Origin of the sequence: Bradyrhizobium sp. 154, from assembly GCF_023073875.1 — a bacterium.
Taxonomy (GTDB): domain Bacteria; phylum Pseudomonadota; class Alphaproteobacteria; order Rhizobiales; family Xanthobacteraceae; genus Bradyrhizobium.
Map to the genome: position 1 here is coordinate 1 of NZ_JADPKG010000043.1, position 57,223 is coordinate 57,223.

Here is a 57,223-nt window from a genome sequence, read left to right on the forward strand (position 1 = left end):
TGCCGGCGCCTCTCCAAAGACTTCGAACGCTCTGCCGCTACCGAGCTCGCTTGGCTGCTCGCCGCCCATCTAAGGCTCCTAATTCGCCGTCTAGCCAGAACCTTGATAGCGTCCACGCGCTTTTTGAGTCAGGCTCTCAGGATGAGGACGAAGCGCGCGCAAGCAGTTTCAACGGGCACCGGCGCCGATTATCTGGTTCACCTTTGCCTAGGAGGAGGTGCCCTCCTCGGCTCGCACCGATTCAACCAAAGCTCATCTCGCTTTAGCTGTTGAGCTGCGGCGGCTTGAAATCCGGAAAGCGCGTGAGCATTGCGGTCTTGACGAACTTCAAGTGAGCAATGCTGCTTGCCAATTCCTTGAGCCGTCGCTGGCCATTCGAGATGTCGGCCGCGAAGAGATCCTGATGATAATTGTCGAGCGGCTCTCGCTCGAGATATTCATCGGTGCCATTTCCGAAGGTGACGGACGCACGCGCGAGGGCATCATCAACACGCCGGTTGAGGCCGGCCTGCTCCCTCTCCGCCTCCTGCAATGCTGTTTCAATCGCCGCCAGGACGGCACCGATCCGCACGCGGTCGGTCTCCGCATCACGCTCGACAGAGCGCGCCTTAAAACCCTTGGTCTCGCGGCGGGAGCCGAGAAGATTGTGTGCGCGCGCTCTCAGGAACAGCTGAAACATTTGGGCCATCCCACATTCGAGATCAGGCGGCTACCATCGGTCAGACATAGTTAACAAAGCCTAAATCTTGCGCCCGCTCCGCCTGGCTTTGTTCGATCCATGCCCGCCAGGCTCGTTCGTGCCTGGAATAGAGCTCAAGCCAGCGAAACTCGGTCGCGGCGGCGGCTGCTTCGCTCACGCAAATCTCCGACGCGAATTGCACCTTATTGTTCGGTGAAAGATCCAGCGCTTCGAACTCCGCAGTTTCCTGCAGCGAAAGGCCGATCAGGACACGACGCCCTTGGGCGTCGACGAAATACCTACGGGGCGCATTGCGCCTTTGATCAATCATCTCGAATGGCCCTCATCCATGATCCAAGGCCCTGGAAGATCTTTCAGCCGACGATCAAAGCTACGAACAAACGCGACCAAAATGAGGACGCAAGTCGCGCCCAGCAACACAATCAAATACGCCATCTACGCCTACCCTGCGAGCCGCGAAAAATCGAGATGACTAAACTCTCGCCATGAACTGATCCGTCTTAAGTTGCCTTTCCGAAGCGCTCAAGGACCGCGCCACGTTAACCTAACTGCACATGGTTATTCGACGTTGCCACAACATCAACTCCAACCGAAACGTCGCGCCCCTGGTGTTGCCATCACGATGGACGCTCGCTTTGCCTGACTCTCATCGAGGCCGGCGTGTAGGGCGCATAGAGACGATATCGCGCTGATCGCTTGCGCGAGCGCCACGCCCGCACACCATAGCCGCAGCAAAAGCCAGCTGCAAAAATCGACATCAAAACCAGAATTGCAAGCATGTGGAATGTTCCCAGTTTTCGGAACGCTCCTCCCGGTCCATTTCAACGTGATGTCGTGACGACTTCAAGATCATCGGCGCTGAAACTTTTGTCAGACGAACATGAAGTTTGTGCAACGTGGTGCTCGGAGTTTGGTCGTCGCGGGAAAAGCTAGGCCGGGCGGATGACGAAATCTCTCATTGTTCAAGAGCGACATCCTGCTGGCGATGCTAACCCCTGTTCACCTCGGCAAGCAGCCTGAGCCACGCGCACCGGTGATCGAGCGTGTCTGTACTCTGCGTGATGACGTCGCTTCCGACACATTTTTCGCACGCCGCTGCTGGCGATTGCAGACACCGACGAAACATCCGTGGTTATACGGAGCGTCATGCACCAACTTCATCCCGGTAAGGTTGAGCAGTTAGCTTAATCCGCGTTGGTTGTTGCGAAGTCTCGCATTTCGCTTATCCATCTTCGCACCGGGCTCCCCCAAGCCCGGCCCCACCCAAGCAAAGCCGTCGAGCGAACATGGGTCGCTTGGCGGCTTTGTCCTTATGTCGACGAGAGGATCATGTCGGTTATGGCGCGGAAGCCCTGGTCGTTCAAGGAAGACCGCCGGCTCATGGAGCTGGCCAAGTCTTCGGCTTCGCTGGAAGAGGCCGCGAAAGTTCTCCGACGCTCGCCTGATGCGATCAAGCGCATGGCGTTGCGACTCGGTCTTTCGTTGAAGTCGAAGTCGGACAAGAAGTCCTAGCGCGGAAGCGCGGCAGCGCTCACCTTGCGCCTCGCAGCCGACCTCCCGCGCTGCGGTGCACGCGAACGACGTCACCGACGAGCCCAGCAGGTCATCCCATCCTCTACAGCGCCGCAACACGCCTTCGACGCAGCCACAGCTTCATCCCGGCGGGCGGAACCGAACCAACGCTCGGGTGTTGATGCCCGACTTCACAGCGAGGCCTGGCAGTGCTCAACTTGGCCATTTCCGCGATGTTGATTTGGCTGGCGATCAATATCGCCTTCGTGGTGCTTCGGCTCCGGACCCCCCGCCATCCGGCCACGTCCCACACCCACAGGCCCAGCTCACCTTGTCCCGACGTGATTCCTCTGCGCCATCGCCTCAGGCGGTGAGCGGCGATAGACGCCCGAGGGTCCGTTCGGCTCGTTCAACCTAAAGCGCGATGAGATCAGGATGAATCGTCATCGCGCTTAGGTTTTTGTTTGAGCATGATCTTTTCGGAAAACCGCTTCGCACTTTTCCGGATCACGCCTTAGTTGTTGGTCTTCTTCTGGGAGCCCATTCCAGGGCTGGTCCCGTAATTGGGCGTCCCCGTTCCTTTGAACGCGCCACCCATGCTGTCCGAACCGGAATTCGTCCCAGTGCCGCTGCGGGTCGCCGAAGTGGGCTGCGTGCCCGATGGCCTGTCTTTGGTTCCCTGTGCCGAGGCCGCAGAGCTCCCGGCAATTAGCGCCAGGAGAAGGATGCTTAACGTCCTGATCATACTGCTCAACTTTCCATGCTCGTTCTAATGCTTGCGCCGCGAGATCATCGGCCAGCCATCACTCCGGTCGGCCCGACCGCGCCGGTCCGCCCGTTAAACCCTATCTTAGCCCCCGCTGGCTAGGATCAATTCTCCAAGCCTTGCCTCATTTCGCCTGACCCGGATGAAACGACTGCGACCGACCCTCCCGTTTGCGGCGCTCGTGCTTGCGAGCACGATGGCGTTCGCCTTGTCCGGGCATTTCGCTGCGGACGCCGTCATTCGCCACCAGCAGGCGCATCAGCTGAACGAGTTGACCGAGGTCGTTCTGCGCCGCTCCGAATTGGCGGTCGATTTTGCCGCGGCCAGCCTGGACGAGCTCCCAAAACGCAATCTCGCCAGCTGCGAGCCCGCGGCGTTGCAAGCCATCCGCCTCCACGTCTACCAGCGCTCGGCGATCAAGGACGTCCGGCTCGTCAAGCCGGATGGCTCGGTGATCTGCTCGGCCTATTCCGAGACGCTCGAGTTCGACAAGGGATGGGCGGATCGCCATGACATGCTGCCCTCGCGCGACAAGGCGCTGTCGCTGTTCCGCGTGGAGCAGTTCGGCGGGGACGCCCTAGGCGTGCTCAGGGACATCAATGACAGCTCCGCCCTTATCGCCATTGTCGGCATCAATGCCAGCCTGTTCGACATCATGCCCGCCGAGCTGCGCGCGCACAGCGAGGTGATCCTCACCTTGAGCAATGGCGAGAAGCTCGGCGAATTCCTGCTCGATGCCGACAGGCCCCTGGTGAGACCAATCAGCTTCGAGAGGCATTCCACGCGCTTGCCGCTTCATGCCACGATCCGGCTCGAGCACGCGGTGCTCTCGAGCTGGAACAGCGAGGCCTATTGGCCGGCGCTCGCAGTCGCCCTTGGCCTTGGCACACTCTTCGGCATCCTGCTGGCACGCAGCCGCCGGATGGAAGGGCCGGTCGCCGATCTCGATCGCGGACTGGCAGCTGGCGAATTCAAGCCGTACTACCAGCCCATCTTCGACCTCAGGGCGGGCCGGATCACAGGCTGCGAGGTTTTGGCGCGCTGGGTGCGCCGAGACGGCTCGGTCGTCCCGCCGATGAACTTCATTCCGCTCGCCGAATCCAGTGGACGCATCCAGGCGATGACCTGGCAGATCCTGAGATCGGCGCTGTCCGACCTGCAGCCAATGCTGAGGGCGGACAAGACCTTCAAGCTGTCCCTGAATGTCGTGCCCAAGCAGCTGCTGAGTGCCGGCTTCGTCGAAACGCTGCGTCGCACGGTCCTGACGGCCAGGGTCTCTGCGCGCCAAATCGTGGTCGAAGTCACCGAGCGCGACGAGCTCGACGATCTTGCGCGCGCCGCGGCGGTTGTCGCCGAGCTGCGAGACCATGGCTTCCGCGTCGCCATCGACGACGTCGGCGTCGGCCATAGCGGACTGTCCCGATTGAAAGGCCTCGGCGCCGACACGATCAAGATCGACAAGTTCTTCGTGGACACGATCACCGTGGACGCGTCGACGACGATGATCGTGGAGATGCTGGTGGCGCTCGCGAGGGACCTCCATATGAGCGTGGTCGCGGAAGGCATTGAGACGGAGGAGCAGCTCCGCGCGCTGGTCGCATCCGGCGTGGAAGAGGGTCAGGGTTATCTCGTGGCGCCTCCGCTTCCGTTCGCCAAGTTTGGTGAGCTCGTCGAGTGCCGGCGCGCGGCGCAATCAGGCACGGCGGTGTCAGAGGACACGGCTTTGGTGGCGTAACGGCGGCGCGAGCTTTAACGATATTTTCTGCTTTCGAGGCAGACCGGCAACCGACCGGCTATGCTGGCGCCATGCGCAGAACCCATCTCATTGCAGCCGCGAGCATCTGCCTTGCCCTCATCGTCTACGCCACGCTGGCGAAGCTGGCAGGAAGACCCGCGCTCTTGGGCCATCACGAGGCGTACTGGGTCGTCGTGATCGAGCGCTTCAGTGCCTATGGGCTGCTCGGCTTCCTTCTTTCCTTCTTGCTGCCAGGACGGCTCGGTCTGGCTTGCTCGCTCGTGATCGCGGTCGCGATGGGGCTGGAGCTGATGCAAGCGTTCATACCCGATCGGGATCCGGGCTTTCTCGACGTGCTCCAGAAGGCGGCAGGAGGCACCGTCGGCGTCATGCTCGCCCAGATGATCCTGGCGTTCTTGCCCAGACCGCCGTCCTGAAGCCACCGGTATCGCAGCAAGATGACCGTTCGGACGTACAACCGGTCCTTACTTCATCATCTGGCCGCGCAATTCACCGCCCGGGTTCGCGGCCGTATGGATGTTTGCGTACCATTTTCCGGCCAGTAGATCTGCCGCCTGCGCGTCGGTGAGCGTGGCACTGCCTTGGATTGGGCTTTGCACTGTCTTGAACGGCAAGACGATGCCGGCGTTCTTGCCGGCTTCGCCTGGGCCATGGAAATGCGCGCCCATTGCGGGTCCCGTAAGCCCGGCATAGGTGACGCTGTAAGTCAGAACTTTCGTTTCAGTGTCGTAGCTTGCCTCGGCCTTGCCTGACCCGGTTGAGCTGTTCGGGGGCACTTCATTGCTTCCCTTGAGCTCGGCTTGCAGCATCACGACTTCCGCGTTTGCCGTGCCGCTCATCGCAATGACGCTTCCTATGAGCGCGAGCGTCCCCAACAGTGCCACCGACGGCCGACACCCGGCTTTGCTCATGCATCCCTCCTGCGGACTTCGCGACCCATCGGCTGTGAACACCGACGACAGCCGGAAATTCCGCCATAGAGCTTATGCTGATTCGGGACGAACGCGGGAATTGGCCCTTCGGCCTGGGCCGGAACACGCGGAGGCTCAGGCCGCTCCACGCCTGTTGTGGAGCTGGGTGGGAGCCAGCAGTTCGGCCATCTGCCGGTGGGTGTTGTGCAGCGCCTCAACGGCGCAATCCAGATCGAAATCCGCCTCACGAACGGCTGCAAAGAACTTGGCCGTCAGCGCCAGATCGAGTTTGACGCGCGTCGTCCCGTCGCGACTCTTGCGGCGATCGAGCGACAAATGGATGGCACGCTCCCTGGCCTCCATTGCGCCGCAGCCGCAAAGCGCACCGAGCTCGTCGTATGTCATCCAGATTTGAGGCATGTTCTTCCACCACACTTGATCGGCCGCGAGACTAGTTCTCGCGTCTAAAGGCAGGGTTGCTGCAGCGCGGCCGCGGTGTGATTTCGAAGCAATAGTGTCAATGCAATGCTAATCATCGCGGCGGGCACCCGCGGAGCTGCGCGGATGATCGTCGATTTGGCTTTCACCTGGGCGGGCCCGCCGTGAACGGATGCCGCGGCCGGGAACGGCTGTCGGGCCCCTTGGGCAGCTTGTCGGCATTGAGCTTCACGACCGCGCTCCTGATATCGGCAGCCGGGGCATCTTCCTGACTGTAGATCAGCGTCGCCTCGAATTTCACGTCAGGCGCTTGCTTCGCCGTTCCGGAGCAGATCGCCATAGCGCCGCTGAAGACGCCGGAGAGATAGACTTCGACCTCGTCACGCCCGAACACGGTCGGCGGTCCGTCGGCATGCCGGCGCGTGGTCAGAACGGCCGTGAAACGCTGGTCGTCATCGAATTGATAGGTGCCGCCATAGGTGAAGAAGCTGTCACTGCCCGAAATCCGGCCCTGGGCCAGATGCACGATACCGGTGCCTTGCGCTTGTGCGGTTCTGAACCACGCCGCGTATTTGCCTTCTTTCAGCATGGGAACATCCGTCGTGATTTTCACCCGTATTTGCAACGAACCTGTGGGGCGCGACAATGGCTGCCGCAGCGAGCATTCCGCCACGGTTAACACCCTGCCAAGTCAATCGATCAAATTCCTGCGGGCCGGGAGGCGAAGCCGGCAGCGACGTCAAAACAGTTCTAAGCCATCGTGCCCATGGCTTGATACCCGGTCGCCGATTTGAACCTGTTCCTGATAAAGTGCACCAATATCAAAGAGTGATTCTGGTCACACTTGCCTGGGCGCCCCGCTGCTAAGCATCGGACCGGACGGGGACCGGTAGAGCATCGTCGAATTGGATGAGAATTCCCATGAAAAGCCTGATCGGCGCCCTTGTCGGCGCGTTCTGTATTGCGGCCCCCGCTCTGGCGGAGACCCCGGCCGCGATTGTCGAGGATGTGCAAGGCAAGGTCGACGGCGTCGAGTTCATGGATTATGTGGCGCCGGGCAAGATCATCAAGCTCGGGCCCAAGTCCAGCGTTACCCTCAGCTATCTCAAATCCTGCTTGCGCGAAACAATCAGCGAAGGCGTCATCCTGGTCGGCACCGAGCAGAGCACCGTACAGCTTGGCGACGTTCAGCGCGCCAAGGTGCCCTGCGATACCAAGGCGGCGCAGCTCTCCGAACGCGAGGCCAACCAGAGTGCCGCGACCACCTTCCGGACCGTGCGGTCCGATGCCAAGAACGCTCCATCCAAATTGCCAACGCTCTACGGCATCGCGCCGCTGGTCCAGGCCAAGAGCGGCAGCACGCTCGTGATCGAGCGCACCGACGGCAAGGAGCCCACGATCAGCGTGCCGCTCAAGAACGACGTCATGATCCGCGGCAAATTCTATGACTTTGCCAAGGCCGGAAAGTCACTGACCCCGGGCGGCAGCTATCTCGCCATTCTCGGCGCCAAGCGTTACGCCTTCCAAGTCGACGCCGGCGCCACGGCATCGCCTACCCCGGTTATCGGCCGCCTGCTGCGGCTCGAATAGACGGACCTAGCGAGGCCGCGATGCGGCGGATCGGCAGGCGGGACATCGTTGCGGCGATCCTGATTGCGCTCCTCGCGGGCGCGATCGTCATGTCTCCGCCGCTTCAGACGCTGCAGGGCCTGTCGCTCGACATCCTCACCGCGCTGCGCGGCAAGCTGGCCGGTGAGCGCCGCGATCCTGCAATGTCGCCAGTCGTTGTAGTCGCGATCGATGCGGAAACCTACGACACGCCGCCCTTCAAGGGATCGCCGACGCAAACCTGGACGCGTGAGATTGGACGGATGCTCGGCAGCATCACCGAGGGCGGCGCCAAGGTCATCGGCTTCGACGTAATCTTTCCGAGCTCGATCGAGCAGTCCGAGATTCTCTTCGGCGACGCGCCGCTCGGCACCCGCATGAAGGGTTTTGATCGGGATTATCTGATCGCCCTGCGGCAAATCTCCGACGGCGGCAAACTGGTGCTCGGCGAAATCCTGAACAACGACCACCCGGAAGTGCCCTATCGCGCACAGCAAGTGGCCGTGCGCAACACCATCCGCGCGCTCAACGTACACACTGATCCCGACGACGTGATCCGGCGCATGCCATTGAGCTTTGCCATCGAGGGCAAGCCTGTCCCCGCGATGGCGGTCGAGCTGGCTGCGCGTGCGCTTGGCGCAAAGCCTGAGATTGCGCCGTCCGGCGCGACCGAGTTGTCCGGCTATGCGATCCCGAGCGCGATGCCGAATACAATCACACTCAACTTTCGCGGGCTGGGACGCGACGTTCCGACCTTCTCCTTCGCCGACCTGCGCGCCTGTGTCGAGAAGGGCGATCGCGATTTCTTTCGCCGCGCCTTCGACGGCAAGGTCGTGCTGCTCGGCACGGTCCTGAATTTCGAGGACCGTAAGCTCACCTCGATGCGCTTGTCTGGCGGATATGACGGCACGCCGGCGGCGCGATGCGCCCTGCCCGCGCCGGAGCGTGGCGCGCAACGCCCCCGCAGCGATGTCGCCGGCGTCTTCGTGCACGCCACCGTCGTTCGCAACTTGATCGAACGCGACGCCGTGACCGAGCTCGGCTTTCCCGCGCGGAGCATCCTCACAATCCTGTTCGCGCTCGTCATCGCTTGCGCCGCCTGCGTGCTTGCACCGAGCGGCGCCCTGATCGCCTGGCTCGGCCTCACCGCCGTTTACGCCGCCATGGCTGTCGGTGCGTTCGTTCGCGCACTGGCACTGCCGCTGACCGAGCCTGCGCTCGCAAGTCTTGCCGCGCTCGCGATGATGATCGGCTACCGCTTCGTGCTGGCTGATCGCGACGAGCGCTTCCTGCGCAAGAGCTTTGCGTTCTATCTCGCGCCTGAAGTGATCGACACCATGGTTGCATCCGGCAAGATGCCGGCGCTCGGCGGCGAGATGCGCAACGTCACCATGTTCTTCTCCGACCTCAGCGGCTTCTCAGCGATCGCGGAGACGATGACACCTGGCGAGCTTGTGACCCTGATGAACGAATATCTGTCCGCCATGACCGACATCATCGAGGGCCATGGCGGCTACGTCGACAAATATATCGGCGATTCCATCGTCGCCATGTTCGGCGCCCCGGCCGACGACGTCGCACATGCGCGCAATGCGGTGCGTGCCGCGCTGAAATGCCACGAGAAGCTCGCAGAGCTCAACGCCAACAATGCCGCCTTTGCGGGCCACGGCCTGTCGCATCGCATCGGCCTCAACAGCGGCGAAGCCGTGGTCGGCAACATCGGCTCGCGCCGCCGCTTCAACTACACCGTGATGAGCGACACCGTGAACGTTGCCTCGCGGCTCGAGGGCGCCAACAAATATTACGGCACCGCGATCATGGCCTCCGAAACCACGATGGCGCAGACCGGTGACACCTTCGCCTGGCGCGAGCTCGATGCGATCAGGGTGTTGGGACGCGGCGAGGCGGTCAGGGTGTTCGAGCCGCTGGCGGAGAGAGGCGCGGCGAGCGCCGAGCAGGCGAAGGTGGCCGCGGTGTATGCGGAGGGGTTGGCCTGCTGGCGGGCCAGGGATTTTGTGAAGGCGGCCGAAGCGTTCGAGAGCGCGGCGAAGATCGATCCGTCGTCGGCGCTATTCGCCAAACGCGCCAGAATGCTAATCGCGAATCCGCCCGCGTCGGATTGGAGACCGGTCAATATGCTGGAGGGGAAGTAGCAGTTGATCGCCTCCCTCCAGGGCAGGGTAAACGCGTGCCACCCTAAACCGGCAGCTCCGGGAGGCGCGGATGGGGAGGAAGTCTGACGACCTCGGCCTTTGTTGGCCGGCACGGCCACTTACCTTCGTATATGGTGTCCTATCCTTTGGATAGAGGCCGTTTACCTCAGTACAATTGAGTACGGAATGCTCGCGCCTTAGCGTGACTGCATTCGGCGCCCTGGCGCTGGTGGCATGAAACCTCCCTGACCTTGGCGCAAGACGGCCACCCCTGTCCGGTCGTCTGCGCCGCTTTTTTCAGCAAGCCATCGCCAGCTTTTTGCGAAACTGGAGATTTGTGCACAATGTCTTCTCTTGAGAAGATCGCACTCTTTATCGATGGCTCCAATCTGTATGCCACCTCCAAAGCGCTCGGCTTCGACATCGATTTCAGGCGGTTGCTCAGCGAATTTCAAAGCCGAGGTGCACTGTTGCGCGCCTTTTACTACACGACCGTCATCGAGGATCAGGAGTTTTCGTCAATCCGCCCGTTGATCGATTGGCTCGATTATAATGGGTACACCGTCATCACCAAGCTCGCCAAGGAGTTCGTCGACGCCACCACCGGCCGCCGCAAGGTGAAGGGCTGCATGGATGTCGAGCTCGCCGTGAGTGCGATGGAGCTCGCCGAACACGTCGATCAGATCGTATTGTTCTCGGGCGATGGGGACTTTCGTTCCCTCGTGGAAGCCCTGCAACGCGGCGGTGTCCGCGTGACGGTCGTCTCCACGCTCTCCACTCAGCCGCCCATGGTCGCCGACGACCTGCGCCGACAGGCGGACGTATTCCTCGATTTGGCAGACCTGAAACCAAAAGTGGGGCGCGATCCCGCCGACCGGCCCCGCGAGCTTCGGCAGCCACCGCAATTCCTCGCGCGCGGATCGATCGATCGGGGCGACCGGGTGGAATGATCCTGGGACGGCCGCCGGCACCGTCGAGCACCCTGCCTTCCAGCGTGATGCGTTCGCCCTTGGTGCTCGGCGTCACCAGGACGTCCAAAAGTTCTTCTTGAAGACGTCGAAGCCGGCCATCGCCCGCACGCGAAGGTTGGCCGGCTGCCGATGTTCATGGCGAGCCAGCTCCAGACTGTCGCGGCGATGGCTGCCGCTTGAGCCGGCCCCACCCCACGAAAACCTGATTCCCGCCAAACCCACTGGTTGCGCACGGGGAGCCACGCTAAAATCGCGCCATGACAGTGACCGACATTGCGAGCCGAACCTACAATCACAGCTGGCGGCTGGATCCCATCATCCGCAGCCTGCTCGATACCGATTTCTACAAGCTGTTGATGTTACAGATGATTCGGGAGGATTACCCGAATCAGCAGGTGACGTTTTCGGTCATCAACCGCTCGCGCCATGTGCGTCTCGCCGAGATCATCGACGTGGGCGAGCTGCGCGCCCAGCTCGACCATGCCCGCACCATCCGCTTCACCAAGAAGGAGCTGATCTGGCTTGCCGGTAACACCTTCTACGGCAAGACCCACATGTTCTCGGCGGACTTCATCCGCTGGCTGGCCGAATTCCGCCTGCCCGAATACGAGCTGCGCAAGGTCGACGGCCAGTACGAGCTGCATTTCCACGGCCCCTGGACCCACACCACGATGTGGGAGATTCCGGCACTCGCGATCCTCAACGAGCTGCGCTCGCGCGCAGCGATGAAGGGCCGCGGCCGCTTCGAGCTCGACGTGCTCTACGCCCGCGCCAAGGCCAAGCTGTGGACCAAGGTGGAGCGGCTGCGCAAGCTGGAGAACCTCCGGTTGTCCGATTTCGGCACCCGCCGCCGTCACGGCTTCCTCTGGCAGCGCTGGTGTGTGGAGGCGGTGAAGGAAGGCCTCGGCTCGTCCTTCATCGGCACCTCCAACGTGCTGCTCGCGATGGACAACGATCTCGAAGCCATCGGCACCAACGCGCATGAGCTGCCGATGGTCGCGGCCGCGCTCGCCAGGGACGACGAGGAATTGCGCTGGGCGCCCTATCGCATCCTCGACCAGTGGCGCCAGACCTATGGCGGCAACCTCCTGATTGCGCTGCCCGACGCCTTTGGCACGAAAGCTTTCCTGCGCGATGCGCCGGAATGGGTCGCCGACTGGACCGGCTTCCGCCCCGATAGCGCGCCACCGATCCAGGCCGGCGAAGAGATCATCGCGTGGTGGAAGAAGATGGGCCGCAATCCCAAGGACAAGCTGCTCGTCTTCTCCGACGCGATGGACGTCGGCTCGATCGAGGAGACCTATCACCACTTCGCTGGCCGTGTGCGGCTCTCGTTCGGCTGGGGCACTAACCTCACCAACGACTTCGTCGGCTGCACGCCGGACGGCTCGTTCAATCTCGATCCGATCTCGCTGGTCTGCAAGGTTTCGTCCGTCGACGGACATCCGGCCGTCAAGCTCTCCGACAATCCGGAGAAAGCGACCGGCCTGCCCTCGGAGATCGAGCGTTACCTGCGCGTGTTCGGCGATGCCGGACGCGTGCGCAAGCCGGTGCTGGTCTAGCAGCGGACCAGGCTTCTTTCGATCCGGTAAACCGCGCACGATGAATATGAGGCTTTGGTTCGCCGATGCCGCGCCAGTTCCGATTGACCAGTATTTGACGCGATCTGCGCGCATCCACTTCACAGCGCCTTCACCCTGGGTGCAGTCGCTCGCGTTTTCAGGTCGAGTTAAGCAACATTCTGCTCTACTTCGCGTTGCAGGCCCAACGCTCCGCTGGGATCGTTGATCGATTTGGGGAACGCAGGGTGTTTCGTAGAACAGCGACGTCGACGAAGGGACACAGTCTCCTTCACGTCATCAAGCTTGTCTCGCCTTTCGTCATGGTCGTCGTGCTCCAGGCGGCAATCGCAGGATTCAGCCTCGAGGTGATGTCCTCGGTCCGCGCCTATGTCGCCGGCGAAGCGTTGTGGTCGCGCTCGCAGAAGAATGCTGTTTACTTCCTCAATCGCTATCTGCATTCGGGCGAGGCCAGCCAGTTCGCGCAATATCGGGCCGCGCTCGCCGTTCCCATTGGCGACCAATTCGCGCGCTGGGCGCTCGAACGCGATCCGGTCGACGTCGAGGTCGCCCGCATCGGCTTTCTGCAGGGCGGCAACCATCCCGATGACGTTCCGGGACTGATCTGGCTGTATCGCTACTTCAACCGTGTCAGTTTCCTCCATGAAGCGATCCGGGAGTGGGCTGCCACCGATCCCATGCTGCTGGAGCTCAGCGTGTTCGGCGAGGTCATCCGGTCCGAGTTGGAGAACGGCCCCATTCAAAACGACGGTCGCCTGCAATTCCTGTCGTCGCGGCTCTCGGAGCTCAATACCCAATTCACGGTGCATGCCAAGCGGTTCTCCACTGTCCTCGGTGAAGGCTCTCGTGCCATCAAGGTGACGCTGACGTGCATCAACATCGTCACCGCCGCGACGCTGATCCTGCTCCTGATCTGGCATACGCGGCGGCTGGTGCTGCAACGACAGGCATTCGAGGAGGCCTTGCACGCCGAGAAAGAGCGCCTGGCCTGGCAGGCGTCGCACGACTGGCTGACCGGCCTGTCCAACCGCCGCGCCTTCGAGGCGAGCCTGCAGAGCGAGTTGGACAATGCCGCCGCGGGTCCGCTGGGACTGATCCTGCTCGACCTCGACCAGTTCAAGAGTGTCAACGATACCTGCGGTCACCTTGCCGGCGATCGCCTGCTCTGCCAGGTCTCGCGCCTCCTGCAACAGGACCGGCATGCCCATGATCTGGTGGCCCGGCTCGGAGGTGACGAATTCGGCCTGATCCTGCCGCGGTGCCCGCCCTCGAATGCCGTCGATATCGCCGAACGGCTGCGCCGATCGTTCGAGCTGTTCAATTTCGCCTGGGACGACCGTTGCTTTGCGGTGACCGCCAGCATCGGCGTCGCCTGCATCACCGACCGCAACACCACGCTCGAGGATGCGATGCGGCGCGCGGATGCCGCCTGCTACCGTGCCAAAGAGAAGGGACGCAACCGGGTTCAGGTCGACGGCGTAAGGCCGGATGTCGTCGTCGCGGCAGCCCGGCCGCGCGAAGCGGCGCGCGCTTGACGCTGCCCGCGCCGTCACCGTCGAGGCAAAATTCCAAGGCCGGCGAGATGGGCGTCGAGAAACTGCTCGATCTGCTGACGCAGCATCTGCGGCGGCACGGCCACCATGCGCTCCTCGAGGCCGAGCGAGATGATTCCATGCACGGCCGAAAACAGCGTACGCGACAAAAGCGCGATCTCCACGTCATTCGCATCCGGCAATAGCCGCACCAGCGGTGGATGCATCAGCGCGAAGGCGTCCATGACCATCTGAAGGATGTCGTCCGGATAAGGGCGATCGTCCTCCATCCGATGCTCGAACAACGAGCGCAGCAAATTGGCGTGCTCAGCAAAGAAGTCGAGATAGGTCGCGGCAAGGCCATAGAGCTGACGGACGGGATCCTTGGCAGGAACTCCGCGGAGCCGCGCTGTGAGCGCCTGAACCGTCTCCCGATTGACGGTCAGGATCACCCCATCGAAGTCGCCGAACTCGTTATAGACGCTGCCGACCGAGCAACCGGCGGCTTCCGCGACATCACGGACCTTCAATGATTTCAGCCCCTTAGCTGAAATGATGCCCCGGGCGATCTCCACGATCTGGAGCCGTCGCCCACTTTTTTTCTGCCCGCGCAGTGATTTTTCTTGAACATTGTTCATTTTCAGGCTACCCATGTGAACATTGTTCAACTTAGCCCGGAGACCTGCAAAATGCAAACTCTCGCTGTTGATATCGCCGCCACCTTCGTCGATGACGCCGCAGCTCTCGTGACCGGCTTTGGCCGCGCCCTGCTGCGGTTCGCCATGACTCCAATCGATCGCGTCGCAAATGCCTGCGACATCGCCGGCGTGCTTACTGAGCGGCGCGCGACCTTCCGGATGTGGCGGGCCAACCGTGCCCGTGGGCGTCTCGAGGGCCGCCGGTTCAGCCTGCTCGGCCGCCTCTCGCCCTTTCGCCACCTCTCCCATCTCACCTGAGACAGGCACAGCCGGCACGTTCCGATCGGCTCGAATGCAAGATCGGGTTGCAACGAAGGACTCACCATCTCCGGACATTGGCGGTCGATCTGGCGGACTTCGGCGATGCGGTTCAGCTTTTCCTCAGAACCGGCGCGATATCCGGCAAGCGCGGCCATCTCGCCCGAACTGCGGTCGCGCTCAGATATTTGCGAACCTAACGAGACCACTTGGAGACCAACAGGATCGGAAGAATCGAGGCGACGAAGCAGGCCGGCAACCGTCGTCGCCCTGCAATCACTCATCCCATACCCTTCCGGTCGTGACGCTTCACCGACAACGTAAATCTCAGGCTGCCTTTCCAAAACAGGACTAGTCATGATCAGGGAATTGATGTCGTCACGCCGCTTCGCGCCGCTGTTCTGGGCGCAATTTTTCTCGGCGCTCAATGACAACGTGCTCAAGAACGCACTCGTCATCATCCTGCTTTACAGTGCCGCGACCGGCCACGGCGATGCCCTGGTGACGATCGCAGGCGCCGTCTTCATCTTCCCCTATTTCATCCTGTCCGGGCTCGGTGGCCAGCTCGCCGACAAATACGTCAAATCCGTCGTCGCAAGGCGGCTCAAATTCGCCGAGATCTTCGCCGCTTGCTTTGCGGCCGCCGGCTTCTTCCTGCACTCAGTGCCGCTGCTGTTCGCAGCGCTCGCGCTGTTCGGCATCATCGCCGCCATGTTCGGCCCGGTGAAATACGCCATGTTGCCGGACCAGCTCGAGCTCGGCGAGCTCGCGACCGGCAACGCACTGGTCGAAGGCGCAACCTTCATGGCCATCCTGCTCGGCACCGTCGCCGGCGGCCAGTTCGTGGCCGGCTCCGCGCATATGGGCTGGGTCGCATCGGCCGTGGTCGTGCTGGCCCTGTTGTCCTGGGCCTTCGCCTCCCGCATTCCGGCGACCACGCCGTCTGCGCCCGATCTGCCCGTCAGCGCCAATCCCTGGACCTCGACGCTCAGCCTGCTGAGGACCTTGCACGCCGACCATCGGCTGTGGGACCGCACCGTGATCGTCTCCTGGTTCTGGCTCGTCGGCGCCATCGTGCTGTCGCTGCTGCCGGCGCTGGTCAAGGACGTCGTGGGCGGCACCGAGGGCGTGGTGACGCTGTGTCTTGCGATCTTCGCGATCGGCATCGCCGTCGGCTCGCTGTTCGCCGCCAGCCTCAGCCACGTTCGCCCGAACCTCGCTCTCGTGCCGATCGGCGCCATCATCATGGGATGTTCTGGCCTCGATCTCGCCTGGGCCATCGGCGTGACCACCAGGGGTCAGGACATCACCGCGGCCGGTTTCGCAACCTCGTTCGCGGGCTTGCGCATGATGATCGACTTCGTCGCCTTTGCATTCGGCGGTGGCTTGTTTGTCGTTCCCTCATTTGCGGCTGTTCAGGCCTGGTCGGCGCCGTCCGAGCGCGCCCGCATCATCGCCGCCGGCAACGTGCTGCAGGCGGCCTTCATGGTGGTCGGCTCGCTGTTCGTCGCGCTGTTGCAGGCGGCCGGCCTCCATGTCGGCTGGATCTTCTTCGGCCTCGGAGTCGCGAGCTTCGGCGCGGTGTGGTTCGTGCTGACCAAGTGGGGCAAGGAGGGCGTGCGCGACTTCGGCGGACTGCTGTTCCGCGCGCTGTTCCGCACCGAAATTCGCGGGCTCGAAAACCTGCCGCCGTCAGGCACGCGCATGCTGATCGCGCCCAACCATGTCAGTCTGATCGACGGTCCGCTGCTGCACGCGGTGCTGCCGATCGACGCCAGTTTCGCGGTGGATACCGGCATCTCGAAGGCCTGGTGGGCCAAGCCGTTCCTGCGCGTGGTCAAGCACTACACCATGGATCCAACCAAGCCACTGGCTGCGCGCGACCTGATCAAGCTCGTCGCCGCCGGTGAGCCGGTCGTGATCTTTCCCGGAAGGACGCATCACCGTCTCGGGCTCGCTGATGAAGGTCTATGACGGCACCGCGATGATCGCTGACAAGGCCGACGCGGTGGTCGTGCCCGTCCGCATCGAGGGCGCGCAGCGCTCGCATCTCAGCTATCTCAATAGCAGCCAGATCAAGCGCTCCTGGTTTCCGCGGGTGACGGTCACCATCCTGCCGCCGGTCAAGCTTCCGGTCGACCCGTCGCTGAAGGGCAAGGCGCGCCGCAACGCCGCCGGCGGCGCGCTTCAGGACGTGATGATCGATGCTCTCGTGAAGAACGCGATGCTCGATCAGACGCTGTTCGAGGCGCTCGGCCACGCCTATCGCGACCGCGACACCGGCAAGGTCATCGTCGAAGACGCGCTCGGCACCAAGCTGACCTATCGCAAGCTGATTCTCGGCGCGCAGGTCTTGAGCCGCAAGCTCGAGGCAGGCACCGCCGCCGGCGAGAATGTCGGCGTGCTGCTGCCGAACTCGGCAGGCGTCGCCGTTGTCTTCATGGCGTTGCAAAGCATCGGCCGGGTGCCTGCGATGCTCAACTTCTCCGCCGGCCCGGTCAATGTGCTCGCCGCCATGAAGGCGGCGCAGGTCAAGACCGTGCTGACGTCGAAAGCCTTCATCGACAAGGGCAAGCTCGACAAACTGATGGCGGCGGTCTCCGCAGAGGCGCGAATCATCTATCTCGAGGATGTCCGCGCCTCGATTGGCGTGGCCGACAAGATCAAGGGCCTGCTCGCAAGCACCGCGCCGCGCGTCACCCGCCAGGCCAACGATCCGGCCGTCGTGCTGTTCACGTCGGGCTCGGAAGGAACGCCCAAGGGCGTGGTGCTGTCCCATCGCAACATCCTCGCCAACGCGGCGCAGGCGCTGGCGCGGGTCGACGCCAACGCCAACGACAAGGTGTTCAACGTGCTGCCGGTGTTCCACTCCTTCGGGTTGACTGGCGGAATGATGATGCCGTTGCTGGCGGGCATTCCGATCTACATGTACCCCTCGCCGCTGCATTACCGGATCGTGCCCGAGCTGATCTACCAGACCGGCGCCACCATCCTGTTCGGCACCGACACGTTCCTCACCGGCTATGCACGCTCGGCGCACGCCTACGACTTCCGCACCCTGCGCCTCGTGATCGCCGGCGCCGAAGCGGTCAAGGACCGGACGCGTCAGGTGTTCATGGAGCGCTACGGCATCCGCATCCTCGAAGGCTATGGCGTCACCGAGACTGCGCCGGTGCTGGCGATGAACACGCCGATGGCCAACCGTCCGGGCACCGTCGGCCGCCTGTCGCCGCTAATGGAAAGCCGGCTGGATCCGGTCCCCGGCATCGAGGACGGCGGTCGCCTCTCGGTGCGCGGACCGAACGTGATGCTCGGATATCTGCGGGCTGAAAATCCCGGCGTGCTCGAGCCGCTGGCAGAAGGCTGGCACGACACCGGCGACATCGTTTCGATCGACGCGGCCGGCTTCATCACCATCAAAGGCCGCGCCAAGCGCTTTGCCAAGATCGCGGGCGAAATGGTCTCGCTGTCGGCGGTCGAGAGCATCGCGACGACGCTGTGGCCGCAGGCCGCATCGGTCGCCGTCTCGATCCCGGACCAGCGCAAAGGCGAGCGCATCGTGCTGCTGACGACGGAGAAGAACGCCGAGCGCAGCGCGATGCAGGCCCAGGCCAAGGCGCTCGGAGCGTCCGAGCTGACCGTTCCCGCGGCGATCATGGTGGTCGACAAGGTGCCGCTGCTCGGCACCGGCAAGACCGACTATGTCACGGCAACAACAATGGCCCGCGAGCAAGCGTCGGCACCGGAGCGCGAGGTGGCGTGACGACCGATCGGGGCAAGCCTCTCAAGCGCTGGCTTCGCTACGCCGCTCCTGTGCGTAACGCACCAGCGCCGCGAAGCGATAGATGCCGTGCACGAACTTGCCATAGGGCATGGTGATGAACAGCGCGAACACCGCGCCGAGATGCAGCGCCAGCAGCGGCCCCATCGCAGAGGTCTCGCGCAGGAGCAGGAGGGCCATGCCCGTAAGACCCGTCAGGAACAGCATGGCGATGAAGCCCACGTCCATGCCGTAGCGGCTCTCGTCGAGCAACGCTGGATCGCGGCGCATCTTGGCGGCGAAGAGCCCGATCGGCCCAATGATCAGGCCGATGCCGCCGAGCGTGCCGAGCACGACAGGCAGGTCCCACCACGGATAAGGCGCCTCCCGGCCGAGCACATAATGATACAGCGTGGCGACGGACGTCGCCGCAAAGCACAGCAGGAAGCCGTAGAAGGTCAGGTGGTGATAGAGCTTGCGCCGATCGGTCGGCTTGTCGTCTTCGTTGTAGCAGCCGACGCCGCCGCCATGGAGGTAACGCAGCTCGCCGGCATCGCGGATCGCTTGAAAAATCGAACCGCCGTCGGCGCGGCCGCCAATCGGCGGACCGATGTCACGCCAGAAGGCGCGCACGCTCAATACGAGCGCGAGGATCGCATAAAGCAAGGCAGCGCTGAACAGCGCGGCCATCGCGTTATGGGGCATCAGCCTGTAGAACGCGCCGGGTCCGGTGTGCACGCCGAACAGCACGCTGCGGTCGTTCCAAATGGCGAAGCCGAGGATGAAGACGGCCATGCTGAGCGCGGCGATGATGCTGATGACCAGCCCGTTGCGGGCAAATGTGCCTGATAGCGCCTGCGGCCAGGCATAGGCTGCGTAGGACTCGGCGCGCACAATTGCCAGCGTCTTCGGAACGTTGACGTTGAATTCGTGCGGCGGCGAGAACTGGCAGTCGACATAGCAGGCGCCGCAGCCATGGCAGAGATTGGCGAGATAATTGAGATCGCCGTCGGAGAAGGCGCGGCGCATCTCCATGGCCGGAAACACCGCGCACAGACCCTCGCAATAGCGGCAGGAATTGCAGACCGTCATCAGACGGTCGGCTTCGTCCAAAATCCTAGTTGCGTGCATGCTTTGCCGCTTCCCGTCCTGCGATCCGCCCGAACACGCTGCCGATGGTCATGCCCATGCCGGCGGCATAACCCTTGCCGAGCACGTTGCCGGCCATGATCTCGCCGGCCGCGAACATGTTGGCCGACGGCCTGCCGTCAGCCATCAGCATCCGCGCCTCCTTGTTCACGCGCGTGCCGAGATAGGTGAAGGTGATGCCGGGCCGCACCGGATAGGCCAGATAAGGCGGCGTCGCGATCCGGCGCGCCCAATGGGTTTTCTGCGGCGTGATGCCTTCGGTGCGGCAGTCATCGAGGATGGTGTGATCGAAGGTGCCGGGCCGCACCGCAGCGTTGAATTCGGTGATCGTCTTCTCCAGCGCGGCCGGATCGAGATCTAACTTGGCGGCGAGCTCGGTCACCGTCTGCCCGGCGATCGGCGGAAACAGCGTGGGCATGAAGCTCGTGACCACTGTCGAGTCGAAGATGATGTAGGCGATTTGGTCGGGCTGCGCCGCGACCAGCCGGCCCCAGATCGCGTAGCGCTTCGGCCAGATGTCCTCGCCTTCATCGTAAAAGCGTTGCGCATGCTTGTTGACGACGATACCGAACACGACGGAGTCATGGCGGGTGATGATGCCGCCGTCGAATTTCGGCGCACGGGCGTCGATCGCGACCGCATGGCACTGTGTGGGATCGCCGACTTCCTGCACACCCTTATCGAGCAGCATCTTCAGGATCGAGCCGCGGTTATAGGGCGTGCCCCGGATCAGGAAATTGTCGGCGGCCTCGCCCCAATATTGCTTCAGCCATTCGATGTTGGCCTCGAACCCGCCGGCCGCCGCCACCAGCGAGGTCGCGCGGATCTCGATCTCGCCGTTGACCGGCCGCTTAAGGCGGGCGGCGAGGAACATGCCATGCTCGATAACTAGGTCGATGACTTCGGCATCGTACTCGACCTCGACGCCGAGCTGCTCGGCGGTGAGATAGAGCGCATTCAGCATCGCTCGCCCGCCGCCGAGGAAGAACGAGTTGGTGCGGCCGAGGCTCAGCGTGCCGCCGAGGGAGGGCTGCCAGCGCACGCCCTGCTCGACGATCCAGTTGAGAATGTCCTTGGACTCCCGGATCATATGACGGGCCAGCACCTCGTCGGTTTGCCCGCCGGTGACGCGCAGCAGGTCCTCCCAGAACTCCTCCTCGGTGTAGGGGCCGGTCAGGATTTCGGTCGCGGCATCATGGGCGCAGCGCATGTTGCGGGTGTGACGGGTGTTGCCGCCGCGATAGAATTTTGGCGCCCCCTCGAGCACCAGCACCGACGCCCCACCCCGGCGCGCGGCGATCGCTGCGCACAGAGCGGCATTGCCGCCGCCGATCACCAGCACATCATATTTGCTGCCCATACCGTCTGCCCGATGGCACGCCAGATTAGAGACAATTGCCGTCAGCGGCCATGTCCAAGCACGACCGCTGTTGCGTACCTTTGTATACAAAGATATACATAGGCGGCGCAAGCGGCGCGTCGTGCATGGGCAGGATGCGCATCGAGGGACAATGGCCAGACGCCCGGCAAGGACAGGCGGAACGATCGCGCGCGGCGGTGGTGTCGCGCTGGGCGAAGCGGTGTTCCGTTCGCTCTGCGAGGCGCTTCAGGCCGGCACCTACCGTGCCGGCGACCGCCTGCGCGAGGAAGAGGTCGCGCAGCGGCTGAAGGTCAGCCGCACCCCGGTTCGCGAAGCCCTGGGACGCCTCGCGGCACGCGGCTTCGTCGAGCCAGCCGGCGGCCGCGGGCTGATCGTGCGCAACCTCGACATTTCTGAGGTGCTCGAGCTCTACGCCATGCGCGAGATCATGGAAGGCGCCGCTGCGCGCCTAGCCACCGAACACGCCTCCACCACGGAGATCGACGCGCTCCGCGATATCGAGCAAGCCTTTGTCGAGACCTCCGCCAGCCACGCTGCCGAACTGGCGCGGCTCAACCGCGCCTTCCACGAGGCGATCTGCCGCGCCGCGCGCAACCGCTATCTCGACAATGCGTCGCGCGAATTGCAGGACTGGATCGCCCTGCTCGGACTGACCACCTTCACCATGACAGGCCGCCCCAAGACAAGCCACGGCGAGCACCAGGCCATCATCGGCGCTATCGCTGCCCGCGACGGCGACAAGGCCGAGCAGCTCGCGCGCGCCCATATCCGCGAGGCGCTGCGCTGCCGGCTCAAGCTGCTGCAGAAGCAATAGGCGCGAGGCGCCTCAGGCAATCACGTCCGCGACGACTGCCGTCAGAACGTCGCGCACATCAGCCGGCCTCACCCGCACCTGCAAGCCGCGCTGGCCGCCGTTGAGATAAACCTGGTCATGCGCGAGCGCGCTCCGCTCGAGCACAGTGCGCACCGCCTTCCGCTGCCCGAACGGACTGATACCACCAACCTTGAAGCCAGTCAGGCGCTCGGCCTCTGGCGGCTTCATCATCTGCGCCGACTTGCCGCCCGCAGCGATGGCGAGCTTCTTCATGGAGACTTCCTGGTTGGACGGGACGATCACGCAGACCGGCTTGCCGTCAACCACCGCCATCAGCGTCTTCAACATGCGCGCCGGGTCTTCACCGAGCGCGGAGGCGGCCTGGAGCCCGATGCTCTCGGCGTCGGGATCGTAGTCGTAAGTGTGGAGGGTGAAGGCAACTCCGGCGGATTCAAGCGCCCGCGTGGCTGGGGTGGCTTTGGACATCAGTCACATTTACCACCGTCATTGCGAGGAGCGAAGCGTTGTGGGGGAGCCGTCAGCACGCCGGCCGAGCACCACTGGGGGCCCGGCGTAGCTTCGCGGAGACGGGACCGGGTGATCCAGTACTCCGAGACGACTGTGATCAAACCGATGGGCCGCGGCGTACTGGATGCCCCGCCTTCGCGGAGCATGACACTGATTTGGGAGCAGCCCGAGCGATCGTATCGCGGCTCTCCCCTACTCCGCAGCGTCCCGCATTTCCACGCGTTCGGCCCTGGCCGCGCAGAACTTGAATTCCGGGATCTTGCCGAAGGGATCGAGCGCCGGGTTGGTCAACAGGTTCGCCGCCGCCTCTGCGTAGCAGAACGGCATGAACACCATGTTCTCCGGCACGTCGCGGTCGGAGCGCACTTTGACCTCGACGGCGCCGCGGCGGGTCTCCAGGCGAATGAAGTCGCCCGGCGCGAGCCTCTTCTTGCGCATGTCCTTCGGCGACATGAACGCGACCGCCTCGGGCTCGATCTGGTCGAGCACCTGCGCGCGGCGCGTCATCGAGCCGGTGTGCCAGTGCTCGAGCACGCGGCCCGTCGACAGCACCATCGGATATTCGGCGTCGGGCAGCTCGTCCGGCGGAATGACCTTGGCCGGCACGATCTTGCCGCGGCCGCTCGCCGTCGGGAAGCCCGTGGTGAAGATGATCTCGTTGCCGGGCTTGTCGGGAGCGTCGGCCGGATAGGTGACTGCGCCTTCGCGCACCAGCCGTTCCCAGGTGATGTTCTTCAGCGACGGCATCAACTCCGCCATTTCGGTGTAGACGTCGCCGGGGCCGGAGTAATTCCACGGCAGCCCCATGCGCTTGCCGATCTCTTGGATGATCCAGAGATCCTGCCGCGCATCGCCGGGCGGCTTGATCACCTGGCGCGCGAGCTGCACGCGGCGGTCGGTGTTGGTGAAGGAGCCGTCCTTCTCGGCGAAGGCCGAGGCCGGCAGGATCACGTCGGCGTGGAACGCGGTCTCGGTAACGAAGAGATCCTGCACCACGAGATGATCGAGCATGGCCAGCGCGTGGCGTGCGTGCTGGAGGTCGGGATCGGACATCGCGGGGTTCTCGCCCTCGATGTACATGCCCGTGATCTCGCCGGCGTGGATGGCGTTCATGATCTCGACCACGGTCAGGCCGCGGACGGGGTCGAGATCCTGTTGCCACAGCTTCTCGAAAGCGCCGCGCATGTCGTCGCGTCCGACCGGCTGGTAATCCGGCAGGAACATCGGGATCAGGCCGGCATCGGAGGCGCCCTGCACGTTGTTCTGGCCGCGCAGCGGATGCAGGCCGGTCCCGGGACGGCCGACCTGCCCGGTGATCAGCGCCAGCGCAATCAGGCAGCGCGCATTGTCGGTGCCATGGACGTGCTGGCTGATACCCATGCCCCAGAAGATGATCGACGATTTTGCGCGCGCATAGGTCCGCGCGACCTCGCGCAAGGTCTGCGCCGGGACGCCGCAGATCGGCTCCATCTTCTCCGGCGTGAACTCCTTGATCTTCTCCTTGAGCTCGTCAAAGCCTTCGGTATAGCCGGCGATGTATTGGTCGTCGGTCAAGCCTTCGGTGATGATCGTGTTGATCATCGCATTCAGCATGGCGACGTCGGAGCCCGGCTTGAACTGCAAATGCTTGGTCGCATGACGCGACAGCGACTGCCGGCGCGGATCCATCACGAACAGTTTTGCACCGTTCTGCTTGACCGCGTTCTTGATGAAGGTCGCCGCGACCGGATGGTTCACGGTGGGATTTGCGCCGATCACGACGATGACCTCGGCATCCATGGCTGCGGAGAACGGCGCCGACACCGCGCCCGAGCTCAGGCCTTCGAACAGCGCTGCCACGGACGAGGCATGACACAGACGGGTGCAGTGATCGACGTTGTTCGAACCGAAGCCGGTACGCACCAGCTTCTGGAACAGATAGGCCTCTTCGTTCGAACCCTTGGCCGAGCCGAAGCCCGCCAGCGCCTTCGCGCCCTTCTCATCGCGGATCTTGACCAGACCCTTGGCCGCGATGTCGAGCGCTTCTTCCCAGCTCGCTTCGCGGAAATGAGTGAAGGGATTGGCCGGGTCGACCTGGTCGTTGGCATCCTTCTTCGCATTCGGCAGCCGCACCAGCGGCTTGGTCAGGCGGTGCGGATGGTGGATGTAGTCGAAGCCGAAGCGGCCCTTGACGCAGAGGCGGTTGTGATTGGCGGGGCCGTCGCGGCCCTCCGCGTAGATCACCTTCTCGTCCTTGACCTCGTAGGTCACTTGGCAGCCGACGCCGCAGAACGGGCAGAGGGAATCCACCTTCCTGTCGGGATAGGTGACGCGCGTTTGCTTGTCGTCGAGCATCACGGCCGGCATCAACGCGCCGGTCGGGCAGGCCTGCACGCATTCACCGCAGGCGACGCAGGTTGATTCCCCCATGGGATCGTCGAAGTCGAACACGATCTTGGCGCCGGCATTGCGGTACGCCATGCCGATGACGTCGTTGACCTGGACCTCGCGGCAGGCACGCACGCACAGGCCGCACTGGATGCAGGCGTCGAGATTGACGCGCATCGCCGGATGGCTCGCGTCGGTCGCCCAGCGCTCGGCAGCGGGGAAGCGGCTCTCGGTGACACCCGTCGTCTCGGCCCAATGCCAGAACTTGGAATCCGGATCGTGCGAGGTCTCACGCGCCGGCTGGTCGGCGACGAGCAGCTCCATCACCATTTTTTGCGCAGCGACGGCGCGCGCGCTTTCGGTCTTCACCTTCATGCCGACCGACGGCGTGCGCTTGCAGGACGCCGCGAGCACGCGCTCGCCCTCGATCTCGACCATGCAGGCACGGCAATTGCCGTCGGGGCGATAGTCGGGAGCCGGCGAATAACAGAGGTGCGGGATCTCGCGGCCCTGGCGCTGGGCCACCTGCCAGATCGTCTCGCCGGGTTTCGCTTCGACCTGCTTGCCGTCGAGCTCGAACGTAATCTTGGTCATTCGGCCGCTTCCTTGAACTCGTCAGGGAAATATTTGATTACCGAGGACAGCGGATTCGATGCCGCCTGTCCGAGCCCGCAGATCGAGGCGTCGCGCATCGCCTGGCTCAATTCTTCCAGCAAGGCCCGGTTCCAGACCGGCTTCTGCATCAGCAGCGCGGCCTTCTGGGTTCCGACGCGGCACGGCGTGCACTGACCGCAGCTCTCGTCCTCGAAGAACTTCATCAGGTTTAGTGCCGCTGCGCGCACGCTGTCCTTGTGCGACAGGATCACGATCGCGGCGGAGCCGATGAAGCAGCCGTATTTCTCCAGCGTGCCGAAATCGAGCGGGATGTCGTCCATCGACGCCGGCAGGATGCCGCCCGACGCGCCGCCCGGGAGGTACGCGTAGAATTGATGGCCGTCGGCCATGCCGCCGCAATATTCATCGATCAGCTCGCGCACGGTGATGCCCGCAGGCGCGAGCTTCATGCCGGGATTCTTGACGCGGCCCGAGACCGAGAAGCTGCGCAGGCCATGCCGCTCATGGCGGCCATTGCCCTTCCACCAGTCGGCTCCCTTCTCGACGATGTCGCGCACCCACCACAACGTCTCGATGTTGTTGATCAGCGTCGGCAGGCCGAACAGGCCGACTTGGAAGGGATAAGGCGGCTTGTGCCTGGGCAGGCCGCGCTTGCCTTCGATGCTCTCCAGCAGTGAGGATTCCTCGCCGCAGATATAGGCACCGGCGCCGCGGCGCATATGCAGCGTCGGACCGCCCGGCGGGAGCTTGGCGATCTCGCGCTCAAGGATCTCGCGTGAGGCCGGATATTCGTCGCGCAGATAGATGTAGACGTCGGAGGCTTGCACCACATGCGCGCCGATCAGCATGCCCTCGATGAAGCGATGCGGATCGGTTTCGAGATAATAGCGGTCCTTGAACGTGCCGGGCTCGCCTTCGTCGCCGTTGATCGCCATCAAGCGCGGGCCGGGTTCGCCCAGCACCGCACGCCATTTGCGCCCCGTCGGGAAGCCGGCGCCACCGAGACCGCGGAGCGAAGCGTCATCGAGCGCCTTCAGCAGGTCGTCCTTCGGTAATTCGCCGGAGCGGAGGCGATTGAGCAGCTTGTAGCCGCCGCCGGCAACATAGGCGTCGTAATCGACATATTTCGGCAGATGCGCGTGAGTGTCGCCGGCCTTCGCGGCCGCCATGACATTGGCGACGGTCGCGTGGTCGACGAAGTTGTGGCCGACCTCAGCGGCAGGCGCCGTATCGCAACGGCCGACGCAGGGCGCGCGTACCACGCGAATGCCGGGACCCGATGCGCTCTGCAAATCTTGCAGCAGCTTCTCGCCGCCGAGCATCGCGCAGGTCAGCGAATCGCAGACGCGGATCGTCAGCGGGGCGATGTCAGGCTCACCTTCTTTCACCACGTCGAAATGCGCGTAAAAGGTCGCGGTCTCGAACACCTCGGCAAAGGCGAGCTTCATCTCGTCGGCGAGCGCGGCGAGATGCGCGGCCGAAATCTGGTGGTACTTGTCCTGGATCAGGTGCAGATGTTCGATCAGCAGGTCGCGCCGCCGCGGCCTGTCGCCGAGCAGCTGCTCGATTTCGTGCGCGGCCGTGGGGTCGACCTGTCGTCCCTTGGAGGTCGCCTTGGCTCGCTTCCGGCCACCGCCGGGATGTTCGAACGAGCGGACCTGTTGCACGTCGTGGCTCATCGCTGCGTCTCGTAGCCCTTCTTGGAACATATCTAATCCTAGGCCCTGGCATACCAGATGCCAAGAGAATTCTCGCGCTCAAATAGGCATTTAAGGGCATGCGGCCAATAAGGCCGCATGCCCTGTACGCCACGAAGAGGTTTGCGCGATCAGAGGATCTTAACCGCGCTCTCGAGCGTCTTGTAGACACCCCACGCCAGCGGAACGCAGACGAAGAGCCAGAACAGTGCTGCCTTGACATCGAGGCCGCCGGTGCCGATTCCGAACGAGCCGGTCTGCACGGTGGCGGCGCCCGCATTCGCCGCCTGCAACTTGGCGACGTCGGCCTCGCTCATGTACCATTTCGGATCGACCGGCTTGACCAGGTAGTTGCAGATGATGCCAGCGATCAGCATCGCACAAAGAATGTACATCGTGGTGTTGTAGAGCTGGTCGCGCGGAACGCCCGCCGCGAGTTGGAACTCGCGAATGTAGTTCACCACGACCGGGCCGATGATGCCTGCGGTGGACCACGCCGTCAGGAGCCGGCCGTGAATGGCGCCGACGAACTGGGTGCCGAACATGTCGGCGAGATAGGCCGGCACGGTCGCGAATCCACCGCCATACATCGACAGGATGATGCCGAAGCCGAGCACGAAGAGCAGCTTCGAGCCCATGGCCGCAAAGGTCGGCGCCAGCGCGTAGAGAACGATGCCGAGAATAAAGAACGTGTAGTAGGTGTTCTTGCGGCCGATCGTGTCCGACAGCGTTGCCCAGAAGAAGCGGCCGCCGATGTTGAACAGCGATAGCAGGCCGGCGAAGCCCGCCGCAATTCCAGCGATGACCGTCTTCTGCTCGACCGAGAGCTGACCAAAGGTAAGCTCCGGATGTCCGATCAGCTTGCCAGCAAAGATTTCCTGGAGCATCGGAGAAGCCATTCCGATCACGCCGATGCCCGCCGACACGTTCAGACACAGCACCCACCAGATCAGCCAGAACTGCGGCGTCTTGTGCGCGTTGTTGAGATGGACGTGATGCTCGGAGATCATCGTCTTCTTCTCGCTCGGCGGCGTCCACCCCTCAGGCTTCCAGCCAGCCGGCGTCACGCGATAAGCGAAAGCGCCAATGGTCATGAAGACGAAATAGACGACGGCCATGACGACGAAGGCCTGCCATACACCGACATCGGTCGAGGTCTTGAAGTAGTTGATCAGGAGGTTGGCAAATGGCGCGCCGATCATCGCGCCGCCACCGAAACCCATGATTGCCATGCCGGTCGCCATGCCGCGGCGGTCGGGAAACCATTTGATTAGCGTCGACACTGGCGAGATGTAACCGAGACCAAGACCTATGCCGCCGATCACGCCGGAGCCCAGCCACATGATCCAGAGCTGATGGGTATAGATGCCGATCGCGCCAAGCAGCAGGCCACCGCACCAGCATAGCGCAGCAACGAAGCCTGCTTTGCGCGGACCGACCCGCTCGAGCCAGCCGCCCCAAACAGCGGCGGCAACGCCGAGCACGACGAAGAACAGGGTGAACATCCATCCCAGACTCGCAACCTTCCAGTCGCAGGTGGTGGTGAAGAGCTCTTGCCACAGCGACATATCCGGACAGGCTTTCGGCGCCGTGATGCCGATGGCTCGGGAAAGCGGCAGCCAGAACACTGAGAAGCCATAGGCCATGCCGATGCAGAGATGAATGCACAGCGCCGCCGGCGGCACCAGCCAGCGGTTGAATCCGGCGGTCGCGATGGTCCGCTCGCGATCAAGAACCCCCGCGCCACGGCCCGAAATGGTCCCGGCGCTCTCAACACTAGCCATGCATTCCTCCCCTGAGGCCGCCCTTCTGAGCAGCCTGCCCTAAGATCCTGATCTCCAGTCCAGCGACGCAGCCAAATGTCCCTGCTGCTCCGCTCAATGATTCGACGCGCGTCAGGATCGTCACGCGCATCCGAAATGCTAACCCCTCGGGCGGGATGCTATGCCCTATACGACATACAGGCATTGTGAGCGCGGCCCGTCGATCAGCGTGTCGCAGACAAGACTCAACCTCCGCGCCTGAACGGAGAAAGCCAATTTGCAGAAGCCATGAACGATGTCGATAGACAAATGGTCGGTATCAGCGCGGTAACGTTCTCAAGAACGCGACGCACCATTAGCGCTCTCTATCGAACGATTTGATTTTTCTATCAAGAACACGATACGCGCGTCGTTGCGCTCTGTGATCTCCACCGTGTCGCCGGTCTCGCGGATCAGGTTCGGAATGTCAATCACCGACAAGGGATCGGTGCAGTGAACCTCGAGCTGATCGCCGGGCTGCAACGGCTTCAGTGCTTTTCGGGTCTTCAGGGCGGGCAACGGACATTTTAACCCGGTGAGGTCGAGCGTCGTTCTGGTCATGGGCGCACCATGGCGGGGCCGATCGATGGCGTCAACGCAAGGACCGCTAGAGCAGATCGGCATAGAACAAGAAGCCTACGTCCTGTCCAGGTTCGACCTGCGTGATGTCTTCGCCAAGCTCAACGAGGCCACTGGTCTCCACCAGTGAGGACAATAGCCCGGCTCCCTCGCGCGGGAACTTGATGACCTCCAGCGTGCCATCCTTTCCGCGCCGCAAGGAGGCGCGAACATATTCGCGCCTGCCTTCCTTCTTCCTGTAGGTGAACGCAGCACGCACAGGGATCGGCAAGTGCGGCTCCGGCAGAGAACCGGCCAGCGCCAGCACCGTCGGCCGCACCACATGCACGAAGGTGACAAAGCTCGCAACGGGATTGCCGGGCAATCCGATCAGCGGCGTGCCGTCGATGACGCCCATCGCCACCGGTCGGCCGGGTTTGATCGCCATCCGCCACAGCACCAGCGAGCCGACGCTCTCAACCGCCGCCTTGACGTGATCCTCCTCGCCGGTCGAGACGCCGCCAGTGGTGAGGATCAGGTCGTGATCGCCTGCAACCTGCTTCAGGCCATGTGCAAGCGAGGTACGCTCGTCCCGCAAGATGCCGAGATCGCTGACCTCGCAGCCGAGCCGGCGCAGCATCGCCATCAGCATGAAGCGGTTGGAATCGAACAGTTGCGAGGCCGCGCGCGGCTCGCCGGGCGAGGCCAGCTCGTCACCGGTCGAGAAAACTGCGACGCGGATGCGCCTGACGACGTCGAGGCTGGTCAGGCCGAATGCTGCCGCAAGAGCGACATGCTGCGGCCGCAAGCGCTGCCCGGCGCGCAGCGCGACGTACCCTTCGGGAATGTCTTCGCCCGCAGGGCGGACATTGGCACCCGGCTTCAATCCCGGCGGCAGCACCACCTTGCCGGACTTATCGACGCGGACATCTTCCTGCATGAAGACGGTTTCGGCGCCCAGTGGCATCGGCGCGCCCGTGAAGATGCGCGCGGTGTGGCCGGGCTTGATCGGTGCCTGTGCAAGGCCGCCGGCCTGGATACGGCCGTCGAGCGGCAACGCTTGCTCGGTGCTTTGCGGAAGATCCGCGTTGCGCACGGCGTAACCATCGACGGCGGAGTTGGTGAAGGGCGGCAGCGGCAAAGGCGCTGCGATGTCGTGCGCCAGTACGCGTCCGTCCGCGTCGACGAGCGCAACCGTTTCGAGATCGGCGATCGCATTGACGCGCGTGGTGATCAGGCCAACGGCCTCATCCACCGACATCATCGGGCCGCCGAAGGCAAAGCAATCGTCCGATAGTTGCGCCATGGTGCCTCGTCAGCGCATCGCGGCGCTTTTTGCCACCGCTTCGTCGACCGGCATCGCTGCGCGCAGCAACAAAGCCGCGGCGGCCGGAATATCGTCGAGATGGACAGTCGGCAGGCGGGTGTCAACCGCGACGTCGGCGACAATCCCGGCAATGCCGGGATCGTCTGGAAACAGCAGTGGCTTGCCATTGGCGCCGCGATGCACCTCGATCTTGCGATGTGGCTCGCGCTTAAAACCTTCGACCACGACCAGATCGACCGCGGATAGCTTGCTCAACAGTTCCGGCAGCCGCGGCTCCTTGGCGCCGCGCAGCTCGTGCATCAGGGCCCAACGGTTCGCCGAAGCAACCAGCACCTCGGCCGCGCCGGCCTCGCGATGGCGCCAGGAATCCTTGCCGGGCACGTCGACGTCGAACTGGTGATGCGCATGCTTGATCACGGAAACACGCAGGCCCTGCGCGTTGAAATGCGGGATCAGCCGCGTCAACAGCGTGGTCTTGCCCGCCCCACTCCAGCCTGCAAGCCCGATGACTTTCATAACCGCCCGATCTCCGCCAACGGCTCACGAGCCGATGGAACCTCCGGCCTTTCCCCGCCATGCTTATATCGGCTTGATCCGAATGTCATGCTAACCTCGCAACCATGATGAAGATCGACAAGACCCCGGTGCCCCTGATCGTCCCTGACACGGACGACCCGCGCCTGACCCAGAGCGTGACCGGGACTGACCAGACTGGCGCCAGGGTCGAGATCAAGGTGCCGATGGAGCGGCCACTGACGCTCTACCTGAATTCGCAGGAGATCGTCACCATGATGACGATCGGCGACTATCCGGAATATCTGGCGCTCGGCTACCTGCTGAACCAGAACATGCTGAAATACAATGACGAGGTCACTGAGGTCGAATACGACGACGACCTGCAGGTAGTCGTGGTGCGCACCTCACATCACACCAATTTCGAGGCCAAGCTGAAGAAGCGCACGCAGACCTCGGGCTGCGCGCAGGGCACAGCTTTCGGCGACCTGCTGGAAGCGGTCGAGAGCGTCGCACTGCCGAAGGCAGAGCTGCGCACCTCGTGGCTGTACCAGATGACCCAGACCATCAACACCATGCCCTCGCTCTATCTGGAGGCCGGCGCAATCCATGGCTGCGTGCTGTGCAAGGAGGGCACCCCGCTCTGCTACACCGAGGACGTCGGCCGCCACAATGCGGTCGACAAGATCGCGGGCTGGATGTACCGCCACGGCGTCGATGCCTCCGACAAGATCCTCTACACCACGGGACGCCTCACCTCGGAGATGGTGATCAAGACCGTGCGGATGGGGATTCCGATCCTGGTGTCGCGCTCCGGCTTCACCGCCTGGGGCGTCGATCTCGCAAGACAGGTCGGGCTGACGCTGGTCGGGCGCACGCGCGGAAAACGCTTTATCGCACTCGCGGGCGAGGACCGCATCGTCTACGACCAGAATCTCGCTTACGTCGAGGAGGAATCGGCCAAGCACAAGCGCAAGGGTGAAGGTGGTGACGACTAGGATTCCGGCGACGAGTGTTCCGCCGACTGTTGGCGTGCTGCTCGCCGGCGGTCTCGCCCGGCGCATGGGCGGGGGTGACAAGCCAATGCGCAGCATCGGCGGCTGCACCATCCTGGAGCGTGTGATCGCGCGCCTTGCACCCCAATGCAACGGGATGATCCTCAATGCCAACGGCGATCCCGCGCGCTTCGCCGCGTTCGGCTTGCAGGTGGTCGCCGACGACGTGCCCGGCTTTCCCGGCCCGCTGGCCGGCATCCTCGCGGCGCTCGACTGGACCGCGGCGAACCGGCCGAACATCGAGTGGGTGCTCAGCGCCGCGGGCGACTGCCCGTTCCTGCCGCGCGATCTGGTCACCCGCCTGCATGAGGCGCGCGCGCGCGAGCACGCGCAGCTCGCGGTCGCGGCATCAGGCGATCAGTCGCATCCGGTGATCGGTCTGTGGCGCGTGGACATGCGTGAGGAGCTACGCCACGCGCTCGTGGTCGAGGACCTCCGCAAGATCGACCGCTGGACCGCGCGCTATCCGCTGGCGACGGTGAGATGGCCGACCGAGCCGCTCGACCCGTTCTTCAATGCCAATACTGTCGAGGACATCGCCGAGGCCGAGCGGCTGGCGGCGCTGGATGAGGCGTCCTAGCGCGCTTACGACGTGGCCGCATGCGGGGCCGTTCACGCAGGCCGAAATCCGGCGCGCTCCAGCGCCGCGCGCGCCTCATGCGAGCCGAGCGCATCGAGAAAGGCCTGCACTGCCGGCCGGTCTTTGCGCGCCGTCACCAGCGCGAAATCATAATGCTCCTCCGCGAGCGGAATGAAATCGAGGCCGCCCGCATGGGCGACCGGCGCAATGGTCATGCCCCAGTCGGCGCGGTGCTGGGCGACGGCGGCGGCCACTGCATTATGCGAGCGCGGCTGGTTCCAATAGCCCTCCGGGCGGGCGCCGCCGAGCAGCCGATCGATCAGGATGCGCGTGCCGGCGCCCTGATTGCGGTTGACCATGATGCAGGCGGGATCAGAGATCGCAGCCGCGACCGCCTCCTTCGCACTGAGGTCTTCGAAACGCTTGTCGCCTTTGCGGAAGACGATGCCCTGCATCCGCCGCCAGCCCGGAACGAGCTCAAGCCCTTCGACGAGATAGGGCGAGTTGTAGGTCTCGCTTCTGTCGTCGAACAGATGGATCGGCGCGAGATCGCATTCCCCGCGCCGCGCCGCCGCGAGCCCGCCGAGACTGCCGACGGCGATCGAGCGGACGGAAAGACCGGCATGCGCGAGCTGTGCCGTGACGAGATCGAGGCCGGTGCAATGGCTGCCGACGATGACGAGATCCGGCACGCGCACATGCGGCGTGAACAGGGTTACCTCGGCTTCGGTCCCGGCCGGCATCTGGTCGGCGAGCGCGTGGATGCGCAAAAAGCCGTCGGCCTGCGCGAATGACGTGATCGCACCAGACCCCTTGCCGGAGGGATAGGCGATCAGGCCGCCGCGCCCCTCGACCAGCGAGACCATGACGAATTCGGTGCGGCCGAGCTCCGAGGCGATGCGGACCGGCACGGTCGCGCTGACCTTGGCATCGGAGCGCGGCGGCAGCCCGGCCATCCTGCGCAGCACCGGCACGATCATGTCGTGGAAGGTGAACATCGCCGAGGTCGGAAAGCCCGGCAGGATCACCACCGGCTTGCCGTCGCACACCGCAAGGCACAGCGGCTTGCCGGGCTTGAGCGCCACGCCATGCGCGATGATTCCGGGCTGGCCGAGCCGGCCGATGATGCGATGGGACAGGTCGCCCGCGCCTTTCGACGTGCCGCCCGACAGCACCAGCATGTCGGCATCCGCCAGCGCGCGGCGCATGGCGGCTTCGAGCTTGGCTTCATCGTCGGGAATGGCGCCGAGGAAGACCGCTTGGCCGCCATTCTCGTCGATCGCAGCAGTGACGATCGCACCATTGGTGTCGTAGATCTCGGCGGGCGCGAGCAGCTCTCCTGGCTGCACCAATTCGTCGCCGGTGGAGATGACGGCCACAAGCGGCTTGCGCGCGACATTCACCTCGGCGACGCCGCAAGCGGCCAGCATGCCGATCTCGCGCGAACCGATGATCGTCCCCGCACGCAGCAGCGCTTCGCCGCGCGCGATGTCGGATCCGGCATAGGCGACGAATTGCCCGGGAGACGTGGCGCGACGGACCTCGATCGCGTCCGATCCTGCCGGCTGGGTGTGCTCGACCATGACGACAGCGTCGGCGCCGCGGGGCAGCGGACCGCCGGTGGCGATCGCCGTTGCGGACCCAGCCGCCACTTGCAGCGTCGGGGCCGTGCCGCAGTGGATGGCTTCATCATTGAGCCAGAGACGAACGGGTGCACCTTCCCCTGCCGCAACGACATCGGCGGAGCGGACGGCAAAACCGTCGACATTGGAGCGGTCGAACGGCGGAACGTCGATCGGTGCCGTGACGTCTTCGGCGAGCGCCGCACCGAGTGCATCGGCGAGCCTGCACGGTGCACTCGGAATCGACCGCGGGAACAGCGCCGCCTCGAAACGTCCCAGCGCTTCCTCGCGCGACAGGATCTTGAGGAATTGCTCCTGTTCGAGCGCGCTGCGCTCTTGCGATCGCGGAATCATCGTCATGCCGGAACCCATATCATTCCCGCATCAGATAGGCACCGACCGGCGTGCCCGCCGCAAATCCCTCGTGGCTGGCGGGGACGAGCAGCCATGCATCGGCGCGCACGATGGCCTGGAGCGGCCATTCGCCCACGGCAAGCGGCATCCACGCATGATGTTCCTCGACCAGCAGGGCCATTTCTGCGATGCCCACACCGGATGCAATCTTGCGTGCGAGCGGCAAGGTCAGCTGTCGGCGTGGCCGGCGCGCCGACAAGTGATCGATGAGCGGCAGCACGAGCGCGAGCCAGGCCGCGAGCGCATGATCGGGCGAGCCGGGCAAGGCGACAATCGGAACCTTTTCGAGCCGGCCGACCGCAGCGGTGCGTCCAGGCTGGAGCGCAAGGCCATGGGCAAGCACCTCGCCACGCTGGGCCAGCGCCGCGACAGCTGCATCCCCACGGCCGACGCCACTGCCGCCGACTGTCAGCAGCAGATCGCAGGAGGAAGCGTCGAGCGTCTCGGCAATCGATGCTCCGTCGCGCGCGCCGGCCTCACACGTCTTCACCTCCAGCCCCGACGCGCGCGCGATCCCGGCGATCATCTGCGCCGTTGCCGTTGCGCCGGGCACGTTGACGATGCGCAGCCGCGGCCGCCGCACGCTGAACTTTTCCAGATGCGTGACGCGCGCGATCAGCAGATCGGCCGCGCCGATCGGATAGCCCTCGGCGCCGGCGGGCGTGTGCGCTGCGACGTCGCTTCCCGCCCGCCTGACGCCCTGCCCCGGCACGGCCTCGGCCAACACCTGCGCGAGCGGACCTGACAGCTCGACCGCACCGGCGTCGAGCACGCAGTCGCATCCCTCCGGCATCGCCTCACCGGCATCGACCCATGCAGGAGCCATCGCCAGTGGCAGCGGCGAATACGCGGACGCACCGACGAGATCATTGGCGGAGAGCGCCCAACCGTCTGCGGCGGCAATGTCGCGCGGGGGATAGGCGGCAAGCAGCGGAGCGCCCACCGCGACGCAGCCGCTCGCTTCCGCCAGCGGCAACTCCATCGGCGCGACAGGATCGACGCCTCGCAGCAACGCGGCGAGCGCAGCGTCGAGCGGCGTGAGCGAGGACGGCAGGCGCTGAATCATGCGCCATGATGGACCATGCATCGCCCGGTTTGGCAACCGCCAGTGCTACGGACATTACCCGCCGGACCTGTCCGAATTGGGGAAGAACAGCTGCTGCCCGTCGATCTTGTAGCCGGCGATCGCGGTCTGCCCCTCCGGCGAGGTCAGCCAGTCGATGAAGGTCTGCGCGAGGTCCTTCTTCACGTTCGGAAACTTGTCGGGGTTCACCAGCATCACGCCGTACTGATTGAGCAGTCGCCTGTCGCCTTCGACGACGATACCGAGATCGCCGCGATCCCTGAACGAGATCCAGCTGCCGCGGTCCGACAGCGCATAGGCGTTCGCGGCGCGCGCGGCCTCGAGGGCTGCCTTCATGCCGGGCCCGGCCTCGCGATACCAGGCGCCCTTGGCGCTCGCGATGTCGATGCCGGCGACGATCCAGAGCGCGAGCTCCGCGGCATGGGTGCCCGAGCGGTCACCGCGCGTCATGAACGGCGTCCCCTTGGCTTCGATCGCCTTCAGCGCGGTCGCGATGTCTTTGCCCTTCACGCCCGCGGGATCGCTCTTCGGCCCGATCAGCACATAATCGCTGTACATCACGTCGAGGCGCTTCACGCCAAAACCGTCGGCGACGAATTTCTCCTCCTGCGGTCGCGCATGCATCAGCACGACGTCGACTTCGCCCCTTCGCGCCCCCTCGAGTACTTCATCGGCGCGCCGCACGATCACCGTCACGTCGATGCCGGTCTTCGCGCGGAAGATCGGCAGCAGATAATCGAGCAGGCCGGACTCCTGCGTCGCCGTCGTCGACGCGAGGACGATGCCGCGCTCCTCAGCGGATGACGCCGCAACGCCCGCGGCAAGGCCGCAGAGAAGTGCGAATGCAACGGACAGGCGGCGGACGGCCATGATCGGGTTCCCATTGGCTTGACGGGATCATGATGATGATCGATTGCGCCGCACTCGTGACGCATCGGGGCTCCTTGCGCTCTGCGCCGGCCAGACCGATTGCGGCATCGCCCGCGCGCGGCGGCGGCGCGCTCGACCTCGCGATGCGGCAGCGTAGCTATTTCCGCCCCGCCATGCAGGCCCTGCCCGGCTGCTCGGCGAAGGGCGGCCGCGCCAGCGTGCCAAGGAGCCCACCGGCTACGACCCTTCGCCGGCCCGACGGAGCCGCTTCGCCGCCTGACATTGACGCCCGCCCCCAAATAGTTGCAAAAGAAACCAATTCAGCCGGGCATACCCGGGCAACACCGGCCAACGAGCCGGATCAGGGGAGGAGAACCATGAATCCAATCAGGTTTGGACTGCCGGTCGCGGCCGCCTTCGCCGCGACGTTCTCGGCGGCGGCGCTGCTGCCGGATGCCGCAATGGCGCAGGTGTCCGACGACGTCGTCAAGATCGGCGTGCTCACCGACATGAACGGGCCGGCCTCGGCACCGACCGGCCAGGGCTCGGTGACGGCGGCGCAGATGGCGATCGACGATTTCGGCGGCACCGTGCTCGGCAAGCCGATCAGCGTCGTGATCGGCGACCACCAGCTCAAGGCCGACATCGGCGGCACGATCGCGCGGCGCTGGTACGACGTCGACCAGGTCGATCTGATCGTCGACGTGCCGGTCTCCGCGGTCGGGCTCGCGGTGCAGAACGTCGCCAACGAGAAGAAGCGGCTGTTCATCACCCACTCCACGGGCACCGCGGATTTCCACGGCAAGTTCTGCTCTCCTTATGCGATCCAATGGGTGTTCGACACCCGCGCCCTCGCGGTCGGCACAGCGGATGCGGTGGTCAAGCGCGGCGGCGACAGCTGGTTCTTCATTACCGACGACTACGCCTTCGGCCATTCGCTGGAGCGCGACGCTTCCGCCGTCGTCACCGCCAATGGCGGCAAGGTGCTGGGCTCGGTCCGGCCCCCGCTGGCGACGCCCGACCTCTCCTCCTTCGTGCTGCAGGCGCAGGCCTCCAAGGCCAAGATCATCGGCATTGCCGCCGGCCCCCCCAACAACATGAACGAGATCAAGACCGGCTCGGAGTTCGGCGTGTTCAAGGGCGGCCAGCAGATGGCGGCGCTGCTGGCGCTGATCACCGACATCCACGGCCTCGGCCTGCAGGCTGCGCAGGGCCTGCTCCTGACGACGTCGTTCTATTGGGACATGGACGACAAAACCCGCGAATGGTCGAAGCGGTATTTCGCCAAGATGAACAAGATGCCGTCGATGTGGCAGGCCGGGGTCTATTCCAGCGTGATGCACTATCTCAACGCGATCAAGGAAACCGGCACAGACGATCCGCTCAAGGTCGCCGCAAAAATGCGCGAGAAGCCGATCGAAGATTTCTTCGCCCGCAACGGCCGCTTGCGCGAGGACAATCTGATGGTGCACGACCTCTGGCTGGTGCAGGTGAAGACGCCGGAGGAGAGCAAATATCCCTGGGACTATTACAAGATCCTCACGACCATTTCCGGCGACAAGGCGTTCGGGCCGCCGGACCCGGCGTGTCCGCTGGTGAAGAAGTGACGATCGCCTAAAGCGATCGTCACTTCGCCACGCCGATCTCGCGAAAATACGTCATCACGCCCGGATGGATCAGCTCCGGCTTCGGCGCTGCCGCGACTGTGTTCGCGGCCGTCGTCTCGCAGGCCTGCGCGAGCTTCTTGCAGAACGTCGCCTCGACGCCGTGCAGCGTCTTGGCGAGGCGATAGGCGACATCGTCAGGCAGATCCTCGCGCGTCAGCACAAAACTCCACGAGCCGAGCGAGGCGATCGGCTCCGTCTGCTTCGGATAAGTATTGGCCGGCACGGTGAGCGGCTTGAGGAACGCATGCTTGGCGCGGATGCGCGCGATCTCGTCCAGCTCAGGCGCAATGAAGCGCGCGCCTGATGCGCTTGATGCCACCGCGGCAAAGCCGGGCCAGCCGATGCCGGCGCCCCACAGCGCGGCGACGCGGCCGTCTTCGACCATCGCCGGGCCGTCGCCGGCGCGGTCGAGATAGACCGCCTTGAAATCCTCGTCCTGCTTCAGGCCGAGTCCGTCAAGCACATAGCGCGCCAGGATCGGCAGGCCCGAGCCTTTGGCGCCGAAGGCCACGGGCTGTCCGACCAGATCGTGAATCGTCTTGTAGGGACTGTCCGCCCGCACCACGAACATGCCAGGGTTGGAATAGATCGCGGTGAGAATCTTCAGCGCCACCTTCGCACGGCCAATGCCGGCGAAGGCCTCGTAGGCCGGCTCGCCTGCGACCAGCGCGAGATCAAGCTCGCCCTTCTCCAAAAGCGGAATGTTCTCGCTGCTGCCCTTGGTGTTGCGCGGGACGACGGAAATTTGCGGGTCGGCTGCGTTCATCACCTCGGCGAACGCGTTGCCATAGAGTGGAAAGCCGCCGCCGGGCGTTGCGGTGCCCAAACTGATCGTCGTGATCGAAATGGCCGTGCCTCCGGTCTGGGCAGCAGCGGGGCCAAAGAGCAGCGCCGCACTGACGAGGATGAACGTTGCGAATCTCATGGTCGCTCCCGCGGACCTGCGTCAACACCGACTTGCGACGATGTAGGCAGCAGCCGGATTTTGTGAAAGCATGTCGCCCAAAGACAATAAAGCAATGGGAGGCGTGATGTTGCGAATTTTGCGTAATGGTGTTTTCGGGCTCGTCGTTCTTGCCACGCTTTTCGGCGCCACGCCGCGCGCCTCCGCTGCGTATCCCGACCGCCCCGTGCACTGGCTGATCGGCTTTTCCGCCGGCGGCCCGGTCGACATCGTGGCGCGGATCATGGCGCAGTGGCTGTCGGACCGCCTCGGTCAGCAATTCATCGTCGAGAACCGCACCGGCTCCGGTGGCAACATCGCGGCCGCCGCCGCGATCAATTCGCCGCCGGACGGCTACACGCTGCTGTTCGTCGCACCCAACAATGCGATCTCGACCTCGCTCTACAAGAAGCTGCCGTTCGACTTCCTGCGCGACACCGTGCCGGTCGCCAGCATCATGCAGCTCACCAACATGCTGGTCGTCTCCAATGCGTTTCCGGCGAAGACGGTTCAGGAGTTCATCGACTATTGCAAGGCCAATCCCGGCAAGGTCTCCTTTGCCTCGTCCGGCAACGGCACCTCGGTGCATATGTCGGCGGAGCTGTTCAAGGTGATGACCAAATGCGACATGGTGCACGTGCCCTATCGCGGCTCGGCCATCGCCTTCCCCGACATCATCTCCAACAAGGTGCAGCTGATCTTCGACAACCTGCCGTCCGCGCTGGAGCAGGCCAAGGGCGGCAATGTCCGCGCGCTAGGGGTGACCTCCCCGCAGCGCTGGCCGAGCGTTCCCGACGTGCCCGCGATCGCCGAGACCGTGCCGGGCTTCGAAGCGGTCGGCTTCTACGGCATCTCCGCGCCGAAGGGCACCCCAAGCGAGGTCATCGAGATCCTCAACAAGGCGGTGGGCGAAGCGCTGAAGGACCCGAAGCTGGTGGCACGCCTGGCGGAGACCGGCGGCATCCCCAAGCCGATGACGCCGGCCGAGTTCGGCAAGCTGGTCGCGGACGAGACCGAGAAGTGGCGGAAGGTGGTCGAGTTCGCCGGCGTGTCGGTGGATTAGGGCCCCGCGGCGGGTGCGGTTGCTCGCCGGCAAACGTTCGGGGGACCGGCGGGCCCCTCACCACAAAAGTGCGAAAACAACCCCATGCACAGTAGAAGACGTGAGCAATTTCAGCGGGTTACGGAAACGGAAGGACAGCCGCCGGCACATGATCGCAGAGCCGTTTGACTCGTCGGGCAAAACAATGGCAAAATGCGACTATTCCGAATCCCGCAATCAACCAAAGAGCCGCGCTTGCCACGCGGCGCCCGGCGTTCCGTTTGAGCAGAGCCAGCATTGCACCCCCGCCCCAGGCCCTGTAAACGAACCGCGCACCGTTGCCGGCCGCTTGCAAAAATGGCCGCCTCGCGGCGGGGCCTGTAGCTCAATGGTTAGAGCCGGCCGCTCATAACGGTCTGGTTGCAGGTTCGAGTCCTGCCGGGCCCACCAGTAAATCGATCATCATCACCACTTGGCAGGCTTTCGTTTTTCCCTTGCTGCAACAGAAACGCCGCGCGCTGCCGCTCATTGATCGCTTCAATGGTTATCAAACTCCCGCTCAACGTTCGATCTAGCGAGCCTCCCCGCGAGGTCGCGTCTTGACCAGCATCAGCCTCTGGCAAGCGAAATAAAGGTGGGGCAGCGGCACGGCCCAGCGAGTGGTTCGGCTCGCGGTCAAGACGGAGACGAGCCCCAAGGCCATCAGCAGCATGCCAAGCCAGGTCCAGCCCTGCCCGCCATCACCCGCCTCGGCGGCGGAAAAGGCGAGCGGCGTCGCCGAAGGCGCCGAGGCGGCAACCACGTCACTGGCGGCGGGCGCGGCTGCCAAACGTGCATCCACGTCGACTTGGCGCGGCGCGATTTCGTCCGGCGTGAGCCGGTCGGCGCGTTTGGAGAAGGGGGCCGGCGACACGCGGGTCGCAATCCCGGTAGCAAGGATGGGACCGGCATCAACCACCTGCACGGGCGCGGACGGGCTCGGCCGAGACGTGTCCACCGCTGCGGAGCGCTGCAGCTCCGCGCGCGCATCTACCATCGCCTTCCGCTTGCGCGCCGCGGTCTTGTTCTCTTCGGCCATGGCAACACGATATCTGGCGGCGCTATACCGCACCGGCATCTTCACCGACTCTGTCCCTTCGGCGACCTGGAACCAGCATCTGCGCCGGCCTTCCACCCGATAGACCCAGCGCTGGCCGTCGGCGGTCGACCTGCCGGGCCGCGATAAGCACTTCACTTCCGCGACTTCCGCGGAAGTGGGCGCAGAGGCTGTCGCGGGACCGGCATTGAAGAATCCGGAAAATGGGTTCGAAGACGCTGATGACGTCGGGAGACCTGCAACAAGTACAAAAGCGGCGAAACAAAATCGCAAATGACCGGACATGGAAACCCCGGTGTTGCGCCCCTGCCCGAACACGAGCTTTGGCCGTGACCTAGGTCGCAATGCGACTTAAATCGGGCATTGCGGTGGATTCGTTTTGGCCACAGACCCTACGACGACCTCTCCACCAGCCCGATCGTCCATTTTCGCCATCCCCTCAAGGTCGCACTTCCAAGCTCGGCCCGCGCAAGCTTGCAAGGCTGTAGCCCACCCGAACGGATGTAGCCGTTGTTACGGGTGCCCGACGAAGCGCCATATCCGAACTGACGACTGGGCATTCGACCTTCCCGGGATGACATTGTGTCCGGAGCGCAGAACCCGTCCGATCGCGCGGAGCGATCGCGATGAGGGAGGCTACGATGGATTTTTCGCGGATGTCGGATGGAATCCGACTGCATCACGCCTCGCATCACCACGATGGCTACGATGGCGAGCGCGGACCGGGCCCTGGGCCGAGTGCTTCGTTAGTAGCTCAGGTCGGCGGTGGCGCTCTGCTCCATGGTCCAGGCCCTCTTGCGGGTCAATTTGCTGGTCCTGGAGCCCACCACGCGAGCGCGAACATCCAGCATCACGAGGCCGACCCGGTTCAATCCAAACATCCCACGTCGGGGGTCGACACGGGCGGCCACGCCGGCAACCACGCTGCGGCGGGCCTGGACGTTTCGTCCACGAAGCCTGCAGCCGGCGCATCACATCCAGGGACGGGCATTGCTTCGGTCGAGAGTGGGGCGAACACGGCGGGAAACGGCGGGGATGGCTACTTTTATGGAGGGATCATTCGCGCGTCCCTGCTGATCTACGAACCGATCAACATCTCGGTGAGTATGGGATACGGCTCGGTCGCCCTGGCCAACCAGCCCAACAATTTGAATGTCGATCAATCCGCTCTTCAGGTGGCCGGCGTCGGCGGCCATGGCGGCAATGACAACATTGTATCGGGAGGGAGCGTCAGTACGTCCTTGAGCGCCGGCGTGATCGCGAGCGGCGACAACAGCGCCGGAAACGGCGGCAGCGGCTATTTCTCGGGTGCGATCGTGGACGCTCCCGTGGTGATCTATCATCCGATCAACATTGCCGTGGCGGGTTCGGGCGGCACCGCGCTTGCAAGTCAATCGAACACGGTCGACATCGATCAATCGGCCGCTCAGCTCGCGGGCGTCGGCGGAAGCGGCGGAAATGCAAACGTGGCCGCCGGCGGCAGCGTCATCACGCTCGACCCCAGTTGGGGATCAAGCAACGGAGGGGGCTTCTTCGACGTTCAAACGGGCGGAAGCCAGGCTGGCAATGGCGGCGATGGCGCGTTCTACGGCGGGCTCGTCCATACTTCCTTCGTACTGTACGACCCGATCAACATCGCAGTCGCGGGCTATGGTTCCAACGTTTACGCGGTTCAGACAAATGACGCCTACGTGGATCAATCCATCATTCAGATCGCCGGCATTGGCGGGTACGGCGGCAACAGCAACGCCGCGGCGGGCGGCCATGCAAGCCTTCTCTCCCACGGCTTGTGGGGCGGCTCCGACACGATCGCGACCGGTTCGAACGGCGCAGGCAATGGCGGCAAGGGCTATTTTGCCGGCAGCCTGATCGATGTCAGCGTCGCGATCTATGCACCCATCAACATCGCAATCGCGGGTCCCCATTCGACGGCCGTAGCCGATCAGGTCAACAACGTGCACATCGACCAGAGTGCGATCCAGATCGCCGGACTTGGCGGGGACGGCGGCCACGGCAATCTCGCGCTGGGTGGCGATCTTTCCGCCCACCTTCTGTCGGATCTTCACCTGCTGGGATAGCGAAACATCGCGCCGCTCGCACAAGCCCGATCGCGAGCCGCGTCGACACTCTGCGCATGCAAGCTCGCCCTGCGGGCTCTCCCGGATGTTTCGAGTTCCGATGTTGCGCGACGAATGTCGTACTTTCGTACGTAGGTCGACCAAACCGGATCGTGTCCGATTTGACATCTATCGCCATCGCGCCTGGGCGGATCAGACTTTGCCGCGCGCGTCCGTCCGATCGGGTGGATGATGCGCGAAAGCCAGCAGAAAGAGGGAGGCTCAAATGTTGCCCAAAGCGATCAGCATCTCGGACTCGATCGAATTCAAATCGATCAGCACCGGTGGTCAAAGTGTCGGAAATGGAGGCGACGGCACCTTCAAGGGAGCCATCATCAGCAAGCCGACGCTCAACTTCGATCCAACCAACAAGGCGGAAGGTGCCGACGTGCACGTGAGCACCGGCGATCACGTCAAGCAGACGGCAGATTGGGATGCCGGCGGGGCCAACGCGAAGGCCTCGTGGTTTTCGAAGGCCCATGGCGGAGACGCCGAGTCGAACGGAAGCCAGAAATCCTACAGCGGTCACGATACCTCCAAGGTATACGCCAATACGGATGCGACCCAGATCAACAAGGTCTGGGTGGATCAGCACCAGGAGGTCGTGGCCGGCATCGGCGGCAATGGCGGAGACGGCAACGCGGCGGTGGGCGGAGAGGTGAGCTTCCATCTCGATACGTTCTGACCATCGGCTCGTCCGACTGGCAGGACCGGTGGCTTCCGCCACCGGTCCTGACGCTCGAGCCAATACCCCGCCGATACCGTTGGCAGATGACGTTAGCCATCGGTCAAGTGCGCCGGACCTCGATTTCAGGCGGTAACGATCATGCTGATGCCGCCCCTTCAGTGGCCTATCCTGCCGCAGATCCGGACGCCACTGCACGCGGCCCTCCGGTCCTGCGCGGGACCGCTCGGTCTCGTATTCGCCTATAGCTGCAGCTACAACCTGCTTCTGTTTGCGCCCTCCATCTATCTTCTTCAGATCTACGACCGGGTGTTGTCGAGCCGGAGCGGCGACACGTTGCTTCTGCTCACGCTTATTGTCGCGATCACAGTGGTCGTGGGCGGCGTGTTCGATGCATTGCGGCGCGCCGTCCTGGGACGCCTTGGCGCCTGGCTCGACGATCGCCTTCGTCCTTGCGTGCTTTCGGCCGGCCTCGAATCGGCGTTTTGCAGCGACTCGACGCAAGCGTCGGGCGCATATCGGGATCTCACCGTGCTGCGCCAGTTCGTCGAGTCCGGCGCATGCACGCTGCTGTTCGACGCGCTCTGGGCGCCCTTGTTCCTCCTTGTCCTCTTTCTGATCCATCCCCTGCTTGGCGTGGTGGGCGCCTGCTGCGTAGCCTTCCTGTTCGCGCTCACGGTTGCCGGAGAGCTGGTCACGGAAGACGTTCTGCAAAGATCCGGCGCCGCACTGTCCAGAAGCTGCGGCCGCCTCCAGACGGCCGCGGGCAACATCCACATGATCCGCGCCATGGGAATGTTCGACAGCGCAGCGCGCATGATTCACCGTGACGCGCAGCACGCGCGCAGGGAGCACGATGTGGCACTCCGGCGAGGCGAGATCGTCATGCTGGCCACCAAGCCGGTTCGCGCGCTGTCGCAGGTCTTGATCATGGGGGCTGCCGCGTGGCTCGTCCTCGATCACGGGAAGAGCCCGGCAATCATATTTGCTTCCACGCTGATGTTCAGCCGGGCGCTCGCGCCGGTCGAAAGTGCGCTCGCTGGCTGGAAATCACTCGTAACGGCCCTGAGCGCCTGTCAGCGGCTCGGCGCACTTCTCGCCGCATTCCCCATCGCGCTGCAGCAGAGCGCGGAGGTTCCTCCGCCGCAGGCGCGAAGCGGCCTCGTCGTCGACAATGTTAGCGTGCGGCTTGCGGGGACCGACCATTTTCTGCTGAACGGCGTCTCGTTCAGCCTCATGCCCGGACAATGTCTTGGCATTATCGGTCCGTCCGGGTCAGGCAAATCCTTGCTCGGCCAGGTGATCGCCGGGCTATCGATGCCAACGGATGGCCGTGTCCTCCTCGACAATACCGGCGTCCCGCTGCTTCGCGAGGGCCGAAACGGCGACCGCCTCGGATATCTCCCCCAGGATATCAACCTGCTCGGCGACACGATCAACGACATCATCGCACGCCTTGAAGATGCCGACCGGCGGGAGGTCGTCGAAGCGGCCAAGCTCGTCGGAATCCATGGGGCGATCATGCGCCTGCCGCAGGGTTACGACACGATGGTTCACAGCGAAACAAACTTCTCGCGCGGATATCGGCAGCGCCTCGGACTTGCCCGCGCCTTTTTCGGCAGTCCACGCCTCATCGTTCTCGACGAACCCAACGCCAGCCTCGACTACGGGGGCGAGCGAATGCTCCTGGATGCCATCGAGCGCATGAAGCTCGCAGGTGTCATCCTTGTCGTCGTCACTCACAGGATGGGTCTCCTCGCAGCCACGGACAAAATTGCCATCATGGAAGACGGTGCGATCGCCGCATTCGGCGACAGCGAGGACATCTTTGAACGGCACCTGAGCCGCCCCCAAGTTACTTCGCAGATTGCGCCATGATCTGGAATTCTCTCATCATCCGGAAGTTTCCCGCCGTCTCGAGACTTCCCATGATCTGGGAGCAGCTCATGCGAGCTCCGGCGCGCCCCGCGCCCGCCCGGCGATTTGGCGTCGTGGTGACCGCAATCGACGATTTCGAGCCGCTGGAATTTCCATGGTGCTCGACGCCCACGCCGACCTCTCCGCGCGGAAGGCTTCGCGGTCTCACAGTCGCGGGCAATCTGCTGGTGCTCTGCTTCATGCTGGGGCTTGGTACATGGGCGAGCCTCGCGCCTCTCGAGAGCGCCGCGATCGCGTCTGGCGTCGTGGAATCGGAGTCGAGCCGCAAGACGATTCAGCATCTGGAAGGCGGTATCGTCAGGAGGATCCTTGTTTCGGATGGCGATATCGTGCGAAGCGGCCAAACGCTGATCGCGCTGGACGACACCCGGGCCGCCTCGGAGATGCAAAGCTTTCAAGGCCAATTGTGGGATGCAGTTGCTCGTGCCGCACGGCTTCAAGCCGAGCAGCAGAGATTTGAAAGGATCGCAATTCCGGACGCGCTGGAACAGGACAGCAAGCAGAACGGGGTGGCCGCCGCTGCGGTGTCGGCGCAGCAGTTCATTTTTCAGGCGCGCCTGCAGGTTCACGAGTCGCAGCTTACGGTCATTCGCGAACGAAGGCGTCAAGTCGAGAAGGAGATCGAAGGTCTCAAGGCTCAGGAGAGCGCCACCGGGCAGCGGGTCGACATCGTCCGGGAGGAACTGGATATGGTCGCGACCCTCGTCAACAAGGGGCTCGAGCGGCGACCGCGGCTTCTGAACCTGCAGCGGGAGCTGGCCGACGTTGAGGGCCGCCGCGGCGAGATCGCCGCGCAGATTTCTCGCGCCGCGCAGGTCATCAGCGAACAGCAGGCCACATTGTTCAAGCTCGAGAGCGAGAGGCAGAACGAGATCGCACAGTCGCTTCGTGAAGCGCAGAACCAGATATTCCAGCTCCGCGAGCGATTGCTTGCGGCCAAGGATGAGCTATCGCGAACGGAGATCAAGGCGCCCGAAGACGGCGTGATAACCGATTTGCGGATTCATACGGCCGGCGGCGTCATCGGAGCTGGTGCTCCGCTCATGGACCTGGTACCCCGGCAAGATCGCCTCATCGTGAAGGCGCGCCTGAGGCCCGAGGACATCGACGTGGTTCATCCCGGCCTCAATGCCGAGGTTCACCTCCTACCGTACAATCAGCGTCGCGTGCCTCGCCTGAAGGGAACCGTCGTGCACGTATCCGCGGACCGGCTCCTCGACAAGCGTACCGACCAGCCATACTACGCGACCAAAATCCGGATCGACGACGCGCAGATCGCGGCAAACGACATCCAGATCGTCCCCGGTATGCCGGTTCAAGTGTTCATCACGACAGGGCGCGGTACTGTGGCTCTCTACGCGCTCAGGCCCCTGCTCGACAGCTTCCGTGGTGCATTCAGAGAGGACTAGTTTTCCAGCATTGGAGCTGCGCCGGGATCGTCATCGCGACTCTGCGCGGGCAACCGACCGCGCCAGCGGAGGACAGCTTCCGTGCGATTGTGCGCAGCACATTTCCTCATGATATGCTGGATGTGCATTTTGACTGTGCTTTCCGAGAGGTTCAATTTGGCGGCGATCAGCTTGTTAGGCAGGCCGAGCTCCAATTCCGCCAGAACCTGTTGCTCACGAGGCGTGAGATCGGTCACGCTCCTGTCGATAGCAACTCCGACTCCCTCGTTCATCAGATATGCGGGCGCAAGCCCGCGCGTATCCGACGGCTCCAGATCCCCTATCCTGCTCGTCCCGGCCACGGGCAACGGCCGGTAGACGCCACCAACAAGAACAAGCCGCAGGCCAGCCATGGCGATCTCGATCGATAGCGAGGTGGAAAGAAAGCCGCGCACGCCCCGCTGCATCGCAGCTTGCACGGTCGGCTCGTCATCATGGTTTGACAGGACTGCAACGGCGGCGTTGGGACAACACTCCGCAACGAAGGCGAGATCGTCCTCAACCGAGGGATCGCCGATGGGCCTATCGGCGATACTCAGCACCACCAGACGAACATCGCGGGCTGACGTAGAGTCCAGGCTTTGGACCGTTGCCATGTCAAGGATCTCAAGGTGGTCCAGCTCACGCCTGAGGACGTTCAGCATGCATGTGCGAGGCAACAGGAGCGGCTCGATGATTACCAGAACCGGCAAGTGAAGCGATTCATTGAGCCGTTTTGAGGTGTTCGTTATGTCGTGCATGATTTCCTCGAGATGAAAAGAACTTCCGCGATATTCCCATTCCGTATTGCGTCTTCCCCTGCTGCTGCATTCATTCTGAATGCATCACCACGAGGCGCAGTGCCGCCGTTAGTGCCGTATCCACTGCGGGATCACTTTGCGGCTGGGTGGAAATTCTTTCCGCTCAAATCACTTGGGTGCGTACCGCGCGGTGGCGCAGTCGACGCCTCCCCTAATTGCAGATATTTCGATACGCCGTTGACGCCGCCGACCCTGACTTGCCGTCGGCGACATATGCTTCATCCTCCTTCACGAGGTAAAGAAACGGCCTCTCCGCGGTCTCGCCGCCTGACGCGCTTCTTCCTTTCACACGCCCGCAAATCGTATCCACAGGGCGTCCAAGCGTGTTCTTTCGCATCGTGCGCTTCATATCGGTGAATTCGGCCGATTCTGGGTCCTCCATCTTCGCCGAGATCGTGACCTTCGCCTTGTCCAGGACAGGATCTGAAGTTTCCGCGGAGTGTTCGGATGCCGAGACGCCGATCCTCGTCCGAGGCGACGCCACCTTGGCAAGGTCGGCCGCTCCACGCTTCTTCGGGGAAGATTTGTTGGCGGACCTTGCCGGAGTAGCAGAATTCGATTTGACGGCCGCAGGATCTGGCGCCAAAGCCATCTGCATTGGCAGCGCGGGTCGGGCGACTGCGCCCCCGTTGAAACAGGGGCGTGACGCGCAATCAAGGAAATACCCTCGGGAAGGCGCGAACCAGCCAAAGCCGATCAGGACTCCCGCCAGCACTCCAACAAAAAGCAGTCCCATCCGATTCCCCTCCGCGGGAGGTCGGTTCGCACTCGTAACTAAGGACTAATTGCGCGCTGGTGATCTATCTGTTGCGCAAAAGCGTTAAACGCTCATTAAGCGCGCGCGGTTGTCCGGCACGTGCCCGGATGAGCGGATCAGATCCGTGCCGAACTACCGTAAAGCGCCAATCGTGAAAGCAATTATGGCCGATTTGGTCCGCTCCTGGACCCTTCTGCCGATCGCCGGCTTGTGTGGCTCTCAGGCCAGTTTCGAAGCACCGCACCAGTTTCGCACCAGAAACGGCGTGAACGAAACGGAACGAAGGCCATCGGACTCGAACAAAAACGCAGGAAGGTCAACGAACCTGATCGAAATTCTGCCGCTCATAACGGTCTGGTTGCAGGTTCGAGTCCTGCCGGGCCCACCAGTGGATCAATGGTTAGCAGCTTTCCATTGTCTTTCGGTTGGAGGCGGCACCACAAATTGCCTGTGTAGCTACTCGTTGTTTTGCTTCAACGGCGACCAACTACCGCTCCAGATCCGGGTCCGGCGCCGGCTCTCCTTCTTGAGTGTAGATCCTGCGGCTCTATCGCACGAACCGGGGCAACATCGTTGAGAGCCTGTTCTATCGAATGGCCCACCAGGTCAATGTCGTCCCTTACGTACCGCTGTAAGAGCCGCCGGTGTAGTTCTTCGTCGCCAGGAAATACAAAGTCGGGGACACGATCGCCTCAAAGACGAGTTCGAATTGGCGATCGTTCGACCAAAGGAGAATTGCGCCGCTCATCGCAAAAGCCACCGCCGACCCAAACGGACTCAGCATCTCATCGGTCATGGGATGCTTCTATTCTCGAGTCAAGCTTGCGCTTCCGGTCCGCCACAGCACCTATCGTGCAAGTGGTTTGGTCCCGAGATTCCAACGAGAGATAGGCCCCCTGGTCGCACACAGCGGCTTGGTCCGGATCCAAATCCTGCCCTTTCGGAGAGCCTGTCTTCGTCGTACGATGCCTCCCCCGAAAGCTCGGGTGAACACGAGACGGCGCGAACTTCTCCGGGCGCAACGGCGGCTGTTCGTCTCCCATTGGTACTGAGGCGATCCGCACGGATTGACCGCAAGTCGGCCGGATGCTCCTCCATCGCACGCGCCGTCTCTTGGTCGCCATCAGACTGCGGTGATCATTTCGATCTGAGCGCATCTGCCGTATCGAGCTAGCGATCTTTGATTTTCGGCCAAGAGATCAACAGTCAGTCATGTGAACAATCCAATTGCCTAGTCCGGACGCCGACCATGTCCGATCAACGATCAGCAGCTTCCGACATGGATGCATACCGCGGCCTCAGCTACGTCGGGGGTCTGGTCGTGATCGGAGCGATCTATCTCGCCTCGGCAAAGGGCGGCCTTGCCCTCGCCTCTATCCATCCCAGCGCAACGCCAATTTGGCCGCCGACAGGTGTCGCGCTGGCGGCGGTGCTGTTGTGGGGATATCGAACTTGGCCCGCAATTTTTGCGGCGGCGATGATCGCCAATGCGACGACGGCCGGCTCCGTTGCCACCGCATTTGCGATTGCAACAGGCAACTCGCTCGAAGCGGTTGCCGGCGCGTATCTCATTAAGCGGTGGTCAGGCGGGTGTGAGACGTTTTCAACGCCAGATTCTGTTGCAAAGTTTACCCTGATCTGCGTCGTGATCGCGACACCGATCAGCGCCAGCATTGGACTGAGCAGCCTGGCACTCTTCGGGTACATCGAGCCGAAGAATTTCGCGGACGCGTGGATCACCTGGTGGCTGGGAGACGTGACCGGCGCACTGGTCATTACCCCCGTTATCGTGCTGTGGGCATCAAACCAACATCATGCCTTCAACCGGCACGATTTTTTGGAAACGGCCGGGGTCCTCGCGACAGCGGCGGCTGTTGGCCTCATTGCTTTCAGCCCCCTGATCGAGCAGACGCCCGGCCGAGATCCACTCGGCTTTCTGGCGATCCTGCCCATGCTATGGGCGGCCCTGCGTCGCGGTCCACGCGATACCGCAACGGTTGCCCTCGTGCTTGCGGGCCTTACGATTTGGGCAACGCACACGGGCGGCGGCCCCTTTGCGACGCCAGATCGCAATGCGTCATTCCTGCTGGTGTTGATGTTCTTGATCAGTATAACCGTTCCAAGCTTGCTGCTGAGCGCGGATGTCGAAGTCCGCAAGAACGCGGAAGGAAACCTGCGCCGCGCGCACGTCGAACTCGAGCAGAAGGTCGCAGAGCGCACGCAGGAACTGGAGCTCGCCAACACAGCGAAGTCGCGCTTTCTCGCCATGGCAAGCCATGATTTGCGGCAGCCTTTACATGCTTTGGGCTTGTTCGTCGCCCAGCTGCGCACGCCGCTCAAGCCGGAGGAAAGGACAAGAACGATCGAACGGGTCGACGCAACCCGCAAGGAAATGGATGAAATGTTCAATTCGCTCCTGGACATTTCCAGGCTCGATGCCGGGATGCTTACCCCCAAAATCACCGAGTTCCCGATCGCGCGCCTGTTGCAAAAACTCGAGACGGCGTTTGACCAGGCGACGCAAAAGAAAGGTCTGCGGCTACGCGTCAGGCCAAGTGACGCCTGGGTCCGAAGCGACGCGATGCTGCTCGAACGCATCATGCTGAATCTTGTATCAAATGCGGTGCGCTATACGTCGCAGGGCGGAATCCTGGTCGGATGTCGCCGGCGCGGTGATATGTTGCGTATCGAAGTATGCGATACCGGTCCCGGCATTCCCGAGGACCAAAAGCAGAATATCTTTAGCGAGTTCTTTCAAGTTCCGACCTCAGAACAGAACCGGTCCGGCGGACTCGGCCTCGGCCTCGCGATCGTCGACAAGCTTCGCCTGCTTCTCAACCATCAAATCGACCTGGCTTCGACGGTGGGCCGAGGTTCGCGATTTGCGATCCTAGTTCCGAGAGTCGATCAATGCGTCAGGTCGGCGGCGCCCGCCGACTTACCCTACCCCGGAGCCTTGGCCGCCGACGGCAAGGCAATTCTGGTTATTGCCGATACTCCGATCGTGCAGGAGGGAACGGGCGGATTGCTTAGCAAATGGGGATATTCGGTTCTTGCCGCTGGATCCGACGAAGCTGCACTGGTCCGGCTTGCCGAGCGCGCACAACGCCCCGATCTCATCATCTCGGACTATCATCTCGCAAGCGGGAAGACCGGAATCCGGGCTATTGAACAAATCAATGCAGCGTTTGGCTCGTCAATTCCCGCCATTCTCATCAGCGGCGATACCGCAGCTGAACCTCTGCGGGACGCTAGGGACAGAGGATACATTTTGCTGCACAAGCCCGTCGACCCGATGCGGCTCCGCGCTGTCATGCATGAGCTCCTTAGGAATCATGATGGTGAAAGAGGCACGGGGGCAGTTTCATGATTCGGATTTCGGCGGCCATTCCCAGCCCATTTTTCCGACTTTTATGACGGCCTCGGTGCGCGTCGCCACGCCGAGTGCCTTGAGAACGAACGTGATGTGGTTCTTCACCGTCGGCACTGCCATATTGAGCGTCCTGGCAATGACCTTGTTGCTTTTTCCTTTCATCAGGAGCGCCAGTACGTCGATCTGACGATCGGTCAGCCCGAGTCCCTTGAGCGAGTCGCGAGCCAAAGGTTTATCTGCGAACCGCGGACCCGCTGTTTCCTCCAGAATCTTGGAGGGAATGTAAACTCCGCCGGAGAACACCAACTCAATGGCGTTGAGCATCACTTCACGTTCCGTGGTCTTCGGGATGAAACCCAGCGCGCCAAGTTTGAAAGCGCGCCTGACCGTATCCTGATCATCGGAGGACGAGAGAATGACGATAGCAATCGTCGCATAGCGCTGGCGCAGTTCGCAAAGGACAGAGAAGCCGTCGCGGTCAGGCAAATTGATATCGAGCAAAATGAGGCTGATATCGGGATGCTCCTCGACGATGTGCATGGCCTCTCGACTGCTCGATGCTTCCAATATCACGGCTTCTCGCTTCAACTCCTTCAGGACAGCGTGCAACGCCTCGCGAATCAATGTGTGATCGTCAACAATAAGTACCTTCATAAAAATGCTCTCCGTCTTCTGACGCCCGGAGATCAATGAAAAATCATACACCCAGCTTCGAAACCGTCCATCTTCTATCTCTGGTCCAGCGGTTCGCCGCCCGCACTCAAAGTAGGAGCCGCGGGCTGCTGTGTGCTATGGTTGCAATCGGCACACATCGTAAGCAGCGCGAACTACACGAAGCGCGAAGCTCACTGGTCCTTCGTCCATGCGAGCGATGGATTGCTCATCACGTGTCTCACCGGCGTCAAATAGATGCCGCGGCCCGGACGGTACCTTGGTCATAGGACCTAGGCACCTCTCTGTACCGACCTCCGACCGGTTTACACACTGCGCCACTTGAACGATGATGTCGACAGTCAGCTTCTCCACCAGCTTTTTGCTCAGCGCGGCCATTGTCTCAATTGCTGTCGTGGCCCGGTCGGTGTGAAGCAACGCTGGACTGCTGCGCTGTCACGAACCCGCCGCCGCAGGCCGCTTTTTTGTCAGATTCGATTCCTGTCGATCGTTCCTCTTGAAGCGTGCGCGCACGCTGGACGAGGCAAGCCAATGCATGACCGAACCGCCACCCCGAAGCCATCGGCGGCCGCGCTGCCGGAGCTGAAAGCCAACGGCCGCGACCTGCGCATTGACGCCTGCCGCGGCATCGCGCTCTGGTGCATCTTTCTTGATCATGTCCCCCATAACATTGGAAGCTGGCTGACGCTGCGGAACTACGGCTTCAGCGATGCCGCGGAAGTGTTCATGTTCGTTTCGGGCGTCACCTGCGCACTGGCCTACGGCAAGGTATGGAGCTGCGAGGGATGGACCAGCGTGATCCGCCGCACGCTGCGGCGAAGCTGGGACATCTATATCGCATTTCTTCTGCTCACGCTCGCCTGCGCCATCCTAGTCCACATCGCTGGCGTGGAACGCCTTGCTGACGAGAGCAATACGCGCATTCTGCTGGACCAGCCTGGCGCGACGCTCGCGCACGCGGCAATTCTGCAATACCGCCCGGTCAATACCGACGTGTTGCCGATCTTCGTGCTTCTCCACCTCTTGTTCGCGCCGTTGCTGTGGTTGCTGCTCCGACTGCCGAGCCTGACGCTGGGCGCCTCGCTGGCGCTTTATGCGCTGGTGCATATGTTCGGCTGGTCCTTGCCGGCGTGGCCGAACGGCCACTGGGCTTTCAATCCACTGGCCTGGCAGCTGCTGGTGGTGCTTGGCGCGTGGGTGATAATCGAGGGCGAAAGAGTGCGCCCCTGGCTAACGTCACGCATGGCGCTTGCGCCTGCCATTCTCTATCTGGTCGTCAGCCTCGTCATCGCATTGAGCTGGAGAATCAAGCCGCTGGAAGCGTTGATCCCGCAGGGGCTGACGAAGTTGGCTTATCCGGTAGACAAATCGAATCTCGATCCGTTGCGTCTATTGCATTTCTTGGCTCTTGCGGTTGTAGCGGTATGGCTCGTGCCACCCAATCGACAAGCATTGACGACTGCGGTGATGCGCGGCGCCATCCTCTGTGGCAAGAACTCGTTGCCAATCTTCTGCCTCGGCGTTCTGCTTACGCTGGTCAGTCTCCTGGCGTTGCTCGACATATCGGAGGGGCTTGCGATGCAGATCACGCTCAGCGTCGGTGGCGTCCTAACGATGATCGTGGCGGCGACGCTGCTGAACTTGATCAAGATCAAACCCAGGTCGCAGCCGATCATTGCACTGCCGATGAGTGTGCGCGCCCCTCAGGACGCGTGGGGCACAGTTGGCGGGCGCACCCTGGAGGCGTTTCGCCGAGGACTGCGCGAGTTCGGATGGGCCCGCGGCCGGAATCGCCTCGGCGATTGCCAGGTCGCGAAGCGGCAATCCGGCCACGGGCCGTGTCTCGCAGGCGAATTGGTACGGCTCAAGGCGGATGCCATCGCGGCGGCGGCGAGACCTGCAGCCATGGCGGCCAAGAATGCAACCGCGACGGTTCCAGTCTGAGCGATCATTCCTCATGTCCGACGGTCGTTAGCCGGGCGCCCCCTCGCGGCGCTCGGCCTTTGCGCGCTCCCGCGCCTGGCCGCTCTTAACGGTCTGGTTGCCGGTTCGGGTCCCGCCGCGCCCATCACCCAAATTATGAGCTTGTCGGTGCTCGCCAAGCCACTGCACCAGAAGCGCACGCTTGGTCGCCCGTTGCCGCATTTCGGTGTGCGCACCAAGTCAGTGCTCTTCCGTGTCCGTCTGACCTGATTTCTATCGCTCAAGCGGCGATTACGGTGACAGTGCACCAAATTTCAATTTATTGGCAGGTTCGAAAACCGGAGGCGAACTGCCTCCCCGCCCAGACGTCCCTTCACCCCTCCACCCGCCACAGCCTCCACCTTTCCGGCACACCCTTCAGCCGGTGCACGCCGTGATCCTTCAAGCTGATCGCAGATTGCGTCTTCATCAGCTCCTTCACCGCGCTCGAGACCAAAACCTCCCCGGCGCGCGCCTTAGCGGCGACGCGGGTGCCGATGTGGAAGGCGAGGCCGACCATCTCGCCGCCGCTGATGGTGTATTCGCCGGCGTGCAAGCCGACCCTGATCTCGAGGCCCAGCGTGCGCACGGCTTTCTGGATCGCGGTCGCGCAATTGACGCCGGCGGCGGGCTTCTTGAACGTCGCCAGCACGCCGTCGCCGGTGGTCACGACTTCCTTGCCGCGCGAGCTCTTCAATTCCTTGCGGACGGCCGCGTAATAATGGCCCATCACCTTGGTCCAACGCGCATCGCCGAGCTTCGCAGCCTTCGCGGTCGAGCCGACGATATCGACGATCAGGATGGTGGCGAGCGCCTGCTTGAGCTCGGCGCCACCGTTCGCGGACCGGCGCCGCAGCGCGATCGGTCCGGTCAGCGGCTCATAGCGATGGCTGCGGCGCCGAGCGATCGCTGCTTTGGCGTAGTCCTGCGCGCGCTGCGCCGTGCCGCAACGGATCGTCTTCTCCTGCGGCGATCGCGACCAGGAGACCTTGCGCCCATCGCCGGCGCCACTGACCTCCACGGCGCCCCATTTCAGAAAGACCGCCGAGCCGACCCGCCGAATGCACCAGGCCTTGGAGGTGTATCCGGATACGTTCGACTGAAGGACTCCGATGCGAAGGAATTTGGGCATGAATGTGCGGCCGATCGAGGACCGTTGAGCGCTTTCGGGACGGAGCCTATTCGTACAATCCTGCATCGGCAATAGAGCTTTGCCATCGTTCGGCGCGGTGGAATCCATGGGGCCGACGTCCACCGACAGGAGCAGGCGAAGCACAGATCGATGTGCTATCCTCATGCCAGGACAGCAAGGGAGAGAGAAAAGATGTCAACAAGCGTCAAGCAAATGCTGGAAGCCGCGAACGCGGCAGTCCCCAAGATCACCTCGGACCAAGCGGCCGAGATGATCAAGAACGGCGACACGCTTGTGGTGGACGTTCGCGATGCCCCGGAAGTTGCCGCCAGCGGCAAGATCGCGGGCGCCGTGAATGTCTCGCGCGGGATGCTGGAGTTTCGCGCCGATCCGGAGTCGCCGTATCACGACAAGGCGTTCGACAAGAGCAAGACCGTCATTCTCTACTGCGCGTCTGGCGGCAGATCGGCCCTGGCCGGGAAGCTGTTGAAGGATATGGGGTACGAGAAGGTCTACAACGTCGGCGGCTTCAAGGACTGGTCGGGGGCTGTCGAGAAGTAGCAATCACCGGC

The 57,223-nt window shown here is 63.3% G+C and carries 46 protein-coding genes, 2 tRNA genes and 2 pseudogenes; 25 read left to right on the plus strand and 25 right to left on the minus strand.

The features are described from left to right. A pseudogene (locus IVA92_RS09410) lies at window positions 1-99 on the plus strand (IS5/IS1182 family transposase); the annotation flags it as partial. A gap of 163 nt (window positions 100-262) precedes the next feature. Here IVA92_RS09410 and IVA92_RS09415 read toward each other — a convergent pair. Then, complete coding sequence (locus tag IVA92_RS09415; protein WP_247415943.1) at window positions 263-679, minus strand: hypothetical protein; 417 nt, start codon at window positions 677-679, stop codon at window positions 263-265. Between the two features lie 40 nt (window positions 680-719). After that, on the minus strand, window positions 720-1,010 hold the full coding sequence (locus IVA92_RS09420) for a hypothetical protein (protein ID WP_247280769.1): 291 nt from the start codon (window positions 1,008-1,010) through the stop codon (window positions 720-722). Between the two features lie 1,019 nt (window positions 1,011-2,029). Between IVA92_RS09420 and IVA92_RS09425 the strand changes: the two genes are divergently transcribed. The 3 genes from IVA92_RS09425 (at window position 2,030) to IVA92_RS09435 (ending at window position 5,150) form a co-directional block, all read left to right on the plus strand. Then, window positions 2,030-2,212: a hypothetical protein gene (locus tag IVA92_RS09425; RefSeq protein WP_247280862.1), complete on the plus strand. Its 183-nt coding sequence runs from the start codon at window positions 2,030-2,032 to the stop codon at window positions 2,210-2,212. A 962-nt stretch (window positions 2,213-3,174) separates the two neighbouring features. Then, entirely contained in the window at window positions 3,175-4,713 is a 1,539-nt protein-coding gene (locus tag IVA92_RS09430; RefSeq protein ID WP_247280770.1) for an EAL domain-containing protein, read from the plus strand. Window positions 4,714-4,784: 71 nt separating this feature from the next. Next, window positions 4,785-5,150 carry a VanZ family protein gene (locus IVA92_RS09435; RefSeq protein ID WP_247280771.1) on the plus strand — a complete coding sequence of 122 codons (366 nt, stop codon included), beginning with the start codon at window positions 4,785-4,787 and terminating at the stop codon, window positions 5,148-5,150. 48 nt (window positions 5,151-5,198) lie between these two features. Here the strand turns inward: IVA92_RS09435 and IVA92_RS09440 are convergent, their stop codons facing one another. The 3 genes from IVA92_RS09440 to IVA92_RS09450 form a co-directional block, all read right to left on the minus strand. Continuing rightward, the gene (locus IVA92_RS09440) at window positions 5,199-5,645 is read right to left on the minus strand and encodes a CHRD domain-containing protein (RefSeq protein WP_247280772.1); all 447 of its coding nucleotides are present in this window, start codon (window positions 5,643-5,645) and stop codon (window positions 5,199-5,201) included. 135 nt (window positions 5,646-5,780) lie between these two features. Beyond that, window positions 5,781-6,065 carry a hypothetical protein gene (locus IVA92_RS09445; RefSeq protein ID WP_247458298.1) on the minus strand — a complete coding sequence of 95 codons (285 nt, stop codon included), beginning with the start codon at window positions 6,063-6,065 and terminating at the stop codon, window positions 5,781-5,783. 163 nt (window positions 6,066-6,228) lie between these two features. After that, window positions 6,229-6,672 carry a hypothetical protein gene (locus IVA92_RS09450; RefSeq protein ID WP_247280774.1) on the minus strand — a complete coding sequence of 148 codons (444 nt, stop codon included), beginning with the start codon at window positions 6,670-6,672 and terminating at the stop codon, window positions 6,229-6,231. Window positions 6,673-7,004: 332 nt separating this feature from the next. Here IVA92_RS09450 and IVA92_RS09455 point away from each other — a divergent pair, with 332 nt between their 5' ends. The 5 genes from IVA92_RS09455 to IVA92_RS09475 all read left to right on the plus strand — a co-directional run bounded on the left by IVA92_RS09455 (window position 7,005) and on the right by IVA92_RS09475 (window position 13,930). Next, window positions 7,005-7,673, plus strand: a complete 669-nt coding sequence (locus IVA92_RS09455) for a hypothetical protein (protein ID WP_247280775.1) — start codon at window positions 7,005-7,007, stop codon at window positions 7,671-7,673. Between the two features lie 20 nt (window positions 7,674-7,693). Further along, the gene (locus IVA92_RS09460; RefSeq protein WP_247280776.1) at window positions 7,694-9,844 is read left to right on the plus strand and encodes an adenylate/guanylate cyclase domain-containing protein; all 2,151 of its coding nucleotides are present in this window, start codon (window positions 7,694-7,696) and stop codon (window positions 9,842-9,844) included. 344 nt (window positions 9,845-10,188) lie between these two features. Further along, window positions 10,189-10,794 (plus strand): NYN domain-containing protein, encoded by a 606-nt coding sequence (locus IVA92_RS09465; protein WP_247280857.1) that lies wholly within the window; start codon window positions 10,189-10,191, stop codon window positions 10,792-10,794. 278 nt (window positions 10,795-11,072) lie between these two features. Next, window positions 11,073-12,377, plus strand: coding sequence for a nicotinate phosphoribosyltransferase (gene pncB, locus IVA92_RS09470; RefSeq protein ID WP_247280777.1), 1,305 nt, complete (start codon window positions 11,073-11,075; stop codon window positions 12,375-12,377). Window positions 12,378-12,622: 245 nt separating this feature from the next. After that, window positions 12,623-13,930 carry a GGDEF domain-containing protein gene (locus IVA92_RS09475; protein WP_247280778.1) on the plus strand — a complete coding sequence of 436 codons (1,308 nt, stop codon included), beginning with the start codon at window positions 12,623-12,625 and terminating at the stop codon, window positions 13,928-13,930. 14 nt (window positions 13,931-13,944) lie between these two features. Here the strand turns inward: IVA92_RS09475 and IVA92_RS09480 are convergent, their stop codons facing one another. Beyond that, a complete protein-coding gene (locus IVA92_RS09480; protein WP_247280858.1) occupies window positions 13,945-14,565 on the minus strand; it encodes a TetR/AcrR family transcriptional regulator in 621 nt (206 codons plus the stop codon). Window positions 14,566-14,616: 51 nt separating this feature from the next. Here IVA92_RS09480 and IVA92_RS35980 point away from each other — a divergent pair, with 51 nt between their 5' ends. Together IVA92_RS35980 and IVA92_RS09485 are read left to right on the plus strand one after the other, a co-directional pair. Next, a complete protein-coding gene (locus tag IVA92_RS35980; protein ID WP_346015460.1) occupies window positions 14,617-14,883 on the plus strand; it encodes a hypothetical protein in 267 nt (88 codons plus the stop codon). Window positions 14,884-15,240: 357 nt separating this feature from the next. Beyond that, window positions 15,241-18,646, plus strand: a pseudogene (locus IVA92_RS09485) (acyl-[ACP]--phospholipid O-acyltransferase). A 21-nt stretch (window positions 18,647-18,667) separates the two neighbouring features. On the opposite strand, the gene tcuB reads toward IVA92_RS09485, so the two are convergent. Together tcuB and tcuA are read right to left on the minus strand one after the other, a co-directional pair. Next, window positions 18,668-19,774 carry a tricarballylate utilization 4Fe-4S protein TcuB gene (tcuB, locus tag IVA92_RS09490; RefSeq protein WP_247280779.1) on the minus strand — a complete coding sequence of 369 codons (1,107 nt, stop codon included), beginning with the start codon at window positions 19,772-19,774 and terminating at the stop codon, window positions 18,668-18,670. Beyond that, window positions 19,761-21,152 carry an FAD-dependent tricarballylate dehydrogenase TcuA gene (gene tcuA, locus IVA92_RS09495; RefSeq protein ID WP_247280780.1) on the minus strand — a complete coding sequence of 464 codons (1,392 nt, stop codon included), beginning with the start codon at window positions 21,150-21,152 and terminating at the stop codon, window positions 19,761-19,763. The genes tcuB and tcuA overlap by 14 nt, the downstream gene beginning before the upstream one ends. A gap of 151 nt (window positions 21,153-21,303) precedes the next feature. Between tcuA and IVA92_RS09500 the strand changes: the two genes are divergently transcribed. Continuing rightward, window positions 21,304-21,987, plus strand: coding sequence for a GntR family transcriptional regulator (locus tag IVA92_RS09500; RefSeq protein ID WP_247280781.1), 684 nt, complete (start codon window positions 21,304-21,306; stop codon window positions 21,985-21,987). Window positions 21,988-21,999: 12 nt separating this feature from the next. Here the strand turns inward: IVA92_RS09500 and ybaK are convergent, their stop codons facing one another. The 7 genes from ybaK to mobB form a co-directional block, all read right to left on the minus strand. Next, a complete protein-coding gene (ybaK, locus tag IVA92_RS09505; protein ID WP_247280782.1) occupies window positions 22,000-22,473 on the minus strand; it encodes a Cys-tRNA(Pro) deacylase in 474 nt (157 codons plus the stop codon). A 234-nt stretch (window positions 22,474-22,707) separates the two neighbouring features. Next, the gene (fdhF, locus tag IVA92_RS09510; protein WP_247280783.1) at window positions 22,708-25,476 is read right to left on the minus strand and encodes a formate dehydrogenase subunit alpha; all 2,769 of its coding nucleotides are present in this window, start codon (window positions 25,474-25,476) and stop codon (window positions 22,708-22,710) included. Beyond that, entirely contained in the window at window positions 25,473-27,176 is a 1,704-nt protein-coding gene (locus IVA92_RS09515) for an NADH-ubiquinone oxidoreductase-F iron-sulfur binding region domain-containing protein (RefSeq protein ID WP_247280784.1), read from the minus strand. Before IVA92_RS09515 ends, fdhF begins: the two co-directional genes overlap by 4 nt. Window positions 27,177-27,325: 149 nt before the next feature. After that, window positions 27,326-28,978, minus strand: a complete 1,653-nt coding sequence (locus IVA92_RS09520) for an OFA family MFS transporter (RefSeq protein WP_247280785.1) — start codon at window positions 28,976-28,978, stop codon at window positions 27,326-27,328. A gap of 315 nt (window positions 28,979-29,293) precedes the next feature. Then, entirely contained in the window at window positions 29,294-29,557 is a 264-nt protein-coding gene (locus IVA92_RS09525; RefSeq protein WP_247280786.1) for a sulfurtransferase TusA family protein, read from the minus strand. Window positions 29,558-29,603: 46 nt separating this feature from the next. Further along, window positions 29,604-30,860 carry a gephyrin-like molybdotransferase Glp gene (gene glp / locus IVA92_RS09530; RefSeq protein WP_247280787.1) on the minus strand — a complete coding sequence of 419 codons (1,257 nt, stop codon included), beginning with the start codon at window positions 30,858-30,860 and terminating at the stop codon, window positions 29,604-29,606. Between the two features lie 9 nt (window positions 30,861-30,869). Continuing rightward, window positions 30,870-31,397, minus strand: coding sequence for a molybdopterin-guanine dinucleotide biosynthesis protein B (gene mobB / locus IVA92_RS09535; protein WP_247280788.1), 528 nt, complete (start codon window positions 31,395-31,397; stop codon window positions 30,870-30,872). Between the two features lie 104 nt (window positions 31,398-31,501). Here mobB and fdhD point away from each other — a divergent pair, with 104 nt between their 5' ends. Both fdhD and mobA read left to right on the plus strand, forming a co-directional pair. Beyond that, window positions 31,502-32,392: a formate dehydrogenase accessory sulfurtransferase FdhD gene (gene fdhD, locus IVA92_RS09540; protein ID WP_247280789.1), complete on the plus strand. Its 891-nt coding sequence runs from the start codon at window positions 31,502-31,504 to the stop codon at window positions 32,390-32,392. Window position 32,393: 1 nt separating this feature from the next. Further along, window positions 32,394-33,029 carry a molybdenum cofactor guanylyltransferase MobA gene (gene mobA, locus IVA92_RS09545; protein WP_346015461.1) on the plus strand — a complete coding sequence of 212 codons (636 nt, stop codon included), beginning with the start codon at window positions 32,394-32,396 and terminating at the stop codon, window positions 33,027-33,029. Window positions 33,030-33,061: 32 nt separating this feature from the next. Here mobA and IVA92_RS09550 read toward each other — a convergent pair whose 3' ends face one another. Genes IVA92_RS09550 through IVA92_RS09560 form a run of 3 tightly spaced genes read right to left on the minus strand, consistent with a single transcriptional unit; the run spans window position 33,062 to window position 37,019 of the window. Next, a complete protein-coding gene (locus IVA92_RS09550) occupies window positions 33,062-35,011 on the minus strand; it encodes a molybdopterin biosynthesis protein (RefSeq protein WP_247280790.1) in 1,950 nt (649 codons plus the stop codon). A 13-nt stretch (window positions 35,012-35,024) separates the two neighbouring features. Then, window positions 35,025-36,131, minus strand: a complete 1,107-nt coding sequence (locus IVA92_RS09555; RefSeq protein ID WP_247280791.1) for a molybdopterin-binding protein — start codon at window positions 36,129-36,131, stop codon at window positions 35,025-35,027. Window positions 36,132-36,185: 54 nt separating this feature from the next. Beyond that, window positions 36,186-37,019 carry a substrate-binding domain-containing protein gene (locus IVA92_RS09560; RefSeq protein ID WP_247280792.1) on the minus strand — a complete coding sequence of 278 codons (834 nt, stop codon included), beginning with the start codon at window positions 37,017-37,019 and terminating at the stop codon, window positions 36,186-36,188. 377 nt (window positions 37,020-37,396) lie between these two features. Here IVA92_RS09560 and IVA92_RS09565 point away from each other — a divergent pair, with 377 nt between their 5' ends. After that, window positions 37,397-38,626: an ABC transporter substrate-binding protein gene (locus tag IVA92_RS09565; protein ID WP_247280793.1), complete on the plus strand. Its 1,230-nt coding sequence runs from the start codon at window positions 37,397-37,399 to the stop codon at window positions 38,624-38,626. A gap of 19 nt (window positions 38,627-38,645) precedes the next feature. On the opposite strand, the gene IVA92_RS09570 is transcribed toward IVA92_RS09565, so the two are convergent. Beyond that, window positions 38,646-39,611, minus strand: coding sequence for a TAXI family TRAP transporter solute-binding subunit (locus tag IVA92_RS09570; protein WP_247280794.1), 966 nt, complete (start codon window positions 39,609-39,611; stop codon window positions 38,646-38,648). 106 nt (window positions 39,612-39,717) lie between these two features. On the opposite strand from IVA92_RS09570, the gene IVA92_RS09575 reads away from it, so the two are divergent. Both IVA92_RS09575 and IVA92_RS09580 read left to right on the plus strand, forming a co-directional pair. Then, the gene (locus IVA92_RS09575) at window positions 39,718-40,692 is read left to right on the plus strand and encodes a tripartite tricarboxylate transporter substrate binding protein (RefSeq protein WP_247280795.1); all 975 of its coding nucleotides are present in this window, start codon (window positions 39,718-39,720) and stop codon (window positions 40,690-40,692) included. Between the two features lie 353 nt (window positions 40,693-41,045). After that, window positions 41,046-41,121, plus strand: a tRNA-Ile gene (locus IVA92_RS09580). A 121-nt stretch (window positions 41,122-41,242) separates the two neighbouring features. Here the strand turns inward: IVA92_RS09580 and IVA92_RS09585 are convergent. Further along, entirely contained in the window at window positions 41,243-41,794 is a 552-nt protein-coding gene (locus tag IVA92_RS09585) for a hypothetical protein (protein ID WP_247280796.1), read from the minus strand. Between the two features lie 614 nt (window positions 41,795-42,408). Here IVA92_RS09585 and IVA92_RS09590 point away from each other — a divergent pair. From IVA92_RS09590 to IVA92_RS09605, 4 genes are all read left to right on the plus strand, one after another. Continuing rightward, window positions 42,409-43,845 carry a hypothetical protein gene (locus IVA92_RS09590; protein ID WP_247280797.1) on the plus strand — a complete coding sequence of 479 codons (1,437 nt, stop codon included), beginning with the start codon at window positions 42,409-42,411 and terminating at the stop codon, window positions 43,843-43,845. Between the two features lie 265 nt (window positions 43,846-44,110). Next, window positions 44,111-44,569 (plus strand): hypothetical protein, encoded by a 459-nt coding sequence (locus IVA92_RS09595; protein WP_247280798.1) that lies wholly within the window; start codon window positions 44,111-44,113, stop codon window positions 44,567-44,569. A 141-nt stretch (window positions 44,570-44,710) separates the two neighbouring features. Next, the gene (locus IVA92_RS09600; RefSeq protein ID WP_247280799.1) at window positions 44,711-46,447 is read left to right on the plus strand and encodes an ATP-binding cassette domain-containing protein; all 1,737 of its coding nucleotides are present in this window, start codon (window positions 44,711-44,713) and stop codon (window positions 46,445-46,447) included. A gap of 50 nt (window positions 46,448-46,497) precedes the next feature. Continuing rightward, the gene (locus IVA92_RS09605; protein WP_247280800.1) at window positions 46,498-47,916 is read left to right on the plus strand and encodes an HlyD family type I secretion periplasmic adaptor subunit; all 1,419 of its coding nucleotides are present in this window, start codon (window positions 46,498-46,500) and stop codon (window positions 47,914-47,916) included. Here IVA92_RS09605 and IVA92_RS09610 read toward each other — a convergent pair. Next, complete coding sequence (locus IVA92_RS09610; RefSeq protein WP_247280801.1) at window positions 47,913-48,695, minus strand: response regulator transcription factor; 783 nt, start codon at window positions 48,693-48,695, stop codon at window positions 47,913-47,915. The genes IVA92_RS09605 and IVA92_RS09610 overlap by 4 nt on opposite strands. Window positions 48,696-48,906: 211 nt before the next feature. Further along, window positions 48,907-49,491, minus strand: a complete 585-nt coding sequence (locus IVA92_RS09615) for a hypothetical protein (protein ID WP_247280802.1) — start codon at window positions 49,489-49,491, stop codon at window positions 48,907-48,909. Between the two features lie 336 nt (window positions 49,492-49,827). Between IVA92_RS09615 and IVA92_RS09620 the strand changes: the two genes are divergently transcribed. After that, window positions 49,828-49,900, plus strand: a tRNA-Met gene (locus tag IVA92_RS09620). 231 nt (window positions 49,901-50,131) lie between these two features. Here the strand turns inward: IVA92_RS09620 and IVA92_RS09625 are convergent. Further along, window positions 50,132-50,308 (minus strand): hypothetical protein, encoded by a 177-nt coding sequence (locus IVA92_RS09625; protein WP_247280803.1) that lies wholly within the window; start codon window positions 50,306-50,308, stop codon window positions 50,132-50,134. Window positions 50,309-50,761: 453 nt separating this feature from the next. Between IVA92_RS09625 and IVA92_RS09630 the strand changes: the two genes are divergently transcribed. Next, a complete protein-coding gene (locus tag IVA92_RS09630; protein ID WP_247280804.1) occupies window positions 50,762-52,882 on the plus strand; it encodes an MASE1 domain-containing protein in 2,121 nt (706 codons plus the stop codon). On the opposite strand, the gene IVA92_RS09635 is transcribed toward IVA92_RS09630, so the two are convergent. After that, entirely contained in the window at window positions 52,877-53,539 is a 663-nt protein-coding gene (locus tag IVA92_RS09635) for a response regulator transcription factor (protein ID WP_247280805.1), read from the minus strand. The genes IVA92_RS09630 and IVA92_RS09635 overlap by 6 nt on opposite strands. Window positions 53,540-53,878: 339 nt before the next feature. Between IVA92_RS09635 and IVA92_RS09640 the strand changes: the two genes are divergently transcribed. Next, window positions 53,879-55,501, plus strand: coding sequence for an OpgC domain-containing protein (locus tag IVA92_RS09640; protein ID WP_247280806.1), 1,623 nt, complete (start codon window positions 53,879-53,881; stop codon window positions 55,499-55,501). Window positions 55,502-55,853: 352 nt separating this feature from the next. Here the strand turns inward: IVA92_RS09640 and IVA92_RS09645 are convergent, their stop codons facing one another. Beyond that, on the minus strand, window positions 55,854-56,651 hold the full coding sequence (locus IVA92_RS09645) for an adenylate/guanylate cyclase domain-containing protein (protein ID WP_247280807.1): 798 nt from the start codon (window positions 56,649-56,651) through the stop codon (window positions 55,854-55,856). A 192-nt stretch (window positions 56,652-56,843) separates the two neighbouring features. Here IVA92_RS09645 and IVA92_RS09650 point away from each other — a divergent pair, with 192 nt between their 5' ends. Then, window positions 56,844-57,212, plus strand: a complete 369-nt coding sequence (locus tag IVA92_RS09650) for a rhodanese-like domain-containing protein (RefSeq protein ID WP_247280808.1) — start codon at window positions 56,844-56,846, stop codon at window positions 57,210-57,212. Window positions 57,213-57,223 lie beyond the last annotated feature (11 nt).

What these genes read in the sequence shown, in the direction of transcription:
- IVA92_RS09415 (WP_247415943.1), bottom strand. Translation starts at nt 679, where the DNA reads ATGTTTCAGCTGTTCCTGAGAGCGCGCGCACACAATCTTCTCGGCTCC.
- IVA92_RS09420 (WP_247280769.1), bottom strand. Translation starts at nt 1,010, where the DNA reads ATGATTGATCAAAGGCGCAATGCGCCCCGTAGGTATTTCGTCGACGCC.
- IVA92_RS09425 (WP_247280862.1), top strand. Translation starts at nt 2,030, where the DNA reads ATGTCGGTTATGGCGCGGAAGCCCTGGTCGTTCAAGGAAGACCGCCGG.
- IVA92_RS09430 (WP_247280770.1), top strand. Translation starts at nt 3,175, where the DNA reads ATGGCGTTCGCCTTGTCCGGGCATTTCGCTGCGGACGCCGTCATTCGC.
- IVA92_RS09435 (WP_247280771.1), top strand. Translation starts at nt 4,785, where the DNA reads ATGCGCAGAACCCATCTCATTGCAGCCGCGAGCATCTGCCTTGCCCTC.
- IVA92_RS09440 (WP_247280772.1), bottom strand. Translation starts at nt 5,645, where the DNA reads ATGAGCAAAGCCGGGTGTCGGCCGTCGGTGGCACTGTTGGGGACGCTC.
- IVA92_RS09445 (WP_247458298.1), bottom strand. Translation starts at nt 6,065, where the DNA reads ATGCCTCAAATCTGGATGACATACGACGAGCTCGGTGCGCTTTGCGGC.
- IVA92_RS09450 (WP_247280774.1), bottom strand. Translation starts at nt 6,672, where the DNA reads ATGCTGAAAGAAGGCAAATACGCGGCGTGGTTCAGAACCGCACAAGCG.
- IVA92_RS09455 (WP_247280775.1), top strand. Translation starts at nt 7,005, where the DNA reads ATGAAAAGCCTGATCGGCGCCCTTGTCGGCGCGTTCTGTATTGCGGCC.
- IVA92_RS09460 (WP_247280776.1), top strand. Translation starts at nt 7,694, where the DNA reads ATGCGGCGGATCGGCAGGCGGGACATCGTTGCGGCGATCCTGATTGCG.
- IVA92_RS09465 (WP_247280857.1), top strand. Translation starts at nt 10,189, where the DNA reads ATGTCTTCTCTTGAGAAGATCGCACTCTTTATCGATGGCTCCAATCTG.
- pncB (WP_247280777.1), top strand. Translation starts at nt 11,073, where the DNA reads ATGACAGTGACCGACATTGCGAGCCGAACCTACAATCACAGCTGGCGG.
- IVA92_RS09480 (WP_247280858.1), bottom strand. Translation starts at nt 14,565, where the DNA reads ATGAACAATGTTCAAGAAAAATCACTGCGCGGGCAGAAAAAAAGTGGG.
- IVA92_RS35980 (WP_346015460.1), top strand. Translation starts at nt 14,617, where the DNA reads ATGCAAACTCTCGCTGTTGATATCGCCGCCACCTTCGTCGATGACGCC.
- tcuB (WP_247280779.1), bottom strand. Translation starts at nt 19,774, where the DNA reads ATGCACGCAACTAGGATTTTGGACGAAGCCGACCGTCTGATGACGGTC.
- tcuA (WP_247280780.1), bottom strand. Translation starts at nt 21,152, where the DNA reads ATGGGCAGCAAATATGATGTGCTGGTGATCGGCGGCGGCAATGCCGCT.
- IVA92_RS09500 (WP_247280781.1), top strand. Translation starts at nt 21,304, where the DNA reads ATGGCCAGACGCCCGGCAAGGACAGGCGGAACGATCGCGCGCGGCGGT.
- ybaK (WP_247280782.1), bottom strand. Translation starts at nt 22,473, where the DNA reads ATGTCCAAAGCCACCCCAGCCACGCGGGCGCTTGAATCCGCCGGAGTT.
- fdhF (WP_247280783.1), bottom strand. Translation starts at nt 25,476, where the DNA reads ATGACCAAGATTACGTTCGAGCTCGACGGCAAGCAGGTCGAAGCGAAA.
- IVA92_RS09515 (WP_247280784.1), bottom strand. Translation starts at nt 27,176, where the DNA reads ATGAGCCACGACGTGCAACAGGTCCGCTCGTTCGAACATCCCGGCGGT.
- IVA92_RS09520 (WP_247280785.1), bottom strand. Translation starts at nt 28,978, where the DNA reads ATGGCTAGTGTTGAGAGCGCCGGGACCATTTCGGGCCGTGGCGCGGGG.
- IVA92_RS09525 (WP_247280786.1), bottom strand. Translation starts at nt 29,557, where the DNA reads ATGACCAGAACGACGCTCGACCTCACCGGGTTAAAATGTCCGTTGCCC.
- glp (WP_247280787.1), bottom strand. Translation starts at nt 30,860, where the DNA reads ATGGCGCAACTATCGGACGATTGCTTTGCCTTCGGCGGCCCGATGATG.
- mobB (WP_247280788.1), bottom strand. Translation starts at nt 31,397, where the DNA reads ATGAAAGTCATCGGGCTTGCAGGCTGGAGTGGGGCGGGCAAGACCACG.
- fdhD (WP_247280789.1), top strand. Translation starts at nt 31,502, where the DNA reads ATGATGAAGATCGACAAGACCCCGGTGCCCCTGATCGTCCCTGACACG.
- IVA92_RS09550 (WP_247280790.1), bottom strand. Translation starts at nt 35,011, where the DNA reads ATGACGATGATTCCGCGATCGCAAGAGCGCAGCGCGCTCGAACAGGAG.
- IVA92_RS09555 (WP_247280791.1), bottom strand. Translation starts at nt 36,131, where the DNA reads ATGATTCAGCGCCTGCCGTCCTCGCTCACGCCGCTCGACGCTGCGCTC.
- IVA92_RS09560 (WP_247280792.1), bottom strand. Translation starts at nt 37,019, where the DNA reads ATGGCCGTCCGCCGCCTGTCCGTTGCATTCGCACTTCTCTGCGGCCTT.
- IVA92_RS09565 (WP_247280793.1), top strand. Translation starts at nt 37,397, where the DNA reads ATGAATCCAATCAGGTTTGGACTGCCGGTCGCGGCCGCCTTCGCCGCG.
- IVA92_RS09570 (WP_247280794.1), bottom strand. Translation starts at nt 39,611, where the DNA reads ATGAGATTCGCAACGTTCATCCTCGTCAGTGCGGCGCTGCTCTTTGGC.
- IVA92_RS09575 (WP_247280795.1), top strand. Translation starts at nt 39,718, where the DNA reads ATGTTGCGAATTTTGCGTAATGGTGTTTTCGGGCTCGTCGTTCTTGCC.
- IVA92_RS09590 (WP_247280797.1), top strand. Translation starts at nt 42,409, where the DNA reads ATGGATTTTTCGCGGATGTCGGATGGAATCCGACTGCATCACGCCTCG.
- IVA92_RS09595 (WP_247280798.1), top strand. Translation starts at nt 44,111, where the DNA reads ATGTTGCCCAAAGCGATCAGCATCTCGGACTCGATCGAATTCAAATCG.
- IVA92_RS09600 (WP_247280799.1), top strand. Translation starts at nt 44,711, where the DNA reads ATGCTGATGCCGCCCCTTCAGTGGCCTATCCTGCCGCAGATCCGGACG.
- IVA92_RS09605 (WP_247280800.1), top strand. Translation starts at nt 46,498, where the DNA reads ATGATCTGGGAGCAGCTCATGCGAGCTCCGGCGCGCCCCGCGCCCGCC.
- IVA92_RS09610 (WP_247280801.1), bottom strand. Translation starts at nt 48,695, where the DNA reads ATGCACGACATAACGAACACCTCAAAACGGCTCAATGAATCGCTTCAC.
- IVA92_RS09615 (WP_247280802.1), bottom strand. Translation starts at nt 49,491, where the DNA reads ATGGGACTGCTTTTTGTTGGAGTGCTGGCGGGAGTCCTGATCGGCTTT.
- IVA92_RS09625 (WP_247280803.1), bottom strand. Translation starts at nt 50,308, where the DNA reads ATGACCGATGAGATGCTGAGTCCGTTTGGGTCGGCGGTGGCTTTTGCG.
- IVA92_RS09630 (WP_247280804.1), top strand. Translation starts at nt 50,762, where the DNA reads ATGTCCGATCAACGATCAGCAGCTTCCGACATGGATGCATACCGCGGC.
- IVA92_RS09635 (WP_247280805.1), bottom strand. Translation starts at nt 53,539, where the DNA reads ATGAAGGTACTTATTGTTGACGATCACACATTGATTCGCGAGGCGTTG.
- IVA92_RS09645 (WP_247280807.1), bottom strand. Translation starts at nt 56,651, where the DNA reads ATGCCCAAATTCCTTCGCATCGGAGTCCTTCAGTCGAACGTATCCGGA.
- IVA92_RS09650 (WP_247280808.1), top strand. Translation starts at nt 56,844, where the DNA reads ATGTCAACAAGCGTCAAGCAAATGCTGGAAGCCGCGAACGCGGCAGTC.